The organism is Eubacteriales bacterium mix99, assembly GCA_038396605.1.
Classification (GTDB): Bacteria; Bacillota; Clostridia; order Caldicoprobacterales; family DTU083; genus UBA4874.
This window is the reverse complement of the sequence record CP121690.1, coordinates 2,768,229-2,825,158: the sequence shown is the minus strand read 5'-3', so window position 1 is coordinate 2,825,158 and position 56,930 is coordinate 2,768,229. Positions and strand designations below refer to the sequence as shown.

The following is a 56,930-nucleotide window of genomic DNA, read 5'->3' as shown; positions in this document are numbered from 1 at the left end:
CAATTATTATTCCTGGTTTGATATCGGCCGGACGGACTGGATGCGGGAAGCAGGCATGAGCTATCATGATATGGAGCGCAGGGGGATTTTGCTCCCCGTGTTGGAATCGCATTGTGTTTACCTTCACAGCGCAAAATATGATGATCAGCTGACGGTACGTACCAGGATTTCAAAGTTCAGGGGAATTCGTTTTACAGTGGAATATGAAGTAATCCGGGATGCAGATGGATTGCTTCTTGCACGTGGCAGCACGGTTCATGCTTTTACGGATGCCGATCTGAAACCTGTGAATGTAAAAAAGAAGCAGCCGGAAATATATGAGATATTCCGAAAAAATATGGAATAGGATATCGGATGAAAGAATGGCGCGATAGGGACGACGAATGACAACAACGAGCTGGAATCTGTCGGAAACGAAGAGGAGTCAGGATGAGACCGGAAATACCTGTTATAAAAAATCAGGATTATGAAATGAATATAGACCGCCTTGGAACCAACGGAGAGGGCGTCGGCCGTGTGGACGGCTTTACTGTCTTTGTGGAGGGAGCCCTGGCGGGGGAAAGGGTGCTTGTTAAAATCGTAAGGATCGCCCGGGCCTATGCCTATGGAAAGCTCCTGGATATCCTACAGAATTCTCCTCTTCGCATCGAACCTTGGTGCCCGTATTTCAAGGCCTGCGGAGGGTGCCAGCTCCAGCACCTGACTTATGATGCCCAGCTGGATTATAAGACGGAGAAAGTACGGGATGCGTTGGAACGAATCGGGCATTTGAGGGATGTTACTGTCCATTCTGCCATAGGCATGGATGAGCCATGGAACTATCGCAATAAAGCCCAGTTCCCTGTGGGATTGGTAAAAGGCCGCCCTGTGCTGGGCTTTTATGCTGCCAGGAGTCATAATCTGATCAATATTGAACAATGCCCCATACAGCATGAAGTCATCAACCGGGTCATGTGCCTCATGCGGGAATTCATTCAGACCTATAACATCCCCGTTTATGAGGAAAGTACCCACAGGGGTGTCCTTCGGCATGTGGTAATCAAAGTGGGCTTTCGGAGTCATCAGTTGATGGTCATTGTCGTGACCAATGGGGAGCTTCATCGGGAAAAAGAGATGATTTCCCTTTTGAAAGATGGCTTGCCGGGGATCACCAGCATTATACAGAATGTTCAAACGAAAAAAACAAACGTGGTATTGGGGGAAAAAAACATTACCTTGTGGGGATCCGATTCCATTCTGGATGCGATTGGCGATTTAAAGTTTAGGATATCCCCGCTGTCGTTTTTTCAGGTCAATCCGATTCAAATCAAAAAACTGTATGGCAAAGTTCTGGAGTATGCAAACCTGACCGGGAAGGAAAAGGTCGTGGATGCCTATTGCGGGATCGGCACCATTTCTCTTTTTCTTGCAGGCAAAGCGGCAAAGGTTTACGGAGTGGAAGCGATCCCGCAGGCAGTCCGGGATGCAGAAGAAAATGCCGGATTGAACGGGATAGAAAATGCAGAGTTTCTGGAAGGCCGATCGGAAGCGGTACTGCCAAGGCTTTCCGGGCTTGGGCTGCATCCGGATGTCGTGGTGGTGGACCCGCCCCGCAAAGGTTGTGACCCCAAATTGTTGGATGCGATTGTAAAAATGGCACCGGAAAGAATGATTTATGTCTCCTGCAATCCAGCCACTCTGGCAAGAGATCTGAACCTTATGTCGGAGAATGGGTATCAGGCAGAGGAAGTGCAGCCGGTCGATCTTTTCCCCCAGACAATGCATGTTGAGACGGTAGCATTGATGTCACGCAATATGTAGTGTATGCATGGCAATCTGACTCATATATATTGTATTTCGAGACGGGGAAAGACCAATAATAGACTACTGTACATTGATAGTATTATTCGATATAATTAGGCTAAAATAAGGCGAAAGGAGGCGGTACAGTGAGCCCAAAGGTGTGGTATATACCTGCCAAAAGAACTGATCCGGGCATGAATGTTGGCATCTACTGCAGGGTTAGTACCGGTGAAAAGAACCAACTAAATAGCCTTGCCGCACAAATAGCAGCTCTAACAAGAGCGGTGGCCAATGTCGAACAATGGAAACTGACTGATACGTTTATAGATATTGGTACCGCAAAGGGAGAAGCACCGCGCCGAGAATTTGAGCGGATGATCCGAGAAGCTGAGGCGCATCATATATCGGTTATCCTTACAAAAAGCATCAGCCGGTTTGGAAGAGATAGCGTTGATACGCTTGAGGCACTTCGAAGACTAAAAGCCGCTGGAGTACGTGTCATATTTGATGAGGATGGTCTTGATACAGATGTAGTTGATGATGATCTGCTCATTTCTGTTGCTGAGTCATTTGCGCAGGCTGAAAATGAGACCAGAAGCATGAATATCCGCATAGGATTCAGAAACCGCGCTTTGAACGGCAGTTCCGGTAATTACCGAAAGCGCCTGTATGGTTATGTGAAGGACGATGATGGAAATCTCGTGGTAGAGCCGACACAGGCACAAGTGGTACGTGATATATTCCGTTGGTACATTGACGGAGCAAGCATATTGGGGATTACAAAGAAACTGGCTGAACAAAAGATTCCCTCTCCTACGGGAAAAGAACGGTGGAGCAAGAGGTCAGTAGACACCCTGCTATCAAACGAGAAATACATAGGAACTGTGCGGCTGGCAGACTCTGTGACGGAGGGTCAGATGTTTGAAATGAAGGACAGCCACCCGCCGATCATTACAGAGGACGTATTCCGTGCCGCGCGGGAAGCACGAGCGAAACGAAGCAATATTGTTATTACCGAATCTGGTGAAAGGCAGAGGAAGAGCACGAAATACAGCTCCAAAAAGCAAAAATAGCCTACTCATCTGAGATGGCGATATGGATGTACGATACACTCAAACAGCCAGAAAACCTTTGTAAATAAAGGAAATTCTACAAGTGTGTGAAATAGCCTAACTTTCACATGTTGAGACGGTAGTATTGATGTCAAGGGTCGAAGGGAAATAGCCGCGAAAGTCCAGTAATACTGCGGTTTCTGGCAATCGGGCAAATTTGGCATCGGGCATACAAAACGCTTCTCGGTAACTTATCCAAGGGCAAATCAGGAAAAAAAGAGTGAGGGTTGAGTTGCCTTGATAGATGTCACTATGTTGAGTTGCCGAGTTAGATGTCGGGGAGTTGTGGCTGTAAGATAGACGTCAGAGACGTTGAGATAAAATAGCATTCGGGGGTATCTCGTTATGAGCAAAAAAGAAAAAGACACATATGTCAAAAAGAAGAAGGACATGAATTTCCAGAGCGTGGAATCCATGCAGTCAGTTGTTAATGTTGTAAACGAGGCTGCAGCGGCTCTGAATGATAAGAATCGTACCATTAAAGAAAGTGCAATTCCAGAAGTTTTGGCTGGTGCTCTGGGAGCCGGTATTGGTGGCGTAGGTTCTTTTGCGGCTCTTTACGGTCTTGGCGTTGTTGGATTATCTGCTGCTGGTATCACATCTGGTCTTGCTACAGCAGGTGCATTAATTGGTGGTGGTATGGTCGCCGGAGTATTTGTTCTTGCAGCTCCGGTCGCAGGCCTTGCTGCCGCGGGGGTGGGTGTTGCCTCTCATCTGAAGAATAAACAGTTACGGCAGGAAAAGGAACGTTTATACAAAGAAGCCTTGAAGAAGCATGAGGCTATAATTAAGGCAATGAAGACAGAAGCCGATGCAGGCAAGGAGAGAATGGATTATTTGCAGAGCCTCAATATTCTATTGCAACAGGCTATAAAGGATCTACAGAAAGATCTGGGGATTGCTTCATGAGTAAACATGAGTAAATATAACTATAGTGAAGTTGAAAAACAGATTAATACCGTTCTCGCCCATCAGGAAAAGGAATTATTCGAAATACATCGTCCCTCAATATCCGCTGTAAATGATAGGATTTCTGAAAGTGAAGCTCTTTTGCAGAACCTCGGATATGGCAGACAACTTTCAGAGTTGAGAGCAGCGGCTCGAAATGTGCCAGCAGAAGTACCGAGAAAGGTTATGGTTGTTCCATCATGGGAGAATCTTTGCCTTGAAGCAGAAAGAAGCGTGGGGACAGGCAGCGAACTGGAAGATATATTTACTCCTGAAGAACTGGCCAATAACAATAGAGCAATTCGGCAGTTAAATAAAGAGTACAATGTATTACATCATCTGGACAAATATGATATTGCAATAAGTGCGGCAGCAGGATTGCTCGGCGCAGCCATAGATATTTTGCTGGTGGGTATTCCGCAGAAGACACCTGAAGGTCTTAAAGGCGGGACTCTTGCGAATTACGTCAGGGACTGGTTTGACAAGAAATTCCCGGAAGAAGAGATGGAAAAACTGGCTAATTCCAAGGTCAGTAAGGTTCCCTTTGATGCACAGGATAATCGTAATACAACGGTACGTGTTGAAGGGTTGTCTGCATATTATCATCGACTTCTTTCTCTTGGGCATGATCCTTTGCTTGGTCTAATATTTGGAGTGGCGGATATTCTAACAGGAAAAATGACCACGATCGATAAGACCGGTAAAATTGTGTCTCAGGTTATGGAAAACTATGCTGATCGAAAAGAAACAGATATCTTTGCAGCAATCGCAAAACAGATAATTCATTTCAAATCAGATATCACAACATCGATGGGACTTCCTGCTCCATTGATGGGATTATTCAATCTTTTGCAGGTTGGTGAAATTGGAGAATATGATCAGACCATTGCAGAGATTGTGCAGGGCATGTATTACGAGGGGTACGATTTCATACATTTCTGTACGCTGTCCATACCGGTCATGATTGTTGAAGTGGTAACAAGGATAGGGTATGCTTTCAAGCGAATTAAGGAAGGGTACTCTATCAAAGAATCCATTCCTTTTTCACTTGGTCGGGCGAAGCATCCAAAGTTGGCGACCATGCTGTTCATCGGGCATTCTGCGGCAACTGCTGTTAATGCTGGAAAAGTGTATTTTACGCAGAATCCAATGGCAATCAATTATCCACAGTGGATAGCTTTTGCAAAGTATTCATATCAGCAACTGAAATGGGTGTTAATAGAAAAACCGAGTGTGCGTGACGATTATGTTAGAGGAATAATAAACGAGCAACTTGCTGAGATATTTGAAGATGTAGATTCTACTTTTGATGAAATCTCCGCAGATTATATTGTAGTATTTGAGTAAAAACAAACAGACCAAGGCTCCCACATTACCATCATTGGTAGTAAGGGAGCCTCGTTTTATGCTTCGATTTCGATTATGATCCCTGACTTGAATTCCACGGTGAAGTGGTCGGCGAAGACGGTGATTTTGTCGATGAGCTTTTTGACCAGAGCCTCATCAAATTCTGTGATGTCGGTTTCCTGCCCGGCGATGAAGTCCTGCAGCTCGGCGATGCGCTTCCGGGTCTCCTCGCGGCTGCGGGTGTCTGCCTCGGCCTGTGATTTCTGCTCGCGCAGCCGGAAGATTTCATCGGCGATGGCATCGTAGTCCTGCTTGCTGTTGGCCTTTCGGATGAGCTCCTTCTGCAGCTCGTCGAGCCGTGCCTGGATACCGTCCGGGCTCATCGTGTCGGCGGCCATTATAGCTTTTGCTATGTTCTCCTGCATCTGCCGGAGGAAACCGTCGCTATCGGTGAGTATCCGATTGAAGGCCTTGACCGTGACCTCTTGCAATAGGTCTTCCTTGACGGTTCGGCTGATGCAGTTCATGGCGGCGCGGCTGGGTTCAAGGCGGCTGATGCATCGCCAGACGATGCTCTTGCAGCCGTGGTTATTCCAGTGGACGCGCCGGTAGAGCTCGCCGCATTCTCCGCAGACGACCATCTGAGAGAAGCAGTTGTTGCCGGAGTAGATGCGCTTCTGGCCGTTCGGCCCAGTGTGAACCTTCCTGCGTCGCACAAGCTCCGCCTGCACCTGCATGAAGATTTCCTTCGGAATGATGGCTTCATGGTCATCTTCCACATAGTATTGCGGCAGGGCACCGGAGTTGCGTACGCGTTTCTTGGTGAGAAAGTCCGTGGTTACGGTTTTCTGAAGCAGGGCGTCGCCCATGTATTTCTCGTTTCGGAGAATTTTGTTGATGGTGGAGTCGTACCATTTTGTCTTGCCCGCGCCGGTGAGGATGCCGTCCTGCTCCAGTCCTTCGGCGATCTTCTTCATGGAGAGCCCTTCGAGGTACTCGCGGTAGATCCGCTTGACGACCTCCGCCTGTTCCGGGTCGATGACGAGGTGCCCGTCGCTGTCCTTGGTGTATCCGAGGAAGTGATTGTGGTTGACCTGCACCTTTCCCTGCTGGTAGCGGTACTGTAGTCCGAGCTTCACGTTCTGGGAAAGGGACTGGGATTCCTGCTGCGCGAGGCTTGCCATGATGGTGATCAGAACCTCGCCCTTGGAGTCCATCGTGTTGATGGATTCCTTCTCGAACCAGACCGCGATGTTCTTGTCCTTTAGAAGCCGGATGTACTTGAGGCAGTCGAGCGTGTTGCGGGCGAATCGGCTGATGCTCTTGGTGATGATCATGTCGATGTTTCCGGCCATGCATTCGTCGATCATGCGGTTGAATTCATCACGCTTCTTTGTGTTGGTGCCACTGATTCCGTCGTCGGCGAAGATTCCGGCGAGTTCCCATTCCGAGTGGCTTTTGATGTACTCCGTGTAGTGGGAGACCTGCGTTTCGTAGCTGGTTTCCTGTTCGTCCGAGTCGGTGCTGACACGGCAGTATGCGGCTATACGGAGCTTCGGCTGCTCGGCTTGCTTGACGTTGTTTCCGACCTGCCGTCTGGCAGGGATGATTGTCACGTTTGCCATCACCGTGCCTCGCTTTCAATCAGGCTGTACAGGTATTCCGCCTGCTGCTTCGGGTCGTCGTAGGCCTGTTCAGGAGCGGCGAGCTTGAACCGGGTTGGCGGCTTTCGTGTATCCGGCGACTGCTTTTTCCTGTTCGTCCGTCCGAGCACCTTTGCCCGGCGCAGGCGTTCGGCCTGTGCTCTGTCGTAGGTTTGCTGGTCGATGATGGCGGGATAGTAGTCGTCTCCGAGGTAGTGCTTGTTTTCGAGCAGGCGTTTTGCCGAGCCGTGCCACGTCTCGATTCCTGCTTCGTGCGCAGCCCTGGCAAGCGCCATTCCGTCAAGGTAGTTCCTGTAGAGGTTTCTTATCTGCTGGGCTTTCTCTTCGTCGATGACCGCTTTGCCGTTTTCGGTTCTGTATCCGTATGGTGTGTGTCCCATGATTTTCACATCCTTTCCGTGAGCGTGAGCCCGCATTTGAGATGGAATACTGCCTCGTGCCGTGAGCGGATGACGATACGCTCAACGAACCGTGTAAAAAGCTGGTCGTCGAAGGCTTCCAGCATCGGGCTCTTCCCGGTGAAGCGCAGCAGATCCTCCGCCTGCATCTGAGCTGTGGCTTCATTGCTTGTCGTGTTCTTCAGGGCGTCTATCTGTTTTCTAATGTCGTCGGCCTGCGAGAGAAGCTCGGCGGTTTGCTGGCTGTAGATCACCTGGTCGATGAATCCCTGCGCCATGAGCTTCGTGAGCGTCTTGCGCTTGTCAGCGTTTTCTGCGAGGCCGGTTTCAAGATGCTGTATGCGGCTGAGTGTCTGGCTCGTCGAGCTCCTCTTCAGGCTTTCCGCGTAGGGTTTGAGGATCAGCCGGTGCGCGAAGATGAGTTTGTTCATCATGGCCCCGAATGCGAGCTTGAGGTCATTGTCCCGGATGAAGAGCATGGAGCATTTGCTTTTTTCGGCGAGATGCGTTTTGCAGCTCCATGCGGCGTAGCTTCCGTCCGTTGTGTAGTTGATGCGCCGCTTGAACGTTGCGCCGCACTCGCCGCAGATGATTCTGCCGGAGAATGCGTAGCGGTTCTGGTACTTTTCATCGCCCTTGCTGATGTTCTTCTCATCGGCCCGCTGGGAGATGAGCTTCTGCGCGGCTTCCCAGTCCTCGCGGCTGACGATGGGCTCGTGATGATTCTGCTGCAGGTATTGTGTCTTTTCGCCGTGGTTCAGGTGCCGCTTGTAGGCTGAATCCGACCACGTCTTCTGGTAAAGGCAGTCGCCGCAGTATTTCTCGTTTGCGATCATCCCGCGGATGCCGGATGGGCTCCAGTTTCCGCCGCGCTTTGTCGGGATCTGCTCCCGGTTAAGTTCAGTGGCAATGGCTGCGGTTCCCTTCCCGGCAAGCGTCTCGGAGAAGATGCGGCGGACAATCTGTGCCTGCTCTGGATTGATGGCCATCGTCTCGCCGTCCCAGTCGTACCCGTATGGTGGGTAGCTTATCTTGAACGTACCGTTCTCAAACCGTTTCTTGATGCTCCATTTGCTGTTCAGACTGATGGAAAGGGATTCGTCCGCTGCCATGCTGGAGAGGATGGAGAGGAACAGTTCGCTCTCCATCGCACCGGTGTTGATGTTTTCTTTTTCGAACCAGATGGGGATATTCTGCGCGAGGAGCTTTCTGACGAGTTCAAGACAGTCGGTGGTGTTGCGTGAAAATCGGCTGATGCTCTTGGTGATGACCATGTCGATCTTCCCGGCCTTGCAGTCCTGCATGAGCCGTTCAAGCTCCGGACGCCGGGATTTGCCGGTGCCGCTGATGCCCTCGTCGTAGTAGATCCCGGCGAACTGCCAGTCGTCGCGGGATGTGATGTAGCTTTCATAGTGTGTCTTCTGTGTTTCAAGACTTTCGAGCTGCTCGTCCGAGTCCGTGGAGACGCGGCAGTAGGCGGCAACACGCAGCTTCTTTGACTCTGTTTTTCCCTTGCTTGCCTGTTCGATTCTTGTGATTTTCTTCAATTGGCCTGCCTCCTTGTTCGTGTCTATCCATCACTCTTTTTCGGACACATAGCAAGCAGTTTTCGGATATATTTCCGCAAACAGGGGTGAGAATGCTTTGCGGTTGATGTCGCATAATTTGTTGAATTCCTCATCCGAAATAAGGCCTGTATCAAGCATGCATCTGGCAGTCCTCTGCGCCCGTTGGTAGTCGAGATCGCTGCGGATGCGCTCATCCGTGTAGTAGTTGTTTTCCTCCGTCATGATGTTTCGCCTCCTGCTTTCCACTGGAGGCTGGAGGCCCGTTTTGACGAAGCAGAAATAAAAAAGACCCACCGGCAATCCCGGATAAAGGAAAGCCAGTGGGCCAGAGAAGGTGATGTGGTTATTTCACGCGGATCCTCCAGCCGACCTGGATGAGGTTCACGTTCTTGATAAGTGAGCTGTTGAGCTTCTGGATCGCGTAGACGCTCGTGCCGTACTTGCTTGCGATGGCCGAGAGCGTGTCGCCGCGTTTCACCGTGTAATAGACGGCGGATTGTTTTGCCGTTGCTCCGAGCTTCTCGTTGACCTTCGACTGCACGGCGCTGTAGTTGTATCCGGCGGTGGTGAGCCTGTTCCTGCGGTCGTCGCCGTTTCCCCATTTCCCGGCGATCACCTCGGAGGCGATCTCGTCCACGGGCTTCTTCGTGGGCGCTGCCGGGGTGCTGCCGGTTGCCGTGCCTTTCGCGTATCCGTTGAAGCCACCGTTCTTGATTGCGGACGGGTAGTCCACGTAGGACAGGTCCATGTCGACGTTTCCGCTGATTCCGTTTACTTGTCCCGAGGAGGAATGCTGCCAGATGCCGTAGGATCCGGAGTAGGTGCATTTCGAAGCGTACTGCGCGACCCAGTGGGTGTATGCGGTGAGCCTGGAGTCGTCCATCCTCTCGTGGAATCCGGAATCCGTGGAGCCGTAGATCCCGACGAAGTATCCGGCGGCTTCCATCGTCTCGCAGAAGGCGATCGTCGCCTCCGTGATCCCGGCTTTTGCGGAGGCGGGCTGTGCCTCGTTGTCCATGAAGACCGGGTATTCGAGCTGCTTGCCTTTGAGGAGCTGGATGAACCTTTCGGCGTCCGCTTTCCCGGCTGCGGCGTTCACGCATTTCGGTCCGACGAAGTAGTAGGCTCCGACCGCGATGCCGTTCGCTTTCGCGCCCTTGTAATTGGCTTCCCACTTGCTGTCTGTGTAGAAGCCGTCATCCGAGCCTCCGGACTTGATGATGGCAAACTGGATTCCGGCGGCTTTTACCTTGCTCCAGTCGATGTTCCCCTGCCAGTGGCTTACGTCAATTCCTGTGATGGCCATGTCACTGTTCCTCCTTGTTTCTGTCATGCAGTTGTTCCAGTACGTTCTTGAGCTTCTCCGGCACCGGGAGACCGAGGTGAGCGGCATTCTCGGTGAGGGATAGCCCCTCGTTCGAGATGTAGAAGAAGATGATCGCCGTCCTCAGGACGCCGTCGTGGCCGAGCACATGGATGTCGAGGATGTTGGCGATGCCGACCAGAATGAAGATCAGCATCTTGCGGCAGATCCCTTTGAATCCGACCGCGCTCGAGAGCTTCCTGTCGGAGATGGCGCACAGGACGCCGGTGATGTAGTCGCAGGCCGCGAAGATGATCAGAGCGACCAGGAGACCGTCGCAGCCTCCGAGAAAGTAGCCGAGCCATCCGCCGACTCCAGCGAAGATGAGCTGGATGATTGACCAGAATTCCTTCATGTGTAGACCTCCTTTGAAAATTGGCATAAATAAAGGCCGTCCGCGTGATCGCGGGCAGCCATGTGCGCAGGTATACGTGTTCTGTTATCCGGTTTGCCTTGGGAGCGCCTCCCAGAGCCTGAGATCCTCCTGTCCGAGGGACCAGATCGCGATCCCGCGAAGTCCCCATCGGTAGGCCGCCTGATTCGCCCAGTAGACGAGCGAGTCCACGTCCTGGTAGTAGAGGATCGAAAACCCGTCCGCGTCTCCGAGGAACAGGCGCGACAGCCAGATGTTGATGTCCAGCGGCGTGATGGTAACCGTGTAGTCGTTTCCGCATTCGAGGCTGAGCTGCGCCGAATGGTAGAACTCGTAGTCCATCGAGATGGATTCGCTTCTCGTGTCGGGCTCCTCCACGTCGGAGGTCAGCGTGAACACCTGGAACTCATCGTCCCATGTGCAGTCCGTGCGGCTGATCCTGCCGTACTGCGTGACGGTGCCGTCAGGGAACGTGACATCAAAGCGCTCGTATGGCTCGTAGGTCCATGCATCGCCCATGCGGAGAAGCTCGCACACGGTCCGGTTGTAGCTCTGGTATCCCGCCTCGCCGCCGGTGAATCCACTGACGCTCGCGGTGAAGCGGAGCGTGTAGGACGCGCCGGAATAGACGCGCACCGTGCTTCCCCGGATCCGCATCTCGATGGTGTACATCGTGGGATCGGCCCGAAGGTCGGTTGTTCTTGTCTGGCTGATGCTCTGGCTGTAGCTTCCGAGTTTTGTGCTCCCGTTCCAGAGCTCCAGGGCCTGCGTATCGTGGTTCAGGCAGCAGAACAAACTCCCGCAGAAGACGCCGGCGCGCCCGGTGCTTCCGGAGGGGAACGCGAGACGCGCCCGCAGGTGGATGTCGCGAAAGCCGTCGTAGTTCCATGCGAATTTACCGCTTCCGTCAAGCTGCGAGTAGACGCGTTCCTCGGAGTATTCGTCCTCCCGCCAGATCTTCCACGAGCCGGACAGTGTCTGCCAGTAGCCGGTGTCGAGCATGCCGTAGTCCTCGAAGTCCGCGTACCAGATGAGCGCGGAGTCGGGTTTCCTGCGGAGCGCCTCGGTCGTGAGCTTGAAGCCCTTGTCCGGCTGGCATTCGTTCCCGTCCACGTCGATGAACTTCCGGGGAGAGAGCGTGAAGGATGCGGAGCCCGCGGACGGCGCTTCGGAAAACGTCGAGCAGACGCGGAACCCGTAGAACTGCACGCCCTTCACGTCAACCGACACCGTGATGGTGTGCGGCCCGGCGGAAAGCGTCATCCCGTCCGCGAGGCTCGCCCAGAAGGTGCTTCTCCAGTACGGCCACCACAGACGGGACTCCGTGAAATGACTCTGCGATCCGTCAATTGACACGTAGATGCCGTTCTTGTCCCAGAAGGGATAGCAGAGGTTTACGGCAATGTCGTAGGTGCCGGAGGACGGGATGGTGAAGCGGTAGGTCGCGCTCCCGTCGTCGCCCATGACGGCGATGCCGTTTTCGCTGGATACGATGCCGGAGTAGCTGTCCGGTGTCCCGTCGTGGTCCACATAGATCGTGCCGAACGTGGCTTTCTGCTGCTTGCTGTAAGCGGTCAGGTAATGATGCCGGTTGTAGGTGCCGTTCAGCTGCGGGTACTCATAGGTTGCGGCGTCGCGGCCTTCCATGAAGTCGTAGACCTGCGGGAAGGCGTAGGGCACCTTGTTGTAGTCGTCCCAGTACGCGAGGATCGGGATGAATGGCTGAGGGGCATTGTCGTCCGTGAAGTTGTACTTGCCGGTCATCCAGTTCTTCGCCGCATAGTAGGTGTTGGAGACGCCCCGGTAGGTTTCGCCGAGGTTCTCCGGCGTGTCGTAGATCTGCCAGTTCCATCCGTAGGCGGGAAGCCCCATGAACACTTTGGCCGGTGTCATGACGCGGGAGGCGTAGTCGTAGATTCCGTCCAGCCAGTCCTTCGGGGACACGGGGCCGGGAGCGGAGCCTGCCCACGCCATGCCGTAGCTCATGATGGCCGCCGTGTCGCAGTACGGGTCCAGATCCGCGTAGACGCACCAGTTCTCGCCGCCGACCGATCCGTTCACCGAGTTCATGCCGGGAAGGCAGATGTTGACCTTCTTCGTGCTGTCATAGGCTTTGACAGTGTTCCAGATGTTCCGGAACAGGGCAGTGGACTTGGTGTGCGTAGAGTAGTCGCCGCCCCGCTCGAGGTCGATGTCGACGCCCGCGCACCACGGGTATTTCTCCATGATTCGCACTATTTCCGTCAGGAACGTATCCTGCGCGCCGTCCGTGTTTTCCCGGAGTGCGGTGAACACGCTGGATGTTCCGTCGTTCCGGACGGTCAGGAGCCATGTGATGTGCGGGTACTTGTTCACGTAGGCGAGCATGCCGCTGATAGCCACGCCGGATTCCGTGATCGTCCCGCTGGCGTCCACCTTGAAGGAGAAGAGACCGACCTGTGACAGGCGATCCCCGTATTTTTTGAGGGCGGTGTACATCCTCGCGTTTCCCATGAACGTCCAGACCATGCATTTGCGGCCTTTGAGAATATCCAGACTCATATCAGATCACCGTCCTCCATTTCCCGGAACTCCACGTAGAGCCGCGCCGACTTCTTGTCCCCGACCGTCACAGGGTGCTTGCTGTCCCCGGCGGCGGAATACTGGAAGAACCCGTCCTTCGGGGTGGGCGAGCCGTTTTTCAGGCACTCCCTTGTCGACGCGAGCAGGGACAGTTCGTCACCTGCGCTGGCGGCATGGGTGAAGGTAGCCTTGTGCGCGCCCGCCCCGAGTGCGAAGGAGATGCTTCCGGCCTTCATGTTTTGATTGGGCGCAATCTTCCAGTCGAGCCCGGCGGTGGTCTTGCCGAGGTTGAAGATGACGCAGGTCACGCTTCCGCGGACGATGCCGTTGTGGAAACGTTTCCCGGAGACCGCGTATTCGTCCCCGGTCGCGTATGCCTTCTGGAGCGTTTCGGTGTTGATGGCGTATCCGGAGAGGCGGTCTCCTTCCTGCAGCATGAGGTCCGTGAACCAGACCGTTCCCGTGCAGTCCTTCACCTGCGGTTTCAGGGTTACGCTGACGATGCGTTTCTTTTCCTTTTTCCTGATGGTTTCCGTGAACCTTGTGAATACCGGCATGATCACTCACCGTCCTCAGTCCATTTGATCTCACTGACGTGCCCGACCCAGCCGGTCGCGATGGAGCCGCCCTGAAGGAGCATGTCCGTGATGTGAATGGTTCCGGTGCAGTCGGTCACGCAGATGCGGATCCGCATCTTGCTGACGCGTCCGTTCTGCGGGGAGACCGCCTGCGCCACATGTGAAAACGAAGCCATATGGGTTCCTCCTTTACATCAGGTCGATGAACCGTGTCTCCGTCGTCCCGTCCTCGTATTCAAAGGTGACCTCCACGCCGACCTGCCCATCGTCGCCCATCGTAAGGTCGTCCGACGCGATCTGGCAGGAGAAGGTGTAGCTGTCCCGGTTTGCCGGGGTCACGGTCTGCGTCAGGCTTTTCGTGGTGACGAGGGCTCCTTCGCATTTGAAGGATGCGGTTCCGGAGACGCCGTTTTCCGTATCCACCTCGAATCCGGAATTCTCCCAGTAAGAAAATCCTGAGTCGGCTCTTGAGTTTCTCAGATGGTTGAACGGGACAAGGTCCTTCATCTCCTGGCTGTCGACGAGGTTCGCACCGGCCAGCGTGTCGGCGGCGGCATCCCACTGTGAGGAGGAGTCGCCGAGCTCCCGGAGGGTGGTCGACAGTTCGAGGACGGCGTTCCACGGTTCGCGGAGGTTGTATACGCGGCGCACGATCCTTGTCTTGATGGAAAGGTCCAGCTCGTCGTCCTTCACGGTCACGATGTCGCCGAGCTTCCATGTCTCGTGCCCGTAGCCGGTGAGGACGGAGAGGTCCATCGCGTTCAGGACGTAGGAGATGCGCGGGCTTGCGTAGTCGGCGAGGCGCATGTTGGCGTACTCCAGCATCTGGTATGGGTTCGTGAAGTTCGAGCAGTCGAGCGTGGATATGCGGATCTCGTCCGTGTACGTGGTGTCCTCGACGTACTCCTTGCCGTCGTTGATGGACGCGAAGGTCATGCCGTCCTTGCCGTAGGCGTAGAGCCGTGTGATGAGGCTCTGCGTGTCGATGACGCGCTTGATGGACTTCATGTTCTTCCTGTAGCAGAAGAGCGCGCCGGAGTCCGTGCCGCTGAAGGTCAGAAGGCTCACGGTCCTGTTTTTGTTGTCGAAGATGAGGTCGCCTCCGTGGAGGTCCTGCACCTTCCGGAGGATCGCGAGGGCGTTTTTCTCCGTGGATGTCCAGGTGCGCTTCGTGCGGATGTTGACGGTCCCGAGCGCCCAGCCGGTGTCCTGCAGCGCGTAGGCCATCGGGACGTCCGCCGTGTCCGCGTTGAAGGTCTGTTCCGTTTTCTTGACGGAGAACCCGAGGTCGTAGAACGCGGCCTCGGCGTACACGGAGGTGATGGCGGTGCCCTGCTCGTTCTTCTCGTCCGTGATCGTGCGGATGCGGTAGGTGTCGCCGCCGACGGAGATCTGTTTTTCGTTTTCGAGATGCCGCCGTTTGCCGTCGCGGAACGGGAGGTTGAATTCGAGCGTGTCGATGCCGTTGATCTCGCCGGTGGCGATGATGTCGTAGGCGTTTTCGAGCACGGCCTCCGGGTTGTCGTCCTTGTCCATGACGACGAGGCTTGTCTGGTCTGGCATTCCTGTCACCTCCATCTGCTGTGCGCGTTGATGACGAGTTTCCTGAACGCCGATTCCCCGGGCACGGAGAGGCTGATGCTTCTGAGGGTCGGCGTCGTGGATGTGTCGGTCGCCGTGAGCGTGAGCCGGAAGCGGATGTACTGTCCCGCCGCGGACTTGACGCTTCCGTCATCCCCGGTCGCCGCCCAGTCGCTCCACGCCATGAGGTCGTCCGATGTCGAGGCCTCGACGCCGATCCCGGTCCCGTCCGGCAGGTCCGCGTCCACGGAGACAAGGCAGGTGCCTTCGATCCCGTAGGTGACGGCCGCCGTGGTGAGCGTCCCGGACGATGGGTACGCGCCGCTCGTGGCTTTCAGGGTCACGGCGTCTTCCGTCGTGAGCCCGTCCACGATGGCGTCGGAGTCGGCGGCGTTCGCGGACAGGGATTCCCTGAACCACAGGGAGATGTCGTCCGCGGTGAGGTCGGAGTCGCAGTCGAGGAACCAGTCGTCGAAGTTCCCCGCGTACCAGTAGGAGTCGGCGTGCATGCCCCAGACGAGGTCCGCCGTGCAGGTCGCGTTGAGCGTCCCGGTGAAGCCGAGGACGTCGGATTCCCAGACCGCGCCGATGCTCCGGCTGCCGAGGATGTACTGTGCGGTCTTGGCAACCGGCTTGATGAGGCAGGCGATGAAATACCAGGCGGCGTTCTCCAGCGTGAAGGACGGCGTCACGGATTTGTCGAGGATCAGCGTGCCGGTCGAATCGTAGAGCATGATCCTCGGTTTCCCGGACAGGAGCGACAGGTAGAGGATCGGCTGGCCCGGGCCGTAGCGCGTGTTGAGAAGCGGGCAGAACGTGTTCCCGACCGAGTAGGTGGTCGGCATGAACCATCCGCCGACGGCGATCGTCTCGCCGAACGTCTGGAAGATCGTGCCGTCGTTCGTCACCTTGAGGTAGGTCTTCTCGGTCGGCGGGTCGTTGATGTTCATACGGAAGGACCGTCCGAGGTGCCCGGTCGGGAGGCTTGCGGTCGTCCCGCTCCAGCCGCTGATCACGGCGTTGCGCCCCTTGCCGGATGAGTCCGTGAGGCTCGTGGATGAGTCCGGTTCGGATTCGTTGAACCGCCACAGGCCGTCCGTTCCCCATAAGGATGGCACCTGCCCGGTGAACGCGTCCTGCGTGCTGAGCTTCTTCACGGCCTTTGTCGTGCTGCTGTCCGCGTCGATCACGAGCGTGTTCTCCCCGGCCTTTAGCTCAGGGAAGTCCGGGCTGTTGACGAGCGGCAGGCCGTTTCGGAGCGTGTTGCCATCCTGGTCTGTGACCTTTGCCGTCATGAGCGAGGAGTCGATCACGAGGATCTCGTCCTTCGCGAGTTTTCCGCTTATTTCGAGCGCGTTGCCGTTGGTGGTGATGACGGCTTTCGTTTCCTTCGTGAGCTCCGCCGTGAGGGAGTAGACCGGGAGGGAGTCCGCGTTCCCGAGGTTCCGGCTCACCGTGAAGGTGCCGGGCTCGGTGAACTCGTAGGTCTCGTCCGCTTCGGTGTAGGCGTACGGGTCTGGGCACAGGAACGTGAGGTCGAAGGTGCAGGAGTTCCGCACGGCCTTGTCGAAGGAGAAGCCGCCTTCGAGCCTCGCCCGGTACACGCGTCCGGGCTCCTTGTCGAGGATGAGGTCCTTGAGGCCGTTGTCCGGGTTCAGCCATGCGATGATCTCGTCCTTCCGGGCGAGGAACTCCTCGTCCGTTTTCCCCGGCGGGATGAAGCAGGAGATCTCGATCTTGCGTTCGCCGATGGTCTCGCCGAAGTCGAACACGCCCTCGCGTCCCGGGACGGTGACCGTGTTGTTGGTGAAGTCCGGCATCCTGTTTTCCTTCGGCTGCCGTGTGGCGAGGCCGAAGCTCTGGGATGTCCGTCCGTTGAATCTGAATCCCATTTAGATCACCGTTCCTTTCGCGCGGCGGCTTCCCACGAGCAGCGTGTTGAGCTGCTGGGAGATTCTGCGTATGTCGTCGTCGTTCCTGACGCTCATCGTCTCGATGTTGATGAGCGGGCCGTTGTTTCCGGCGGAGACGTCGCTTACGGCGTCGCGGATCATGGAGCGAAGCGAGCCTGTGCCGACGACGGCTTCGTCCCCGGCCTCGCCTCCGCCAAGGAGCGTGCCATTCGACTGTCCGAAGATCGTCGCGTCCTTCAGGATCATGCCGCCTTCCATCGCCTTCTTGTACCAGGAGACGGAGAAGTGCGGGATGCTCGGCGGGTTCAGGCTGAAGCTGCCGGTTATGGAGAAGTGCGGGAGCTTGATCTTCGGCAGGCTCCATTTGAAGTTGAAGACGCTCTTGAGTTTCCCGACGATCCCGGAAACGAAGCTCCAGATGCCGTTGAACACAGAGGAGAACGTCCCCCTGATGCCGTTCAGGATTCCGGAGATCGTGCTCTTGATCGCGTTGAACGCGCCGGTGATGCCGCTCTTCATGGCGTTCACGACCGTCATCACAGCAGACTTGATTCCGTTCCAGATCGACGTCACGACGGATTTCACGCCGTTGAATATCGTGCTGGTCGTGGTTTGTATGGCGTTCCATGCGGTGGAGACGGCTGTGCCGATCGCTGTCACGACGGTGGTGATCACGGTTTTGATCGCGTTCCAGATGGTGCTGACCACGGTCTGGATGGCGGTGAGAACGGTGGTGATGACGGTCTTGTAGATGTTGAAGTAGGTCGTCACCACGGTCTGGATCACCGTGAAGATGGTCGTGGAGAACGACGTGATGCCGTTCCAGATGGTCTGGATCACGGTGCTGATATCGTTCATGACGGTTTCGACGACGGTCCTGATGCCGTTCCACGCACCGGAGAGGAATGTGCTGGTTCCGTTCACGGCGGTGGTGAAAACGCCCGCGATCGCCGTCCAGATCGTCGTGAAGAAGTCCCTGATCGCGGTGAACACCGTGACAGCGATCTGCTTGATGTTGTCCCAGAGGCCGGTCCAGAAGTCCCGGAAGCTCTCGCAGTTATTCCACAGGTAGAGGAACGCGGCGACGAGAAGACCGATGGCTGTGATGATAAGTCCGATCGGGTTCGCGGCCATGGTCGCGTTGAGTCCCGTCATGACGGTTTTCATCGCGGTGATCGCCGTCGTGACCTTCGGGATGACGGTGAGGATCGTCCCCACCGATGTGATCAGTTTTCCGATGACGATGAGCACGGGTCCTACGGCTGCGGCGACGAGGGCGATCTTCACGATGGTCTCCTGCACGGGCCCGGGGATGGACTTCCAGACGTCCGCGAACTTCTGGAGCGCGGCGGATATGTCCTGCAGGACGGGCTGGAGGACGGTCGCGAGGCTGTTCCCGATGTCGGCCCCGACTTCCTTCAGGGAGTTCAGGGTCATCTGGAACTGGTCGATCGGGTCTAGCGTCTCGCTGAAGGTGTTCTCCACGCTGCCGGAGAAGTCTCCGAGCGTGCCGGACAGGTCGCCGAGGTTGAGTTTCCCGCTTTGCACGGCGTTGTAGAAGGCCGCGCCTGCCTTGCTTCCGAACAGGTCGTAGGCTGCCTGCAGCTTCTCGGTGTCCGATTTGTTGGAGCTCATCGTGTCGGAGAAGCCCTTGAGCGCGTCGTCGAGGGCCATGCCGTCGTCCGCAGCGTTCTTCATGGCCTTCTTGAGACCGGCCATCGCGGTGGAAGTGTCAAGGCCGGACATCTCGACCATGCCCATGAATCCTGCGGCCTGCTGGGCGGTAAGGCCCATCTCCTTGAACTGCGCGGCGTTCTGGGACAGGTCGTTCGCCAGCGTGTCCATGGAGATCCCGGTCGCCTGCCCGGTGGCGTTGAGCGCGTCAAGGAGATCGCCCGCGTCGTCCGTGGACTGCCCGAAGGCGTTCAGGACGGAGGAGACGTTGTCGACGGAGGTGGACACGTCCGTGTCGTTGAGCTGCGCGAACTTGATGAACTTGCCGGACAGATCCTCCAGCGCCTGCCCGGTCAGCCCGAACCTCGTGTTGACCTCGCCGACGGCGGCGCCCGCAGTTTCAAAGTCCGTAGGGATCCGCGTCGCGAGGTTCTTGACGCTCTGCTGCATCTCTTCGAGCGCCTGTCCGGACGCGCCGGTCTTCTGCGTCACGATATCAAGGCCGGAATCCACCTCGCTGAACGCGGCAAGGGAGGCGGCTCCTATGGCGGCGATGGGCGCGGTCACACCCTTGGAGAGGGATTCTCCGACTCCGCTGATCCTGCCTCCGACCTCCTGCATCGTGGAGCCGGTCTCCTTCAGGGTGGCGGAGATGGAGGAGTCGGTGTTCTTCGCTTCCTTTTCGAGGTTCTTGAGTTCCTGTTCGGTCGCGATGATCTCACGCTGCCAAGCGTCGTACTGCTCCTGTGTGACGCTGCCGTTCTTGAGGCCCTCGTCCATCTGGTCCTGCACGGACTTGAGCTGTGTGAGCTTGTCCGTGGTCTCCATCACCGCCTGTGAGAGGAGTTTCTGCTTCTGGGCGATGAGCTCGGAGTTGGTCGGGTCGAGCTTGAGGAGCTTGTTCACGTCCTTGAGCTGCGACTGGGTGCTTCGGATTTCCTTGTTGACGCCGGACAGCGCCTTCGAGAGGCCGGTCGTATCGCCGCCGATCTCGACTGTGATGCCTTTGATTCTGTCAGCCATACGCTGCCTCCTTCCTTAGAATCTGTCCATCTGCTCCTGCGTTGCGATCTCGGCATAGTCATGGTCGTCGTTGCTCATCTCGGCATACATGTCGTTGACGGTTCCGATCGTCAGAAGGTCGAGTTCCGAGATGGAAAGCCCGATCTGCACGCAGCGGAGCAGGAAGAGCGGGGTCGTCATTTCCCGCTCTGTCGCATGCTGTTTTTTTTAACGGCCACCTGCTGCTCGGTATTGAGTCCCCACAGCTCGATGATCTGCGGGAGAATCTCGTAGATCGAGAATGTATTAAATTCGTCCAGCCATTCCTCCGGGGTGTCCGGCACGGTCTTGTCCGCGTGCTTAGCCATGAGCCACGCGATGTTCTCGAACAGTTCGAGACTGAACGTGTCGAGGCCGGAGTTCTCGGCGTCGTTTTCGTCGATGCCTTGCTGCAGTTCGTTCAGGTCACGGTAGATGTCCCGGTGGAACTTGTTCCTGTAGAGCCTCGGGATCGCGGCGGACGCGCGGAACGTCACCTGTCTGCCGTCAAGGCCGATGGTCTTTGTCACTGCCATAACCGTTCACCTCACTCGCTTGCGCCACTCGTGGACGAGGGTGCCGTTGCACTTGCCGAAGGCTCGTAGACCTTGTCGTACCATGCGTTGTACACGGCGTCGGTGGTGTTCGTGCCGGTCTTGACCTTCACGAGCCCGGACGGAAGCGGGGACACGGTGAGGGAGAGGGTCTCCGTCTGCACCTCCGTGGAGTCCTCCTTCGTGGAGCTGGACACAGACGGGCGGATCGCCGAGCAGTAGTACATGCAGTGGCGGATCTTCCGCTGGTCGCCGGAGAACTCGAAAAGGAGCGCGAAATGCTCCGGCTCCACGTCCTTGTTCTCGGCGATGACACCGTTTGCGTCCTCCGTCTCGTGCATCACGTCCGTGAGGAAGCTCTCCGGGATGAGGGCAAGCTCGAAGTCGCCGGAGTATCCGTTGTTGTTCGAGACCATGTAATACACGGAGTCATCCGCGTAGAACGGGTCATTGTCGCCCTCCGCGTCAAGGGAGAGCGATACCGCGCCGGGCATGGCGACGGGTGTGCCGAACGTGACCGTGCCGTCCTCGGCGAGCGTCGCGATCGCGTAGTGGCAGTTCTTGAGGCCGAACTTGACCTTGTTTTTCTTGTTAGCCATATCTGTTAACCTCCTATGATCTGTGTCTGGTACAGGACCTCGTACATCCGTTCCTCCACGATCCACACCTCCGATTTTTCGAAGGGGAGCTCATGCGAGTTGAGGATGTCCTCGATCCGGGTTTCCATATCGGGGTCCTTCCTGTCCGTGTAGAGCTCGACATTGAGTTCGTCGATCTTCTGGAAGACCGTGTTGTCCGCAAACAGGTTGTCGCTTCCTGGGAAAAGGAAGCAGATGAAGGGCGGGTCCGGGGACTCGCCTTCCGCGAAGTGGTCGTAGGCGACGGGGAGCCCGGTCTCCTCGATCATCGATTTCGTTTCCTCGAATGTCATGGGATGTCATCCTTTCAGCTTGCTTTCGATGGCCTCGACGAGCTTCTCGCTGCCGCGCTGCTCGGCGCTTGCGATGTGGGGCCGTGCGGCGACCCTTCCGCCGCCGCGCTTGGCGTGCCCGTGTTCGAGCAGGTGGGCGATCTGGTAGCGGTTCCTCGAGTGCACGACGAGGTCGATGGATTCGGAGTCCTCGTGGACGTTCTTCACGGACCAGGATTTCTTGTATTTCCCCGTGTCCACCGGGGCGTTGTCTTGGATGTCCTTGCGGACGGATTTCGCCGTTTCCTTCACGGCGTCCTTCAGGTCGTCCGCCGCGAGGTCCGCGTATTTCTCAAGCTCCGTCATGATGGCGGAGTCCATGTCGTCGATCGACGTGTTCCTGCTCATGTGCCTTTCTCCAGCCTGCAGTTGAATTTGATCGAGTTGCGTTTGTATCCCATCGGGTTCACGTAGGTGATGTTGTAGGTCTTGCCTTCCGCGAGGATCCGGTATTTCGTGGATTCGACCACGGCGAGCTCGGAGCACCAGCGGCAGGTGAAGTCGAGGGACTCCTCGGGGCTGATGATCTCGCCGCTCGACTCGGTGCCGGTCTGCGTGCCGATGGTGGCATGGCACGTGAAGTAGTCCGTCCATGCCGAGATGTGGTTCCCGTACTTGTCGACCGTGACCGCGTTCTTCTGGAAGGTCACGGGGACGCGGAGCGCGGCGATGTTCATCAGAAGCCCTCCTTCCTGACGCCGAAGAGCAGCGCGCGGAGCGTGAGGTTCAGCTGGCTGTGGTCCGCCTCCTCCCGGTGCTCGTAGAGGTACGCCACGGTGTAGAGGATGGCGATGCGCATGCGGATGAGGATCCTTTCCTCGCTCGCCTCCTGTTCCTCGTCGGAGAAACGGGCGATGTCCTGCACCATCTCCGTCGCGGTCGCGATGAGGCTCTTGATCAGCTCGTCCTCGTCGGAGGAACTGACCCTGAGATAGGTTTTCGCTTCGTCAAGCGTCACTTCCATAAGGCACCTCCATAAAGGGGAAGGGCATCTCCGGGAGAACCGGGGATGCCCGTGTGTTCAATGCGCGGATCAGGCGGATGCCTTGACGGAAAGGCCGCGCACGGCTTCAGGCAGGATGAGCTTGCCGTCGACCCTTTCGGAGGCGAGGAAGCCGATCTGCCCGTTCGCCGCGTACAGTTCGGACAGGCGCTTGAAGGAGCGTCCCTGGCGGTCGGCGATCCAGTAGTAGGAGAAGTCGCCGAACAGGATCGGCACGTTCCCGGCCGCCAGTTCCGGCGCGTAGATGCTCGTCCTGTACGGGCGGTTGAGGATGGTGTCCGGCTGGCCTGCGACCACGCTCGGCTGCCAGATGTAGTTCCCGTTGCCGTCCTTGATCTTGCGCAGCGCCTTGACGGTGGAGTCGTTCAGGATCCAGACCGCGCGGTTGCGGTACACGCTTCTCAGGGAGTGGAACACGTCCATGATCTGGTCGAAGGTGAGGTTCGTGTTCGCGATCTCCGTGGTCGCGCCATCGGTCGCCTTGACCTTGGTGAAGACGCCCTCAGGCTTCTTCTGGCCGTCGCCGACGAGGAACGCCTCCTCCTCGGCGGCACCGATGCGCCGTGCGAACTCGGTGGAGATGTAGCTCTCGAGGTCGAAGACGGAGTCGTTCATCAGCTCCTCGGACACCTTGATGGCGGTGCCGAGCTTGTACGCGGAGAGCGTGATCTGGTCGAAGGTCTCGTCGGATTCCGGGTACAGGCCGTTCTCCTCCATCCAGCTCGCCGTCCCGTGGGATGCGACGATTGGGATGGTGTGCGTCCCACTGTCGGTCTGGATGACATGGGCGAGGGAGCGGAAGAAGTTCTCGTCGGTCAGCGCCTGCACAAGCTGCCTCTCGTACTCGTCCGGGACGAGGTATCCGCCGTTCGCGTCGGTCCCGGCCTCGAGGACGTTCTTGACGTCGTACCAGTTGCGCTTGCGGATGCTGTCCCAGAACGCGGTCTTGTACGCCTTGGACGCGATGCCCGGCTTGTCGTCCGGCTCGTCCTTTGCGCCCGGTTTCCCGGTGAGCGGCGCAGAGGTCGGCTGGGAGAGCATCTTGTCGATCTGCTCCTGACGCTGCAGGCGCTCGATGTCGTGCGTGAGGTCGGTGACCTCCTTCTCCATCCTGTCATAGGTGGCGGCGTCCTCCGCGGACACGTTGCCGCCGTCCGTGGAGTGGGTGTCGAGGAAGTTCTTCGCGGCGTCCCACGCCTTGGCTCTTTTTTCCATAAGGTCCATGATCTTGGTCATTTCGTATTCCTCCATTTCGTTTCAGTGGCTGAGAAGCGACAGGCGCTTCCTGAGGTCGGCGGCCTTGACGGCCGGTTTCGTATCTTTCTGCGCGGGTGCGCGTTTCGGGATGAGCCTGGAGAGAAGCGAGTCGGTGACGGCCTTCCGTGAGAAGAGCATCCCGATCTCCGTGCCGTCCTCCTCGGCTGGCTCGGTGCCGTCCGAGAAGAGGATCTCGTCCGCGAATCCGAGCTTCTTCGCTTCCCTGGCGTTCATCCAGGTCTCGGCGTCCATGAGCTTCGAGATCTTGTTCCGGGACAGCCCGGACTTGAGCTCGTAGGCGTTCATGATGCTTTCCTTGACCTCGGAAAGCATGTCGATGGCTTTCTGCATCTCCTCGCTGTCGCCGATCGCGATGGTCGCGGGGTTGTGCACCATGAGCATCGCGACGGGGCTCATGCAGACCCTTGTACCGGCCATCGCGATGACGGATGCCGCGGATGCCGCGAGCGCGTCGATCTTGACGGTCACGTCGTACGGGTAGTCCATGAGCATGTTGTAGATCTGCGCGGCTGCGAAGACGTCCCCGCCGGGCGAGTTGATCCAGAGGGTGATGCCGCCCTTGCCGGAGTTGAGCTCGTCCTTGAAGGCCCGTGGGGTGATCTCGTCGCCGTACCAGGTCTCATCGGAGATCTCCCCGTCGAGGTAGAGCGTGCGGTCGGATCCGAAGCCGTCCGGGGTCTCGTTTCGCGCCCATCGCCAGAATTTTCTTGTCATAGGGGTTTCCTCCTTTCCCGGAGCCGGTTATCGGACTCCGATTGTTCCTGTGGTTCTTCTGTCTGTTCTTCCTGTGTTCCGTCGGGTTCCTCGGTTTCCTGCGGTGCCGTGGCGGCGAAGATCCCGGCGTCCTCGAGCTTGGTCATGTTGCCGTTGACGAGGTACAGGTCCCCGCCTTCCTCGGCGGGGATGCGGTCGAGGTTCTCGAGCTCGCGGATGTCGTTCGCGCTCATCCAGCCGTTCTGGCGTGCAGTCGCGTATCCGTTCATGCGGCTCTGGTAGTCGCCTCTGAGAAGCCCGTCCACGTTGAATTTGAAGAAGTATTCCTTCTTCTCCTCGGGGCGGAGGAGCGCTCTCCGCATGGACTGCTCCCAGCGGGAGACCCACGGGTCGAGCGTGTATTTCACGAATTCCAGGGACTGCTGCTCGATGTTGCTGAACGAGCTTTTCTCAAGGTCGCCGATCATGTGGGGCGGGATGCGGAAGATCCTCGCGATCTCGTCGATCTGGAATTTCCGTGTCTCGAGGAACTGTGCCTGCTCCGGGCTGATGCTGATCGGTGTGTATTTCATGCCTTCCTCGAGGACCGCCACCTTGTTGGAGTTGGCGGAGCCGCCGAAGGCCGTGTTCCAGCTTTCCCGGACCCTTTCCGGGTCCTTCACCACGCCGGGGTGTTCGAGGATTCCGCCGGGCGTCGCGCCGTTTGCGAAGAACTTCGCGCCGTACTCCTCGCAGGCGATCGACATGCCGATCGAGTTTTTGGCCATCGCGATGGGCGAGTATCCGACGAGCCCGTCGAAGCCGAGACCGGGGATGTGGAGCACGTCGCAGGGCGAGAGCCTGACGAGGCTCCCGTTCATCGTGTGAGCCTCGTCCTGCGAGGTCTGGTATTCGTAGTAGAGCTGCCCGTTCTCGTCCCGGTCGACGGTCATGCGGTTTGGCATGAGCGGGTAGAGCGCGACGACCTCGCCCTTGCCGTTTCGGATGATCTGCGCGTAGGCATTGCCCCACAGGAGCAGGTGCGTCATGAGCGTTTCCCTCAAGACGAAGCTCGTCATCTCGGGGTTCGGCTCGTCATGCAAAAGCTCGTAGAGCGGGTGGCCGATGGCTTTCTCCTTGCTGCCGTTTTCCGTGTAGCGGTACAGGTGCAGCGGGAGTCCCGCGATCGCCTCGGACAAGATCCTCACGCAGGAGTAGACCGCTGTCATCTGCATGGCGGAGTGTTCCGTCACCGTCTTGCCGGAGGTGGTGCCTCCGAAGAAGAAGCGGTAGCTGCTTCCGGCGGTGGAGTCCTTTGGCTTGTCGCGGCTTTTGAATATTCCCTTGAATATGCTCATAGGCTTGTCCTCCGTGTGTTTCAGATAAAAAGAATGCCGCGGCTGTCATAGACGGACTCGGCATTGTCGTTTCCCATGCGGATCGCGCGGTCGAGGGCCATGATGGTGGCGATCGCGCCGTCGATCTTCTCCGTGGATTTCTCCTTGTCGGCCTTGATGTTCCCGGCGGGGTCGGTGCGAATGTAGATGTTGTCCATCATCCAGCGGAGGACCGGATGCCCGCCGTGCGCGATGCGCTTCTCGAGGACGAGCTTCATGAGCTCCTTGGTGGGAGGGCTCATGTCCTTGAAGCCCTGTCCGAACGGGACGACGGTGAAGCCCATGCCTTCGAGGTTCTGCACCATCTGGACGGCTCCCCATCGGTCGAAGGCGATCTCGCGGATGTTGAACCGCTCGCCGAGGCGTTCGATGAACTTCTCGATATAGCCGTAGTGGATGACGTTCCCCTCCGTGGTCTGGATGACGCCCTGTTTCTCCCAGAGGTCGTAGGGGACGTGGTCGCGGCGGACCCGGAGGTCGAGCGTGTCCTCGGGCACCCAGAAGTACGGGAGGATCGCATACCTGCCGCCATCGTCCTGCGGCGGGAACACGAGGACGAAGGCGGTGATGTCGGTCGTGCTGGAAAGGTCGAGCCCGCCGTAGCAGACGCGGCCCTCGAGGTCGTCCTCGTTCACCGGGAAGTCGCAGGCGTCCCATTTGTCCATCGGCATCCAGCGGACGGACTGCTTCACCCACTGGTTGAGGCGGAGCTGCCGGAAGGCGTTCTCCTCGCCGGGGTTCTGCTTCGCGCTCTCGCAGGCCGCCTTGACCTTGTCGATGCCGACCGTGATGCCGAGGCTCGGGTTCGCTTTCTTCCAGACCTTCGGGTCCGTCCAGTCCTCGGACTCGTCCGCTCCGAAGATGACCGGGTAGAAGGTCGGATCGTGCTTCCTGCCGTTCATGATGTCGAGTGCCTTCTCATGCTGCTCGTAGCAGATGGAGTGCGTGTCGTTCCCGGCGGTGGTGATGAGGAAGAACAAGGGCTGCATCCTCGCGTCGCCGGATCCTTTGGTCATGACGTCGAAGAGCTTGCGGTTCGGCTGCGTGTGAAGCTCGTCGAAGATGATGCCGTGCGTGTTGAACCCGTGCTTGTTCGCGACATCCGCGGACAGCACCTGGTAGAAGCTGTGCGTCGGCAGGTATTCGAGCCGCTTCTGCGATTCGAGGATCTTCACGCGCTTTGAAAGAGCGGGGCAGAAGCGGACCATGTCGACCGCGACGTCGAACACGATCTTGGCCTGGTTCCGGTCGGCGGCGCAGCCATACACCTCGGCGCGCTCTTCATTGTCCCCGCAGGTCAGGAGCAGCGCGATCGCCGCGGCAAGCTCCGACTTGCCCTGTTTCTTGGGTATCTCCACGTAGGCGGTGTTGAACTGCCGGTAGCCGTTCTCCTTGATCACGCCGAACAGGTCGCGGACGATCTGCTCCTGCCAGTCGATGAGCTCGAAGGGCTTCCCGGCCCAGGTGCCTTTGGTATGGCAGAGCTGCTCGATGAACAGGCAGGCGTAGTCGGCGAGGTTCTCGTCGTAGTGGGAGGTCTTCTCCATGAACCGTGTGACCTTGTATTTCTTCAGTTTCCGTACTGCCAATGGAAAATCACTCCCTTCATGGCATAAAAATAACCGCATCGCTGCGGCTTCTATCGGTACGAGAGCAAGAGCCTTGAACGGCTCTGCTTTCGGAATGTTCAAATTCAGGTTAATGCTTAGTTGAACTGCTTCATGAGTACCGTGCAGGCAAGCTGGCTTGCCTCGTCCTCGGGTTCGATGTCCCATCCGCGGTCGTAGTTCAGGGTGGTTCTGCCACCGACCCGGAGCTCCATCTTCGAGATGCGGCCTCCGTCGATCCCGTATTCCTTGGAAGGATCCGCGTAGTGCTTCACCCAGTATTTCACGTTTGTTCCGTCGATCAGAAGTGTTCCTTCGTCCCACATTGTCGTACCCTCCGTCTGCTGTGCTTTTCTCTTTCGGTGTGTGCATATATCACTCCGGGCGCCTGTAATAGCAAGTCGTTTCCGGGTAATATATGTGACGATCCTGCGGCGGTATTGCCTCGGCGGATCGTGTGGTTTACAGCTCGAATTCAATGCCGTTCTTGCGTTCCGGCTCCTTGCTGCCGAAGCGGTGGTCGTCGGCTCTGGTGACGGTCTTGAGTCCGCGCATCTGGTAGCCGAGCGCCGTCAGTTCGTAGATGCCGTCCATCAGGCCGGTGCTCTGGTCGGTCACCACAATCGCTGTGATGCCTGCCTTGCGGAGAGTGTCAACGAAGTCGGCCATCTCGTGGTCCCAAGGCAGATCGTCGACCTCGAAGGCATCCGCGCCGTTCCTAAGGCTCCGGTCGTAAAGGACCAGCGCCTTGTTCTGACCGGCGGTGAAGGGGGACGGGAATTCCTCCTTTTCGCGCTTGTCGAAGGCTTTCACGCCGTCCCAGTCGTCCGCGGCGATCATCGCGTCGCGTTCCTTTTCGCGGATGGTCTGCGCCTCGTTGTAGGCGATCGCCGTGTCTCTCATTGCTTCAAAGCATGTGTTCTTTTCCATCGTGCGTTCCTCCCGATTTTCGCTTGTCTGCTTGGCTTTCTGTGCCTTTCGGCATGTATATACATCACTCTTTCGGGGGTATATAGCAAGTCAATTCGGCCAGATTAATTGATGACTTTCTGTGTCTGAGAATCAGGATTCCTGCGTTTCGCCGGTCATGATGAAATGCACGTATTCCTTCTTGTGCTCCTCGATGAAGATCACCAGCTCGTAGTAGTTCCGGTCGAAGGCGAGGCGCTGCACGTAGGGCAGGTCGAACATGTTCGCCAGCCCGGTGTCGCGGATCGCGAGGATCTGCTCTTTGACTTTCTCGTCCATGTCAGTCCGCCACCTTCCGCACGATGTCTTCGCCGTAGATCACGTTGAGTCCGCCGCCGTTGTCCCAGTGGACAAGCAGGCTTCCTGTGTCGTCGACGCCGTAAACCGTGCCGCGGGTTCCGTCAGGTGGTGCCTGCACGTCGTCCATCCGGACCAGCTCCACGAGCGTGCCGTTCGGGTAGGCTTTCTTCAGTTGTTCAAGCTGTTCTGGTCTGATTATCCTCATGCCTGCACCTCCTCGGTATCCGCGGCTTCTTCGGTGGCTTCCTTCTTGGGAGTGCCGTTCTTCCAGCTGGAGTTGCCTTCGAGATTCCGGAGCAGGATCTTGCGTTCCTGCTTGTAATCCGCGCCGATGAATCCCAGTCTCAGAAGGAAGCAGCGGAATGCGTACTTCTCGTTGGTGACCGGTGTCTCGGTTGAGCTTGCTCTTTTCAGATCCTTGGAGAGCTTGCAGAGCTGGGCGATGAACATCGTGTAGGCTCTGGTTTCCTCCGGTGTGGGCAGTTCCGGGAACCAGGGGAAGGAGATCTTGTCGTCTCTGGTCTCGAACCGCGGGTCGTCGATGCCGAGCGCCTTCTTGATGAGCGTTCCCTTGGCTTCGAGGATGTTGGTCAGCGTTCCGACCGCGACCTTGTCGAGCGGAAGCTCAACCGTCAGGCCCATCTCCTCGGTTTCCGGCGCTTCCTCGGCGTCTTCCTCCGACTCGGCTGCGGCTTCCGGTTCCGCGGGCTCCCGCGGCTCGGGCTCGAATCCTGCGGCTGCGATGGCTTCGAGAACCTTCTCGACCTCCTCGGAATCCGCCATGTCGTCGAACTCGAGCGCGCCGTCCTTGGTGACGGTGAAGAAGCCGATCTCGTAGTTGCAGGTCGGCATGAATTTGTATTCTGCCTTGGCTCCGGTGGTGTCGGAGATGATCTTGACCAGTTCTTTTCTCCGCGCTCCGGTTACGTTGTAGTTGATTCGCATTGTGTCTACCTCCTTGGTATGCGTCTGTCCGGAAGGCCATGTGCCTTTCGGCATGTCTATACATCACTCTGAAGGCCTGTAATAGCAAGCGAATCCGCGATACTTCTCCGGTAGAAAATGAGCCGATTATCCGACCCTGGAACTGTGCTTAGTACACAAATGAATCACTCGCCGTCCGGCAGCCCGACTTCTTTAACGAGGTCGGAGTACATGAGCTTCTTGCCGCCCCGGATGACATACACGTTCCCGGAATCGCCGGTGTCCTCCACATAGCGGCGGAGGATGACGGAGGCGTATTTCGGGTCGAGCTCCATCATCATGCAGGTGCGGTTGAGCTGCTCGCAGGCCATGAGCGTGGAGCCGGAGCCGCCGAACGTATCGATTACGATGGCGTTCTCCTGCGTGGAGTTCTGGATCGGATAGCCGAGCAGGTCGAGAGGCTTGCTGGTCGGATGATCCTTGTTGCGCTTCGGCTTGTCGAAGTTCCATATGGTGGTTTCTGCGCGTCCTGCGTACCATGGATGCGTGCCGTTCTGGAGGAATCCGTAGAGCACGGGCTCATGCTGCCACTGGTAGTCGGAACGTCCGAGCACGAGGGAGTTCTTCACCCAGATGCACACGCCCGCGAGATGGAATCCGGCGTCGACGAATGCCCGCCGGAAGGTCAGGCCCTCGGTGTCGGCATGGAAGCAGTAGGCCGCGCCGCCTTTCTCCAGATGGTCCGCCATGTTCTTGAATGCGGAGAGCAGGAAGTTGTAGAATTCCTCGCCCTTGAGGCTGTCGTTCTGGATGGTCAGCCCGTCGGATGCCTTGAAGGAGACGCCGTATGGCGGGTCCGTCAGCACGAGGTTCGCGCGCTTGCCGTCCATGAGTGCATCTACATCTTCGGCGCTGGTGGCGTCGCCGCACATAAGCTTGTGCCGTCCGACTGTCCAGATGTCGCCGCGCTCCACGAAGGATGCTTTCTCGAGTGCCGCGGACAGGTCGAAGTCGTCATCCTCGATGTCTTTGTCGGATTCTCCGTTCAGCAGCTTCTCCAGCTCCTTGTCGTCAAAGCCGAGCAGGGAGAGGTCAAAGGCGTTCTCCTGCAGATCGGCCAGTTCGACAGACAGCATCTGCTCATCCCATCCGGCGTTGAGGGCGAGCTGGTTGTCCGCGAGGATGTAGGCGCGTTTCTGCGCGTCGGTCAGATCCTCGGCGAAGACGCACGGGACGGTCTTGTATCCTTCCTCACGGGCAGCCTGAATCCTGCCGTGGCCGACGAGGATGTTGTAATCCTGATCGATGACCGCGGGCGATACGAATCCGAACTCCCGGAGGGAGGAGCGGAGCTGCGCGATCTGTTCTTTTGAATGCGTCCGTGCGTTCCGGGCGTAGGGCACCAGCTTGTCGATCGGCACCTGTTCAAGTCTTTGTGTGTTCATTTACATTCCCTTTCTGGCGCGGAGAAGGCGTTCCATCACGTCGTCCTGCGGATTCGCGCCGCCGTACTCGGCGGAGCAGTTCTCCTTTACGATCTGGAAGATCTCGTCCCACAGGCGGTTCGCCTGATTCATGTAGTTGATTCCGATATTGATGAACGGCGACGGGATCGGCTTGCCGGTCGTCGGATGCTTGCTGAGGTAGCCGAGCCTGGTCGTCATTTCCTCGCACTGAATCCATCGCGCCGAGCACATCGCATAGCGCTCCAAGAGCTGCGGCGATACGGCTTTCGCGACGCGGAGCTTGTCGAGCCATTCCCATGTCTCGCGGTAGATGTCAGCGGCCTCCAGAGTGGAGCCGTCATGCTGACGCGCCGATAGGAACTCGTGCGGTTCCGGCATGTCCTCGCCCTCGGTGTCCGGGATGTCCAGGACTTCGAGCTTTCTGCCGCCCGGATTCCCGGCCTCGAACTTCTCCTTGACGGCGGTTTTCTTCCGGCCAGCTCCGGGACGTCTGCCGCCGCGACCGCCTGTGTTATTCGATTTTGTCGGCATTTCGTCACCGCCTTTCATACGCTCACGCGCGTAATAGATATAAGGACCGGGTTATTACCCGTTTGATTTCGCTTTTTTCGCACAGAAGACCCCGCGCCGTTTTCCGGGAGGCCGCCTCGTAGAGATTCCGACCGCCCCTACCGGTCGTGTCGTGTGCCTCTGTCTCCGCGTTCGCGGTGGATCTTCTCATGGCAGCTCCTGCAGAGGCTCATGAGGTTGCTCTCGTCGTTCGTCCCGCCTTCCGACAGGGGAACGATGTGGTGGACTTCCTCGACCGCAACGTAGCGTCCCTGCTTCAAGCACATCTCGCAGAGCGGGTGCTTGCGGACGTAGCGGGTGCGGACGCGCTGCCAAGACCTGCCGTATCGTTTGCCGGTCGAGTAGCCGCGCGTGAACGTCTCGTAGTGCTTCTCCATCAGGGCCTTGTGCTCCGGGCAGTACTGTTCGCCGTCCTCGCAGAGGTTCGGGCATCCGGGATAGCGGCAGGGCCGCTTCGGTTTCATTGGCATGGCCTGCCGCCTCCCTTCGGGCATAAGAAAAGCCCTGCGGGCATGGTGCTCGCAAGGCTTCTGGTTCTTCTTATGGTTTTCGCTATTGTAAGGATAACATAGGAGGCGTCTGCCATTCTGTGCCAAACCGTGCCAAACCGTGCCAGTTTTTCTAATCCGGCACGACAAAGTTCTGAAGCGCCGAACCGTGGATGCGGTGGACCGTGCGGAGGCTGACGTTCAGCATGCAGGCGATCTCATCCCATGTGCAGTTGTCGATGTACCGGTAGCGGAGCACCAGCTGCTCCTCCGGGTCAGCCAGCAGATCGATCCGCGCGTTCATCTCGTCCCGCAGCGTAATGAGCCGCGCCACCTTCTTCTCCACGTCGGCCTGTATCTCATCGATCTTGTGGAGGCAGGTGACGAAGTGCGCGTCCGTTGGTGTGTTTGGGTTTCGCGGCATGCCGTCGTAGCGCATGCCGCTGACGCTGGCGCTCATTTCCTTCCAGTAGTCGATCTCCCGGAGCCGCGCGCGGATCAGCGCATCCAGATGCTTGGCCTGATTCAGATATTGTTTTGGAGTCATGACTTCACCTCCTCGTTGAGTTTCCTTATCAGCATTTCGCCGTCGACCGCGGTCAGCGCCTGATGCCACGGGGAGCGGAAGAACCGCTCGATCTCGTCCTTGTCGGATTGAGCAGCCTTGTTCCGTGGATTCATGCGCACGGCCTTGAGTGCTGTCCGGTAGTCGCGAACGGCCTGCATGATGATGGCGTTGGCCAGTCTCTCGTAGGGTTCGTCCATCACATCACCGCCTTCACTGCAGCAATCAGTGCCGCCTGCGTCTTGTCCTTGCGCTTCAGCGCGTCGAGGATCTGCCCGTCGATGGTGTTCGCCGCAATGATGTGCTGGATGACGACGGTCCGGCTTTCCTGTCCCTGACGCCACAGCCTTGCGTTCGTCTGCTGGTAGAGCTCGAGGCTCCATGTGAGTCCGAACCAGACAAGTGTCGAACCGCCAGCCTGCAGGTTGAGGCCATGCCCGGCAGAAGCAGGATGGATGACCGCAACGGGGATATTCCCGGCATTCCAGTCCGCGATGTCTGCGGATGTCTCGATCTCCCGGACGTTGAAGCGTCGGCGGATTCTCTCGAGGTCGTGTCGGAACCAGTAGGCGACGAGGAGCGGCTTGCCGTTTGCGGCTTCGATGATGTCCTCCAATGCGTCGAGCTTCCGGTCGTGGAATTCGATGATCTTGCCGTCATCGGAATAGATGGCTCCATTGGCGAGCTGGGAGAGCTTCCCGGTCAGGGTTGCGGCGTTTGCGGCTGTGATTTCGTCGCCGTGGAGGTTCAGCACCAGATCCTGCTTGAGCGCCTCGTAGCGTTTCCGCTCATCGGCGGATAGCTGGACCTCGTACTGCAAGGAGACGAGCTCCGGCATCTTGAGGTGGTCGGCGGACTTCATGCTGATCGTGATATCGCCGATTCTCCGGTAGATGGAGTCCTCTGCGTGCGGCAAAGGCTTGTAGGAATAGACGATCTCGCCGTTACGCTTGTCGGGCATGAAGTACTGGTTCCGGTACTGGGTGATGAAGCGTCCGAGGCGTTCTCCCTTGTCCAGCACCTTGAACTCAGCCCACAGGTCCATAAGCCCGTTGCTCGATGGCGTTCCGGTGAGTCCGATGATCCGCTTCACCTTCGGCCTGATCTTCATCAGGGCGCGGAACCGCTTTGACTTGTGGTTCTTGAAGGAGGAGAGCTCGTCAATCACCACCATGTCATAGGCGAAAGGGATGCCGGAGTCGTCGATCAGCCATCCGAGGTTCTCCCGGTTGATGATCGTGACATCCGCGCCCTGCAGGAGAGCTGCTTTCCGCTCGCGGGCGTTTCCGACTGCGACGGCGTAGGTGAGGCCGGACAGGTGCTCCCATTTCCGTATCTCCGCGGGCCATGTGTCACGGGCGACTCTGAGAGGCGCGACCACAAGAATCCGATGGACCTCGAAGCTGTCGAACAGAAGGTCGAAGATCGCAGTCAGGCTGATCACCGTCTTCCCAAGTCCCATGTCGAGGAGGACCGCGGCGACGGGATGCGACTCGATGTAATCGATGGCGTATTTCTGGTAGTCATGCGGTGAGAATCTCATCTATCACACCTCCGATCTGTTCTGTACTGTCTATGACGTAAACCCGGAATCCCAGCCGCCGCAGGAGCCGGTGCCGGGCGAGCTGCAGTCTCCTTGGCTTCTTTCCAGGAGCCTTGAGCTCTGCGAATGCCATGCGCCCGCCGGGCAGCAGGATGATCCGGTCCGGCATTCCGGCAAAGCCGGGTGACGCGATTTTCGGCGCGATGCCGCCTTGCTTCTTGACCTCGCTGGCGAGGGCCGCTTCGATCTGCTTCTCGCTCTTCATGGCATCACCTCCTCAAATCCTGTGTCGGCGCACTCTCGCCCTCGGACAGCGTCCCGCCTCGGGCTCGGGCGACCTCCGGAACCGGGTCCACGAGATTGAATGCGGCGTAGGCTGCCGAGAGGAAGTTCGTGTTCGGTTTGCCCTTGTAGGTCCAGACGCATTGTCCGCGGTATTTCACGCCGAGGTGCTCCCCAGCCGCGTAGTGTTTTCTGGCAGCGGGCGAGATAGCTTTTGTCCGGCTGTCCGTCATGGCCTAAGCTTTGTCCTGTATCTTTCATGGTGTAAAAACCTCCGTGTTTTGGGAGTTTCTGGGGTTTTGTCCCTTCTGTCGCTTTTGTCCCTTAATCCGTAAACAAAAATGGTTTGGTAGAAGAATTGAGAATAAATAATTCTTTTTGGCTTTTTATAGGGGCTCGGACAAAAGGGACAGAACCCTGAAACCCGTGTGTTTCCTGATGTTTTCCTGTCCCAAGAACTGTCCTGAAGGGCAGGACAGGCATAGGACGGAATGACAAAAATCCTACTTCTCATGGAACTTCGGATTGACGGCATACTTCGGAAGCGGCGGTCTGCCCGTGCCTGAATACTTCTGGGGCTTCTGTGCGATGTACCCGTAGTCCTCGAGGAAGTCCAGCACCGGCTGGATGGAGTCGACCGTCTTGAAGGTGCGGCACATGCGCATCGCGGCACGCCGGTCAAAAGCGGTGAGCTTTTGCTCCTTGATCCGCTGCAGGATCATGTCCGCGTTTCGGTACATCGCATCCTCCGGCAGTACGGAGTAGGCGGCCTGCGCGTGGTTCAGGAAGTAGCGGCCCAGCCGGATAGCGTCGGCTATCGTCTTGCCGGAGACCGTCAGCGCTCCGTGGGTGCCAAGGAAGTCGTGGCTCTGGTAGATGCCAGCCCGGCACAGGAGACCGGACATGCGCAGCACGTTGCCGACGAGCTTTCCCGCCCAGTCGGCCATCTCCGCATAGTCGGTCGTGAGCTTCGGCTCCAGCCAGTTCGCGAATGACTCGAGCTCCTGGTCCGCTTCCTGAGAGAGTGTTATGATTTGCGGCTTCTCCGGATACTCGTCGTCCAGGAGGTTTACGACCAGACGCTCGTAGGCGCGGTAGATGCCGTCGGTCACGGCCTCGCTCCGGTATCGTCTGCTTCCCACGCTGGAGACCGGCATGCTGTAGAGGAACCTTGCGGTGAGGCCTCGTCCGCGGAAGGTCGTGTTGCTGAGGACCGCGGAGACGACGTTCGGCTGCGCCATCAGGAGGATGGTGAGCGCCGGGTCCATGATGCTTTCGCTGTCCCTGCCGATTCGGTCGACGCGGATCGTGTCTCCCGAGTAGCCTTTCAGCATGACGTCGATATTCACGTTCCGCGTGTAGATGCCGGACAGGGTGTCGAAGATCCCGCCCTCACTGGAGATCAGGGAGGCGTGTCCGTGGTTGCTTGCGATGACGGAGACGAGCTTCTCGGTTGTGATGTCGTCCACGTAGAGCTGCAGCGGGTTTGTCTCCTCGAAGTCGGCGACCTCCTGTGCGATGCGCTCCAGTTCCTCCGGGTCGGCGGTGCCTTTTGCGACCTTCTCCTCGAGGGCCTTCTGCCTGCGCTCCAGCACGCGCTTCTGCATGCGTCCGGCCTCGACCGCAGCAGCGTTGGTCTTGTTGTATTCGACCTCGTAGTCGTTGACTGGCTGCAGCATGAGATGCAGGACCGATGACTTTCTCTCGGACGGAGGGGCGATGACGATCACATAGGTGTTGAGCGGTTCCACCCAGTCGGATTTGCCCTGAATCCGGTACTTCTTCTGAAGGCAGGTCGAGAGAACGGATATGGCGATCGAGCCTGCCATGTCGACAGAGGTCTGCGTGCTTTCCGCGACGGCCTTCACATAATTGGCGATGGGCTCCGGGAGGGCGTCGACCGGGAAGGGTGCCATCGTGTACCGTGAGAACGGCAGCGGCTCGTCCCAGCCGGGATTCGGATTGTTGTACTCCTGCGGGCTCACGTAGCCGGGCTGGCTTGCGATCTTCGCATAGTATTTCTGTGCGCTTTTCCAGATGTGGTTCAGCTCGTCCGTGGAGAGCGGCGGCTGGCATTTCTCCGCTTCCGTGAAATACGCGTTCTTGGATTCTTCTGTATCCCCATAGCGTTTCATGGAGCGTACTGCCCACCGGAACATCGTGGTGTTGCGGCTGCCCTCCGGAATGGTCGCCTGCTTTTCGTAGCCTCCCGGCATGTCCTTGTCGAACTCGTCCCCGTAGAGGAAGTCCGTGAGCGTCTTGCCGCCCGGATGGAACTCGACCTTGGGGTCGCGTGTCCCGTAGAGGAATCGCGCCGCGTCGAGCGCGTTCGCATCCAGGTAGGGGAAGATCTCGTGCAGGAGCTGCTTCAACGCGGCATAAGCCTCGTAGCCGGTCATCGGGTCGATCTGGAAGAACAAATGGAAGCGCGGCCTTGCGGACTTCCCGTCCTTGGGACGATTGTTGTGGCGGCTGTAGTGGACGGCGAAGAAAACGCCGGGCAGCGCCTTCCGGATATCCGCTGGCGTCTTCCAGCCCGCCGGATCATCCGAGTGGTCGTTGTCGCAGTCGACGGGAAGGCAGTCCGAGGAGATGAAGTTGTCATTGCCACGGTAGTTGTTCCTGTACTTGGCGCACACGTGGTCGTGCGAGACGGCTCTCTTGAAGCTTGCCTCATCGACGACTTCGACCGGGTGCGAGTAGACACAGTTAGATTCCTGCTGGTAGGCGTCGGACGTGTAGATGGTGAACATCAGTCGTACACCTCCTTGGATTCCTCCTCCAGCACCTGCGTGATGAACTTGAGTGCCGTGATCATGGTGGCAAGCTCGCAGTCGCCGCCGAGGGTGACCTCAAAGCCGCCGTTCCCGTAGCGGTCCTGGATCGGGTTCACGCGGATGTCCGTGCCTCCAAGATCCGTGATGCGCAGATAGGTGCGGCCTCCGTGACCAGTGTCTCCGCCCATGTATCCGGTCGTCCCGGCCTCGGCCTCGAGTACGTTCGCACTGGTGATCTCGCGGCTGTATGTGGTGATTCTGGTTCCGTCATAGAGCGTCCGCTGGTTTTCTTCGATTGCATGCATAAGTGTTAGACCTCCTTCAAATCCTCTGTGAAATAGCGCAGCCGGTAGCCCTTCCAGCGGGCTCTTCGTATTTCCGCTGCCATGCCGTTCGAGATCCTGTCTCCGAACACCCAGACCTCGGCGCACTTGCTCATGAGCGCGTTTCCGAAGAAGAGTCCGAGCTCGCGCTCAGTAGGGTCGGTGTCGTCAAGGAACTGCGGAAACAGCAGATGCGGCGCGATGGGGATGTATCCCTGTTCGACTGCGAACCGGCAGTAGCGCCGGGCGTCCGCCACGTTCCTCTGAATGTCTCCCGCGTACGGCGAGCAGACGTAGATGATGGGGCGGAAAGCGCGGAGCGCCTTCTTCTCTTCAAGTTCGATAAGGCTCAGCGCCTCGTAGCATGTCGGGTCCGGATAGCCCTCAACATTCCTGTAATCCAAACCGGTATCCTCCTTTCCGGCGGGCAATAGAAAAAGCGGCCTGCCTCTACTTCCCACTGGAGGGGACAGACCGCTTTTGACGAAACAGATTCAGTCTTTCTTATAGAAATCGCAGACGTAACCGTCCGCGCGGAGCACCAGACCGTCCGCCCACGCAGGGACGCGTCCCATCTGCACGCACAAGGTGTCAAGCGATACGCGCGGATCGGCTTCGATAACCAGCTCGTCGTGGATATGCATGCAGATGTCGCAATGACGGAGCATCTTCATCGAATTGCACAGAATGTCGCGGCTTGTGGCTTGCACGATGTTCTCCACGAACTTCGGGCCGTACGATTCGAGGCGTTCCCATTTCTTCGTGCCGCCCACGCCCTCGTAGGTGATGCACTCGCCGCCGAAACGGTTCATGCCGACCTTCGGCTTCACATACGCAAGACTCCTGCCGGAAGGCAATGTGATGAACAGCATGCCCGCCTGCCAGAAGAAGGCGAGCCTGCCGAGCCGGGTGGTTTTGTGGTTCTTCACGGCAGCCATGACGGCCTTGTCGACGTCCCACCAGAACTTCACGATCTGCTGGTTCGCGTCACGCCATGAGGAGACGATGTCCGGAAGCTCATCCTCAGACAGGCCCATTTCGAGTGCGCCCATCGCCTTCAAAGCGCCGGTCGAGCCGCCGTAGCCGCACGCCAGTTCCGCGATCTTGCCCTTGGCGCGAAGCTCGCCGTTTACGCCGTGCTTGACGACCGGCTTGTGGAACATGCGGCTTGCCGTCGAGCAGTAGATGTCCTCGCCGTTCGCGAACGCATCGGACTTCCATTTCTCGCCTGCGTACCATGCGATGACGCGTGCCTCGATGGCGGAGAAGTCAGCCACGTAGAACCGGCAGCCGTCCTTCGGAATGAAGGCAGTGCGGATAAGCTGGCTGAGTGTGTCCGGGACATCCTCGTAGATCATCTTCACGGCCTCATAGTCGCCGGACTTCACAAGCGCCCTCGCAGCATCCAGGTCAGGCAGATGGTTCTGCGGCAGATTCTGAAGCTGGATGAGCCGTCCGGCCCAGCGGCCTGTGCGATTCGCGCCGTAGAACATGAACATGCCGCGAGCACGGCTATCGGAGCATACGGCGCGCTGCATGGTCTGGTATTTCTTCACGCTGGATTTCGCAAGCTGCTGCCGGAGCTCCAGCACTTCAGTGAGTTCAGGTGGCGCGGTTTTGAGCAGGGCTGTCACTGCTTTTTTGCCGAGGCTGTCGACCTCCATGCCGTTGTCGGAGAGCCACTGCTTCATCTGCTGGACGCTGTTCGGATTCTCCAGATTCGTAATCGCCTGCATCTTCTCTGTCAGCTTGCTGCGGGAGCGGGTGTCCATGTCGATGGCCTTCTCCACGAGATCCATGTCGATGCGCACGCCTCGGTCGTTGATCTCCTGGTCGATGTGGTACTCGTCCCACACGAAGTCCGGCACCGGGAAGTTCCGCAGTTTCCTTTGGATCATCATCTCGACCTCGACGTCGCGCTGGTTGTACTTTTTGAATGTCGCCCATTTGCCGGGATCATCCGATGGCAGGTTCCGAGTGCGTCCGCCGTTCGCCTTGGTGGGTGCGCAGGGGACGGAGAAGTATTTGATGAGGGCCTTGCCTTCATCCATCTTCTGGTCGGCAAGCTGCAGGACTGCGCCGACGCCTTTTAAGCTGAGCGGGAGTCCCATTGTCGCCGCCCAGACCATCGAGCAGCGCCAGCCCTCCGGATTCAGGAACCGGGCATGCTCCAATGACAGCGGATGATTGTCGTGGAACGGGTCAAGGCTCCGCCCCATGTCCCGCAGGTAGCGTGACAGGCAGACGCGTTCGAAGTTTGCGTTAAATGCCCATTTGAGAACCGTGTCATCGGTCAGCGCGTCGAGGATGTCCTCCGGGATCTTTTCACCGCAGGCAAGGTCGACGACTTTCACCGGACCTCCGTCCACGCTGTAGCCGAACAGGAGAATCTCGAAGGCAGGCGAACTGCAATAGCGATAAACGCCGCATTTGCCAAGATCGACGTCGCTGAACGTCTCGATATCTATGCTGATTGTCTTCACAATTTTCACCTCAATTCACGAATAAGGCGGCAGGGAGATTGGTCCCTGCCGCCCGCCAACAGCTTTATGTTCTGTGGATTAGCTGCGATGCGCTTCGAGTTCCTTCATGCGGCGCTCGTGGTACTCCTTGTCGCGCTCCTCCTGATGGAGCCTGAGTTCCTTGTCCTCCCGGTAGGAGCGGGCGCTCGTGACCGAGATGATGATCAGGAGCGCGATGCCGCTGAGGCCGAGCAGGTCGTAGATGATGCAGAGAATCATGTTCATGATGGTTTCCATTGTCTTGCCTCCTTAGTTCAGGAAATCGTCGTCGTTGTCGGTTGTGAAATCCGCGAAGTCGGATTCTGCGCTGGCCTTGCTGCCGAGCGGCTCGCCATCACGGATCTTCTGCAGGTTGTTCAGGCCGCAGGCGATGCCGCGGTTCCCGGAGGAGTTGAACGCGTAGAACGTGATGCTGGCTCTGCCGTACACGCCGGAGTACACCTCGCTGCGGGAAAGAATCGGATTCAGGTCCGCGTCCACGATGCCCGGAGCGGTCGTTGCGTTCGCATTCACGAAGTAGGAGCCGCGGTAGGCCTCGTCGTCCGGACGCTCCGCGTCGCCGTCACGAAGCGGCGTCTTGATCGCGGACAGTGGGGGAACGGACTTGCTGTTGCCCTTGAGCTTGGCTTCGCCCTCCTTGTAGGCAGCCTCGATGGCGGCCTTGACCTTGGCGACCGTCACGGTGTCGGACTTCGGGATGATGAGGCTTACGCTGTATTTCGGCGTTCCGCCGTTGATGGACTTCGGCTCCCAGACGTTCGCGTAGGACCAGCGGGTGTTCGGGCCAGTGATAACCTTCATCGGATTGTGCATAGTTGTCTTACTCATGATTTTTGACCTCCTTGAAGTCGTTTTTTGCTGTATTCATCGCCGGACGCTTGTCGGAGTCCGGGACGAGTGTTGGTTTGCCCTGCGGCTTCTCGATGAAGCCTGACAGGAGTTCATTGAACCGGTTCTTTCCGAGGAGCTTCTGCATGGCAGTAATGCCGAGCAGCTTCTTCTCATACGGGTCGAATCCGGCGTCTTCGACCGTCTTGGCGACGGCGGTTTCATTGGCGTACTTGCGGACGGACCTGCCCTCTACGAGCTTGAAGCCGTGCCACTCCTTGCCGGAAAGCGCCTGCTGGAGCGCGTACTCCTTGATGTCGGACGCCCACGAGACCAGCTCGTCCACCTGGGAAAGGATGACCTCGATTTCCGCGTCGGAGAGCTCCGGCGGCAGCCTGAACTCATGCTGCGCGAGCTTCAGGTTCTCCTCGGCCCGTTTCCGGCAGATGGTCTTCGCCTTGCAGAACCGGCACCACGGGCCGCAGGAGAATTCCCCCTTGCCGTCCCAGGCCAGCTCCGCCGTAGGCTTCAGAACCTCGTCCGCCCATGCGAGCAGGTCCTTCTTGCTGATCTGCCATTCGCTGACGTTCTGCCGTCTCGGCTGGTAAATCGTCATGCTGACGGTGTCGATGTCGTAGATGCCGTCGAACAGATCCAAGGCTCCAAGCGAGTAGCATTTGAGCTGCGGATTGTCCTCCGCCGACACGGCGATGCCGGTGCCGTACTTCAGATCGATGATCCGGAGCGTGCCGTCCGCGATGATCAGCGCATCGGATGTGCCGAAGCCCTGTCTCACCCAGCGGGAGTAGTCCACGCGCTGTTCGACCAGAACAACCGGATCAGAGCAGGCCTCTTTTGCGGCCTCGACCTTTTCCAGTACGTAGCTGACATAGCCATCTGTTGCTTCCTCCATCTCCTCGTTGTAGAAGGCAAGGGCCTCGGTCGGGTCCTGTGCCGGGTAGCCGAGCGCCTTGCGGAGCTTGTATTCGGCGAGCGCGTGAGCGCAGGTGCCTTCCAGTGCGTAGTCGCTTTCCTTGTCCTCGAATCCCTCGCTAAGCCTGACTGACGGCGGGCAGTGAATCCACCGGTCGGAGCTTGACGCGGAGAGGACCGCATGCTGTCTTTCAGAATTCATTGAGTCCCTCCACATCGAAGAGCAGGGCCTCGTAGTCCTTCGGATCGACAGCCGACAGCTTGCTCGCACCGTACTTGTGGAGCAGCTCGCGGATCTGCGTCGTATAGCCTGCGCGCGACCGTTCGGCGAGAACCTTCCTCACATCCTCCAGCTTCAGCTCCTTCTTCGGCTCAGGCTCGGCCTGCGTCTCTTCAGGCTGCGGAGCGGGTTCCTCGTCGTTGCCGGAGAACTGCTGGTAGAGCCAGTCGGCCGCGCTGTTAATAGCAGCGGCGGCATCGCGCAGTTCCTTGATGGTCTGATCCATTTCTGCCATTTTTGACATTCTCTTTGCCTCCTTCCAATGGTTGTCTGTCTGCGGCAAGGATCGAGAGGTTCCTTGCCAGTCTTGCGGATACATGGCTTATCGCGATAAGAACGGCGATAACCTCGGTGTCCGCAGGACTTCTGTTGCGTGTCTTGTTCATCACGTTTCCTCCAATCCGGAGCATCTGTTTTCGTGCTCCTTACACTTCCCACTGGAGGCGGGCGGGCCGTTTTGACGAAGGGAAAAGAAGAATTTCAGAAAAAAGCTCCGGCCACCACGATGGGCAGCCGGAGCCGCATGATTAGAACCAGTCGGGGAACTCCTGAGACAGCTTCCCCTCGGCCTTCTTCAGGCGGGACAGGAACGTCGTGCGCTTGATGCCGACGATGTCGGCGATGGCCTCGTCGGAGAGGCCTTCCTCGCGGAGCTCTCCGATACGCTTGGCCTCCGGCATGAGCTCCTGCAGACGCTTGAACAGCTGGTCCAGCTCCGCCTTCTCGGAAAGCACCTCTTCAATAAGAGGAGCGTCGTCCGGAACGTAATCGGCGAGCGTTCCTTCGCCGTCAGGCAGTGGATCATCAAGAGAGACGGTCGTGTTGTTGTGGAATTCGCAGTCGAGGCAATTGCCGTCGCACAGCCACCATTTGCTGCGCGGGCAGAAGCACTCGCCGCGGTACTGCATTCTCTTGCGAAGAGCAGTGCGCCAGCGGTCGTACTCGCGATACTGGTCCTCCGGGATCTCGTACCACTGCTTGGTGGTCTTGTCGTAGATGCGATAGGTTTTAGATTTGTTTCCCATGTTCGACTCCTTTGGATTTGCTTGAATCCGCAGAAGCCGAACCGTCCGTAGAGACAGAAAGACGGCCGGGACAGTGTTTTTGAAGTCACTATCTCGGCCGTCTGTGCAGCTCTGCGGATCGTTGATTTACGTGTTATTCACTTGTTTGTCGCTTACACGGCTTTCTGAAAACTCTTGACCTTGAAGGTCGAGTCATCAATCCGTGTGATTTCGGTCTTGGTATCGTTTCTCTCGACGGTGAACGTTTCGCCGACTGCAAGGTGAGCAGTGGTGCGATGTCCTTTGTAGAGAGAGGACACGAAGCCGGTTCTGGCATCTCCGCGACACATGAGATGACCTGAACAGTCTCGGATATCTTCCATTGAATCCCTCCTTTCTAAAATTCCTAAATAAGCGGCTCCGCTGATTAGCGAAGTTACTTTGCAAAAAATAAAGAGCGGAACTACCTGATGCATATTAGGAAAGGTAGCCCAGCTCCTGTAAGGGTATTGCAGCGGACTGTTTTGAGACCTGATAGAAGCCAGCGAACTGCTCGATCACCCATTTTCCCTTGGAGACAAGTCCGGCAGAAACAAATGAATTCTCCTTGCTCCGATCCAGTACCATCTGGAAGGCTTTACCGACAGTCTGCTTAGGCATGAGAATGCGAGGAGCGATGTTGTTGGCTTGCCATTCCATCCAGTCTTCGTCAGACCATTTCTTGGGAAGGGTGTCATAACCGATTCCGGCAGGCTCCCTGTAGGCAATGCTCTGCTTATTGCCGAGCCGGTTGGCGGCGATATAGTATCTTCTGTGGTATACCCAGTGGACGCATTCGTGGGCGATGGTATTCCTCTTGGTTCCGAAGTTTCGCTTCAGAAACGTGTCCGGATCGATGAGCATGGTTCCGCCTTTTATCGGAATCTCTCTGTATTCGTCGTTTTCGGGATCGTAGATTTCTGCGAGACCGTCTGTAAAGCAGGTTTGACCGAGAATGCTCAGATCTTCGCTGAGATGAACTTCCAGAATGGCCATGTGAAGCTGATGCCTGGCGATATCCTCGATAGGGACGGGCATCGGCTTTTCCAGCGCCTCTTTGCAGTAATGCGAGAGAAAATCAGCAGCCCGGTCATCAAATTCAGACTTGTACATGTGAGGGACAAGGTTGCTGAGAAATACGTCATTTACCATACGATAGGATCACTCCTTCTTGTCGATTGCGTCATAGACCTGCTTCCAGAAATCATCCCTGAGACCTTTGTCGTTGGCTTTCCGAAGAGCAGCGCGGACATGCGGCAGGTTCTCATCCATGATGTATTCAGGAAGATCAGGGGCAGCTTCATTTCTGTCCCGTCCGGCAAGGTCGAACATCTGGGCCTGCTCCTCGGGAGAGAGGTGAAGCACATCGGAGATCTTCAGGAGCATGGACATTTCGGGTGGGTTCCGGCGTCCTTTAACGATGTCGGATAAATAGGTGGGCGTCGCACCCATAGCCTTGGCAATGTCCTTAAGCAGGATGTCTCCTCCGTCCGGACCACGCCCTCGGCGTTTTTCGTCGATAAACTTTCCAAATTCACCAGCCATAGCAATTCTCCTTTCAATAGCTGATTAGCAGATTCGCTAATCTGTTTATTAGTGTATCAAAAAGAAAAACCGATGTCAAGGAGGCTGAAAAATCGCGCTGCATTTTCATACAGCGCGACAATAAGTTTAGTCCAAGTAGATGAAAGATTGTGGAACATGATCTATCCCGTAGTCCGACAGTTCTTTTGGAGGGTCGTAGACGACTACGTTTTTCAGTTTGTAAGCCACGGCGTTGTGATAGCCGTGATAGTAGGCGCGGTACTTTGCCCGCGTAATTCCGGCAGCTTTTTTAGCCAGCTCCCAGATTTTAGAAGGGCTTCCTTCTATGATGTCCTCAATCTCAGCTTCTCCGACGACCTTGCTTTCGGGAGCCGTGGAGTAGAAAACAATTTTATTGACGCCGGTTTTACATCGGCGTTTTCGAAATTCGTATTCCTTTTGTCCATCAAGAATGACTTTAGCGTATTCTGGCTTAATCGATAATAACATTGTCGACATCAACATTTCCCTCCCGTAGAATTTTCTCGAATTGACTTCTTGTGTATCGGAAATTCATCGGGTGGGTTCCCGGCCAGAGGTCATTATCCTTGAGCCATCTCCAATTGACATTATTGCCTGCGCCAAAATAACCGCAGTAAAGAAGTTCGATTACAGTAAGATTCTTTTCATTATCATACCGATTCTTTAGTTCAAACTTGGTATAGACCGACTTGTTTCCAACGATGTGAAGAAACTCATCAAACGAATGTAAGAACTGTCCCTGAGTTTTTATTTTCTCAACTCGGGTAGCAATGCAGTATGAGGTTATAACAGACTTATAGCCGGGTCTGCCATCATTACCGGTATACTTTCGATAAATAAGGACGGGATCACCAGCTTTGAAAGCGAGACTATAAGGACTTCCAATATAGACCTTCTTCAGACCATTTGCAACATTGATATCGACGCGCTCCTGCAGCGTATTTGCCAGTTCTGAATAGGCAAACATGGTATCGTGATATTCCATATTAATAGCAAGGCATCCGGCATGGCTCATCCTGCCACTGATGAATGGAAACGCCTTGCATGGATCGCTAATGTCCAAATTTCTGCGGTCCTTGATATAGACGCGTTCACCGTTAAGATTATCTCCAACGTAATTGAATCCGTATTTTTCAAGCAGGAAGATTAAGCTGGTATGCTTCTCGAAGACTGTAACATAGATCTCGTTAGCGCATTGATCTCTCCAGTCCCATAATGTCAATCCCAGTGCGCCTTCGCCAATCCGCTGATGTTGGAACCGTTCGTCGATCTTGATCGTCGTAATCTTTAAGCGAGAGTCGTACGGAAGAACGTGTCCATTTGAAAGTTTGATCTCTTCCGTTTCACCTGGCTTCAGATTAACGAAAGCGCCGACACCTTGCTCATCTTCGAAGACGAGGGCTTCCTTTCCTTCTGCTGCTTTCTTGGCGAACCACTTTGTGAATTCAGTACTGTTTGCGCTGCCCGGATAGTCTCTCTTTAATGAGTCGAAGAAGGGATCGTTGATATCTATGTCAGCAAATCGCTTGTGAATGAATTTACCTGCCATATGATTTCCTCCTTATAGGGATCTCAGGAAGTCAATCGCCGACTCGAGATCAGCTGCGCCGGTCGAGATGAACAGCTTCGCATTCAGTAACTCGGCGACCTCATTGGCGTATTGTTTTTCCATGTTTTGAAACTGTTCTACATACTCAGGTGTCTCATCGATCCCGTCGCGTGTCTTGCGGCGTTCGACGATGACCTTCGGCTTCTCAGTCAATAATACGATGGCTTCCGGCTTGAGCGTGGTGAACGTCTCAAGCGAGATCCGTTCCGGTTCGCCAGTGCTCCTGTTGATGAGGCAGAAATGCCCGTCAAGAATGAAATCGCTACCGCTTTCGCGCAGCTCTTGCACGGCGGCGAGTAAATACTGCTGGTTTTCCTCTATTTCGGCGACCAGCTTGTCACTACTGAAACTGGCATTACGTGCCTTTGCAATCAGATCACTTGCCGAATACGCCTCGATACCCAGTTCCTTTTTTACAAGGCCACAGAAGTAGCCTTTGCCGACCGCATGAATGCCACTGATAAAGATCATAGGACCACCTCCTAAGTTGTTCAGCGTAGCTAAAAAATAGATTATGTACAGTATATCAAAAGTTTGTGCATAAATCAATAATTCGGCGGAAAATTTCGCGCGAACGCTTGATTAAATCTTGATTTTGCATCGCAGAATGTGTATAATGGGTTTACAAGTCTGATTTTGGCGGAAAGCGAGGTAAGCGTCATGGCCATTAGCTATAAGAAATTGTGGAAACTACTGATAGATCGCGATATGAAAAAGAAGGATTTACAGAAGGCTGCCGGTATTAGCTCGGCGTCAATAACAAAACTTGGAAAAAATGAAAATGTGAATACAGAGATCATAGAAAAGATATGCGTTGCCTTGGATTGTGATGTCAGTGACATAATGGAAATGACGAACGAAGAGGCAAAATGAGGAAGGCGGATTGAAATGGGCGAGATTATTAAATATGGAAATCTCCAAAGACAAAAAAACACCATTTCCCGGCTTCTCATTTACTGGACACGAATACGAGAGCTGTCTTCAAAGCCGATATCTGTCAGCAAACCGCTTTCGGAAAAACTGCAGGACGTATCGCCGAGGAGCCGGACAATGAGGCTTGCATCTTGTTTTCAAAGCGTGCTCGCACAGTATCCGGACAACGTGGTCATCAAAGATATCGACGTGATGTTCAACCCGGCCTATCAGGTCGACGTTTTGAAAATACTGACCGAGGCTCGGAAGAGCAAACCGTACAGCGTAATCTGGCCGGGACGATATGAAAATGGAACGCTTTATTACAGCGAGCAGGGGTACCAGGACTATAAAGCATATGAAGTAAAGAACTATGACATCACCTGTGTCATTTAAGGAGGAAACGCCAATATGAAGTATTCAGAGCTAATCAGCTTCAAGCCAATCGAATCGACGATACAGCTTGTTGAGGGCACAAAAACACAAAGCGGAGTCAAGGAACTCGTGCAGACCTATGTCATGTCGGACAGCATGGCGGAAAGTCTGCAGGCTCCGGTGATCGACCAGCTCCAGATGGATGAGGTGGTCGACAACAAAGGCGTTTTCATCGTAGGTAACTATGGTACAGGTAAATCTCACCTGATGAGTGTGATTTCTGCTGTGGCCAATGACGCAGGCAATCTTCAATATCTACAGAACCAGAATTTTGCTAAACGCATGGAGCCGGTCGCGGGTAAGTTTGAGATCCTCCGTTTGGAAATCGGTGGCGTTACCATGACGCTCTACGATATTCTCTTTGACTACATTGAAGAGGATTTCCAGCGTCGTGGCATTGACTTCAAGAAACCAGACTATTCGACGGTCCGCGACAACAAGAAGGTCATCCGGCAGATGATGGAAGCCTTCAATGCAAAGTATCCGGACAAGGGGTATTTGATTGTCGTCGATGAGTTCCTTGCCTACCTGACATCCAGAGACGAACGTCAGCTGGTTCTTGACCTGGAAGTGCTGCGTGCATTCGGAGAAATGTGCTCCAAGAGCAATCTCCGTATCATTCTTGGCATTCAGGAAAAGATCTTCGACAATCCGAAATTCAGCTTTGTCTCTGAAACGTTGAAGCACGTCAGTGACCGTTTCACACAGATGGAAATTACAAAAGAGGATACGGAATATGTTGTTTCAGAAAGAATCCTGAAGAAGAATCCGGAACAGAAGGCTCTGATTCGGAATCACCTCGAGAAGTTTTCCAGCCTTTACAGCGGCATGTCTACTCGCATGGATGAGTTTGTGGATCTGTTCCCCATTCACCCGGCCTATATAGATGTGTTCAATAAGGTCTATCTTGTGGAGAACCGCCATATCCTGAAAAACATCTCCAGGGTCATCCGTGACATCTTCGATAAAGACGTACCGGAAGATGCACCGGGAATCTATTCCTTCGACACCTATTGGCCTGCGATCAAGGGAAATGGGCTTCTGAAAAGTGACGTCACAATCAGCAAGGTCGTGAATGCCAGCACACAGCTGGAGGAGATTATCAACCGGTCATTCCCACACAAGGTCTATAAACCATTGGCGATTCAGATCATCTACGCACTTAGCGTGCACAGACTAACGACAAACGGCCTCGATGTGCAGTTCGGACTGACGGCAGAAAACCTGAAAGATGACCTCTGCCTCTATCTGGACTCCATGCCGGAAAACGATGCAGACTTTCTCCTTGGCGTTGTCAATACAACACTCAAGGACATCATGACAACGGTCTCTGGACAGTTCATTATCCATAATGATGCCAACAATCAGTACTATATCGATGTCGACAAAATCGTTGACTACGATGAAAAGATCAACCAGAAGGCATCACTGCTGGCTCCAGCAGAACTGAACCGATACTTCTACACGGTTGTCTATAACTGCCTTGAATGGGACGCGAAGGAATACGTCACGAATTTTAAGATTTACGAATACGACTTGAACTGGAACAGCCACAATATCTTCCGGGAAGGCTATCTCTTTATGGGACTTCCGGGAGAGCGCAGCACTGCCCAGCCGGAGCGCGATTTCTATATTCACATCATGCCGCCTTATGACAACGATAATGTGGATATTGCTAATCTCCCGGACGAGGTATACTTCTTCTTCCGCTCTGCGGATGAGTTCAAGAAGAATCTTGAACTTTATGCTGCTGCAAATCAGCTGGCTGAAATCAGCGAAGGAAAAGATAAGGAAGCATATTTGAACAAGGCGAAGATGTTCAACCGCCAGCTTGTAAAATATCTGAGCGACAACAAGAACACCTGCTTCAATGTGACCTACAAGGCTCAGATGCGGCAGCTGATCGAAGTCCTCAAGGGTAAGTACAGACCAGATCTGACATTTAAGGACACGATCGACCTTGCGGCTTCGATCTGCCTTGACGAGTACTTCAATAACAAATATAAGGATTTCCCGGTCATGAAGACCAGAGTCACCCGCAAGAACATGGCGGGGCTGGCACGGGATTCCTTTGACTATTTTGCAGGCCGGAAGACGCAGCAGGCGCGGATGATGCTTGAGAGTTTTGGTGTACTCGAGGATGACAAGATAAAACCGGAAAACTCAAAGTACGCCAGATATTATATCGATCGCCTGCAGGAGCTGCCACCGCAGGGCGTGCTGAACTATACAGACCTGTTTGAAGAACAATTCATGGGTGTGTATATCGACAAGCAATTTAAGATCAGCTTCTTGTTTACGCCAATCATCTTCCTGTCGCTTGTCTACGCGGGATACGCAGTCATTACACTGAACAACGGCAAGACAATCACGGCATCTAATCTGGACGAGATCCCGAGCACAAATGCGCTTGATCTCTATGAGTTTAAGTATATCTCCCGCCCGGCAAAGATGGCTCTTGCTGAGCTCAAGAAGATGTTCGAGGTGCTTGGCCTCAATCCTGCGCTCCTGGATCTTCCGAAGGACAGAGATAATGGTGTCAAGCAGCTTATTCAGGCCGCACAGAATCTCTGCAGTGATGCAGTTCTCGGAACGAGAAAACTTTCTGACGGTTTCGAGTTGTGGGGAGAGCCGCTCGCCGATTCGCAGATGAAGGCGAGGATGCAGAGCGCCTGCGACAAGGTCAAGGAGGAATTCAGCAACTACTCAGCGAAGTTCAACACTTTTGCGAAGCTGAATAATTTCCGCCACACGATGGATGAGATTCAGGAAATCGAGAAGCAGATCTGGACTTTGCGCCGTATTCCTGAGTACCTCGATTTCAAGAACGAATGCGGAGATCTCGTTGGCTATATCGCCAGTATCCAGAACTTCGACATTGAGGAGCTGAAAGCTTCCATCGAAGATGCGCGTGCAGCTTTCCGTACGGCCAGAGACAGCATCGCGGAGGGTACCGCTGGTACGGACGCAGCCCGTGCGGTGAAGGATGCGCTGGAGCCGGTTCAGCAGCAGTACATCAATCTCTACTACGATGCGCATTTGAAGAAACGTCTCGGCATAGAGGACGCACAGCGCAAAGGCAAGATTCAGGAGAGTCTTGCACTCAAGAATCTCCGGAAACTGCATAGCATCACAATCCTGCCCGGCGCGAAGCTTTCCGACCTTGAAACCTCAATGGCGAATATTAAAGTCTGCTATGAGCTGACACCGAACGAACTGAAAAAGAATCCGATCTGCCCGCATTGCCATTTCGATATGAGCAGCCATGAGAGAAATGTTCATGGACTGCTGGATCAGATCGATGACGGCATTGATGAGCTGACGAAGGAATGGACAAAGAAGCTGCTGGAAACCGTCACTGATCCGCTCGTGCTCGCGCAGAAGCAGTACTTGAGTAATGACCAGCAGAAAGTAATCGACGACTTCGTTTCTTCCAAGGAGCTGCCGAAACGAGTAGATGATTTCTTCGTAGAGAGCATCACCGCGCTTCTGAAGGGATTCGAGCCTGTGGTCATCGACGCGGAAACGCTGGTGGAAAAGCTCGAACAGCTACAGCCGCTCAGTGAAGATAACTTCCGTAAGAAGCTGAACGATATCATCGCTTCCTACACTAGAGGCAAGGATGAAAGCAAGCTGCGTATCGTCGTAAAGCGTAAGGAGAATTAAAACTATGGAGAAGAGAAAACTGACCAAGGAGGATCTCGACAAGGTCCGCGATATAGAAGGCTTCCCGATCGGCACGGACGAGGACATCATTGCGCTCTCCGATGCGCCATATTACACCGCATGCCCGAATCCGTTTATTAAGGAATTCATCGCGGAGAACGGGACTCCTTACGACGAGGAGACGGATGATTATCATCGCGAGCCGTTTGCGTCTGATGTCAGCGAGGGAAAGAACGATCCTATTTATATGGCACATACTTACCATACTAAGGTGCCTTACAAAGCAATAATGAGATACATTCTCCATTACACCAAGCCAGGCGATATTGTTTTTGATGGATTTTGCGGAACAGGAATGACTGGTGTCGCTGCTCAGATGTGTGGTACCGATAATTACATGCTGCAACAAGAGTTGAAAGCTGACGAGAACAATTGGGGACGTAGGAATGCCATTCTGAATGACCTGTCACCTGTAGCTACTTATATTACATACAATTATAACAGCCTCGTAGATATAACAGCTTTTGTTGAAGAAGGTCAAAAAATACTACAAGAAGTCGAAAAGGAGTGTGGTTGGATGTACGAAACCGCACATTCCTCAGATTCCTCTGTATCGTTCTTATCCGCGGAAATGAAACCTAAGGGGAGAATTAACTATACAGTGTGGTCTGATGTATTTGTTTGCCCACATTGTGGAAATGAATTCGTATTTTGGGATGTTGCTGTCGATGCAAAAAACAAAAAAGTAAACAACGAGTTCACTTGTCCTTCATGCGGCGTTCGTCTAACAAAAAGAGACTGTCAAAACGCAGTAATGACCGTTTTTGACGAGAATCTGAAGACTACGCATACAATGAGCAGGCAGGTTCCCGTGTTAATCAATTATCTTTACGCAGGGAAGCGATATGAGAAAAAACCTGATGAGGCAGATTTAGAGTTACTAAAAAAGATTGATGCCTTAACAATACCCTATCCCTACCCACATAACAGGATGTGCGAGGGGGGAGAATCCCGGCGCAATGACAAATACGGAATTACAAATGTGGACCAATTCTATACAAAACGAAATCTTTATGTGCTCTCAGCATTGTATGAGAAGTCAAAAACATCAAGATTCAGAATTGTAGTCGAATCAGTAAATCCTGGCCTGGTTTCCAAACTTGTTCGTTATAACATGGGAAAGCGCGGGAATGGAGTTCTTAGCGGAACGCTTTATTTACCTTCCCTTTCTGCTGAAGGCGATGTAATAAAAGCTGTAGAAGGGAAATTTAAAGATTTTCAAAAAGTCTTTCAGATGACCCATACGTTTCGAGGAGCTCTATGTGAGACATCTTCTTCTACACAGCTTAAAACGATTCCCAATAACACTGTGGATTACATTTTTACCGATCCGCCATTTGGGGACAATTTAAATTATTCAGAGCTTAGCTTTATTTGGGAGTCTTGGCTTAATGTGTTAACCCGTAATAAAGCAGAGGCTATTGTAAATGATGTCCAAGGGAAAGGTATTGCTGAATATCAGAGTCTAATGACGAACTGTTTTCTGGAGTTCTACAGAGTTCTGAAACCGAACAGGTGGATGACTGTTGAATTTCATAACTCGAAGAATGCAGTGTGGAATGCGATTCAAGAGAGCCTTGGGAGAGCCGGTTTTATAATTGCTGATGTCCGTACTCTTGATAAAAAGCAAGGCAGCTTCAAGCAGGTCAATAACACTTCTGCAGTGAAGCAGGATCTTGTTATTTCGGCTTACAAGCCCAAGGAAAAGTTCCGCAAGGAATTTGAGTCAAAGGCCGGAACCGAAGAAACCGCGTGGGCGTTTGTCCGGCAGCATCTTGCTAATCTTCCTGTCGTTGTGGATTCCGACCACGATGGCAAGATCGACATTATTGCAGAGCGTCAGGCGTACCTGCTTTTTGACCGCATGGTTGCATACCACATCATGAACGGCATTCCGGTTCCGATTGATGCGACGGATTTCTATAAGGGACTGGATGAGAAGTTCCTGAAGCGCGACGGCATGTATTTCCTGCCAGATCAGGTGAACGAATATGATATTGCCCGCATCAAGATGGATGTTGAGCCGATTCAGTTCGAGCTGTTTGTTTCGAATGAGAAATCTGCTATCGCATGGCTTTATCAGCAGCTCGATACACCGCAGACGTACGCAGAACTCCAGCCGAAGTTTATGCAGGAAGTGAAGTCTGTCGACCGCTATGAAGACATGCCGGAGCTGTCCGTCATGCTGGACGAGAACTTCATTCAGGATGATAAAGGCCGCTGGTATATTCCAGATCGCACAAAGGAAGGCGATGTTGCTAAGCTACGTGAAAAGAACCTCTGGAAGGAATTCGAGAGCTATATGAACAGCAAAGGAAAACTGAAGCTGTTCCGTTCCGAGGCGATCCGAGTAGGTTTCTCAAGGCTCTGGAAGGATAAGAACTATCAGGCCATTGTCGACATGGCTGAGCGGCTGCCGGAGCAGACCATTCAGGAAGACGATAAGCTGCTGATGTACTACGACATCAGTTTGAGCCGCGTGCAGTGAAGCTTTGAACTGCATATTTTTGGAGGTGGCAATGCATGCTGAAGGCAGGTGAATTCGCCTTTGACAGGAATACGGGAAAAAGTGTACAGGTTCTTGAACGCCTCGAAGTGTGGGGATATGTATCCTATCGCGTCTTTGATTCGTCCACTGGAACTGTTTATAAGGTGATGGCGGACAGCTTGAGCGATTCGTCCGGTTCGAATACTTACGACGAGAATTATCTGCGCTATGTCACGTTGTTGTCAAAGATTAAAAACGAAACTGCAGGAGGACTCCTGACTTCTCTTGCCAGCGGTGTCATTCCGCTGCCGCATCAGCTGCATGTGTTGAATCGTGTGATGTCCACAAACAACATCCGCTATATTCTGGCGGATGAGGTCGGCCTCGGGAAAACGATCGAGGCTGGCATGGTCATCAAGGAACTGAAAGCAAGAGGACTGGTCAGGCGGACGCTTGTGGTCTGCCCGACCGGCCTTGTAACGCAGTGGTCTGCGGAAATGCAGGAGAAATTCCACGAGAAGTTTCAGGTGATTCTGCCGTCGGACTACGATACGATTCGCAGGCTTACGGACAGCGATGATGTCTATGGGCAGTACGATCAAGTCATCTCGCCGATGGATTCCATCAAGCCTCTCGAAAAACATGCCGGGTGGACAGAGGAGCGCGTCGAGCAATATAACCAGGAGCGCATTTATTCCATCATTAACAGCGGCTGGGACCTGATCATCATCGATGAGGCGCATCGTGTTGCTGGTTCTTCCGGTGAAGTGGCAAGATATAAGCTCGGGTATCTACTTTCGCAGGCAAGCCCATATCTGCTGCTCCTGACAGCCACGCCGCACAACGGCAAGACCGAACCTTTCCTACGGCTGGTCCGCCTGCTTGACGAGGATGCCTTTCCGAACGCAAAATCCGTAGTCAAGGAACAGGTTGCTCCGTTCCTGATCCGTACAGAGAAGCGCGAGGCTATAGACAATAACGGAAATCTGCTGTTTAAGAACCGTGTCACACATCTGGTCGAGCTGACCTGGGACGAACGGCATACCTATCAAAGACAGCTCTATGAGATGGTCACGTCCTACGTTTCGAAGACCTATAACAAGGCACTCCGGAACCGCAAGAAAAATATGTGCCTGATTTTCCTGCTTATCATAATGCAGCGCATGGTGACAAGCAGCACAGCAGCAATCTGTCAGAGCCTCGAACGGCGGCTTGAAATCTTGAAAACCCAGAATACCAAGATTGGCTCTCTTACCGAAGAAGATCTGGCGGAGCTAGATATTGAAGATGACGTTGAGGATGCACTTCAAGCCATGTCTCTCGATATGGAAGAAGAAATCAGCGAGCTGGAGAATATTATCGCGGTTGCAAAGCAGGCGGAGTTCCAGCACCCGGATGTAAAAATCGAAACGCTGGAGAATACGATAGACGCTCTCCTAAACGCAGATAGAAACCAGAAAATTATCATCTTTACGGAATTTGTGGCTACGCAGGAATATCTCCAGCGACTGCTAACGACTATGGGATATACAGCGACAATCCTGAATGGACGGATGAGTATCGAAGAGCGTAACGAGGCACTTCGGGAATTCCGCGACAATACGAACGTCTTTATTTCTACCGATGCCGGTGGCGAAGGCCTGAACTTACAGTTCTCGAATATCATCATCAACTACGATTTGCCGTGGAATCCGATGAAGATCGAGCAGCGCTGTGGTCGTGTAGATCGTATCGGTCAGACGCGAGATGTGCAGATTTTCAATTTCATCGTAACAGAGACGATTGAAAACCGTGTACGGGAAGTGCTGGAAGAAAAGCTCTCTGTGATCCTCAAAGAAATGGGCGTCGATAAGTATTCGGATGTCCTTGATAGCGAAGTCGCGGAAGTTGATTTTACTGATGTCTATATGCGCTCGATCAGCAGGCCACATAGAAAATCCGATGAGAATCTATATCCGGTAGAATCGGAGCTGCGGCAGGAGCTGAAAAACGCGCAGAAATACAAGAGCCTGCTTCATGAAGACAAAGACCTGACGAAGCTCGTCGGGAAGGAATCGAACTTTGATGTGGATTCCGCTCTGCGCCAGATGCTCACCTATTATGATGCATGGCAGGGATTGGACCCGCGGCTCATTATGGATATCAGTATCAATGACGAGAGCATTACGCGGCATCTCAATGCAGACGTGATTCAGGATCGATTCTCCCCGATATTGTCGGTTTCGATTCAGGATTTTCCGAACGAGGAAGGTTACTTCATGCTCTGGGATCTGTCTGTAACCGATGAAAAAATGGATCAGAGAATACTTCCCGTATTTGTCAATAAAGATTTTGTGCTGCGGCCAATGGCCGGGCAGCGGATTATGGATGTATTCCTCGATGGAACGTCACGACTTTCTATCCGTTCCGTACCGAACCTAACTGGAGACGAGTATCAACAGCTCGAAAAGCTGAGCACAGAATTTGCGTACGATTCGTTTCTTGAATTAAAGGATCAGCAGTTAAAAAGAAATAAGGAAAGCTACGACAAGTACATGTATGCTCTGAAACTGCGGACAGAAGCTACGGAGCATGTGGGCATAGATAACATCAGAAAATCCCGGCTGCAGCGACTGGAAAAAGAAAAAGAAACGGTAGAGGAGCGATATAGAAAAGGACAAGAGGTCTATCCAGAATTCAGGTTGTGCCTCCTTGTCAGATTGGAGGCGTGACAATGTTCGGACAATATGTATATGAAAAAACTTATGCTTCCCACACTTCACGCATGCTCTTCATTGATGAGGACGGCCTTGAAAAAAAGACGCACTATACAGATGAGTTTGAGCACAGAGGTTTCCAGATCATTCGCTACAAAGATGACCTGAGCTTTAGAATTGAGTGGGAAGACGAGTTCAAAGGCGGCCAGGATAAGTACCTGATTCTCGCAGCGCCAAAGGTTTATATACCATATGACGTTCTGAAGGCTTGTGGCTCTT

General features: G+C 55.3%; 59 protein-coding genes and 2 pseudogenes (2 of these 61 cut by a window edge). 11 read left to right on the top strand and 50 right to left on the bottom strand.

Features of this window, described 5'->3' with window-relative positions; translation table 11 throughout:
- The 5 genes from QBE55_12670 to QBE55_12650 form a co-directional block, all read left to right on the top strand.
- Positions 1-346: the 3' portion of a thioesterase family protein gene (locus QBE55_12670; GenBank protein WZL78352.1), read on the top strand. 71 nt of this gene lie to the left of the window's left edge; only the last 346 of its 417 coding nucleotides appear in the window; its start codon lies off the left edge, out of view; it ends in the stop codon at positions 344-346.
- An 83-nt stretch (positions 347-429) separates the two neighbouring features.
- Positions 430-1,800: a 23S rRNA (uracil(1939)-C(5))-methyltransferase RlmD gene (rlmD, locus tag QBE55_12665; GenBank protein WZL78351.1), complete on the top strand. Its 1,371-nt coding sequence runs from the start codon at positions 430-432 to the stop codon at positions 1,798-1,800.
- A gap of 128 nt (positions 1,801-1,928) precedes the next feature.
- Complete coding sequence (locus QBE55_12660) at positions 1,929-2,855, top strand: recombinase family protein (GenBank protein WZL78350.1); 927 nt, start codon at positions 1,929-1,931, stop codon at positions 2,853-2,855.
- Positions 2,856-3,239: 384 nt separating this feature from the next.
- Positions 3,240-3,803: a hypothetical protein gene (locus QBE55_12655; GenBank protein ID WZL78349.1), complete on the top strand. Its 564-nt coding sequence runs from the start codon at positions 3,240-3,242 to the stop codon at positions 3,801-3,803.
- 6 nt (positions 3,804-3,809) lie between these two features.
- Positions 3,810-5,189, top strand: a complete 1,380-nt coding sequence (locus tag QBE55_12650; protein ID WZL78348.1) for a hypothetical protein — start codon at positions 3,810-3,812, stop codon at positions 5,187-5,189.
- Between the two features lie 56 nt (positions 5,190-5,245).
- On the opposite strand, the gene QBE55_12645 is transcribed toward QBE55_12650, so the two are convergent.
- From QBE55_12645 to QBE55_12400, 50 genes and pseudogenes are all read right to left on the bottom strand, one after another.
- Complete coding sequence (locus QBE55_12645; GenBank protein ID WZL78347.1) at positions 5,246-6,814, bottom strand: recombinase family protein; 1,569 nt, start codon at positions 6,812-6,814, stop codon at positions 5,246-5,248.
- A complete protein-coding gene (locus QBE55_12640) occupies positions 6,814-7,233 on the bottom strand; it encodes an integrase (protein WZL78346.1) in 420 nt (139 codons plus the stop codon). Before QBE55_12640 ends, QBE55_12645 begins: the two co-directional genes overlap by 1 nt.
- 5 nt (positions 7,234-7,238) lie before the next feature.
- Positions 7,239-8,798, bottom strand: a complete 1,560-nt coding sequence (locus QBE55_12635) for a recombinase family protein (protein ID WZL78345.1) — start codon at positions 8,796-8,798, stop codon at positions 7,239-7,241.
- A 30-nt stretch (positions 8,799-8,828) separates the two neighbouring features.
- The gene (locus QBE55_12630; GenBank protein ID WZL78344.1) at positions 8,829-9,041 is read right to left on the bottom strand and encodes a hypothetical protein; all 213 of its coding nucleotides are present in this window, start codon (positions 9,039-9,041) and stop codon (positions 8,829-8,831) included.
- A 121-nt stretch (positions 9,042-9,162) separates the two neighbouring features.
- Positions 9,163-10,125, bottom strand: coding sequence for a GH25 family lysozyme (locus tag QBE55_12625; GenBank protein ID WZL78343.1), 963 nt, complete (start codon positions 10,123-10,125; stop codon positions 9,163-9,165).
- A gap of 1 nt (position 10,126) precedes the next feature.
- Entirely contained in the window at positions 10,127-10,537 is a 411-nt protein-coding gene (locus tag QBE55_12620) for a phage holin family protein (GenBank protein ID WZL78342.1), read from the bottom strand.
- A gap of 84 nt (positions 10,538-10,621) precedes the next feature.
- Positions 10,622-13,090, bottom strand: a complete 2,469-nt coding sequence (locus tag QBE55_12615; protein WZL79943.1) for a glycosyl hydrolase family 18 protein — start codon at positions 13,088-13,090, stop codon at positions 10,622-10,624.
- 2 nt (positions 13,091-13,092) lie between these two features.
- On the bottom strand, positions 13,093-13,674 hold the full coding sequence (locus QBE55_12610) for a hypothetical protein (GenBank protein WZL78341.1): 582 nt from the start codon (positions 13,672-13,674) through the stop codon (positions 13,093-13,095).
- 2 nt (positions 13,675-13,676) lie between these two features.
- Positions 13,677-13,871 carry a hypothetical protein gene (locus tag QBE55_12605; GenBank protein WZL78340.1) on the bottom strand — a complete coding sequence of 65 codons (195 nt, stop codon included), beginning with the start codon at positions 13,869-13,871 and terminating at the stop codon, positions 13,677-13,679.
- Positions 13,872-13,884: 13 nt separating this feature from the next.
- Positions 13,885-16,466: pseudogene (locus QBE55_12600) on the bottom strand (phage tail protein).
- A 21-nt stretch (positions 16,467-16,487) separates the two neighbouring features.
- Positions 16,488-17,168: pseudogene (locus tag QBE55_12595) on the bottom strand (phage tail family protein).
- On the bottom strand, positions 17,169-19,886 hold the full coding sequence (locus QBE55_12590) for a phage tail tape measure protein (GenBank protein ID WZL78339.1): 2,718 nt from the start codon (positions 19,884-19,886) through the stop codon (positions 17,169-17,171). It abuts the pseudogene before it with no gap.
- A 15-nt stretch (positions 19,887-19,901) separates the two neighbouring features.
- Entirely contained in the window at positions 19,902-20,066 is a 165-nt protein-coding gene (locus QBE55_12585; GenBank protein ID WZL78338.1) for a hypothetical protein, read from the bottom strand.
- Positions 20,063-20,440, bottom strand: coding sequence for a hypothetical protein (locus tag QBE55_12580; protein WZL78337.1), 378 nt, complete (start codon positions 20,438-20,440; stop codon positions 20,063-20,065). Before QBE55_12580 ends, QBE55_12585 begins: the two co-directional genes overlap by 4 nt.
- Positions 20,441-20,451: 11 nt before the next feature.
- A complete protein-coding gene (locus tag QBE55_12575) occupies positions 20,452-21,057 on the bottom strand; it encodes a phage tail protein (protein ID WZL78336.1) in 606 nt (201 codons plus the stop codon).
- A gap of 5 nt (positions 21,058-21,062) precedes the next feature.
- Positions 21,063-21,389 (bottom strand): hypothetical protein, encoded by a 327-nt coding sequence (locus tag QBE55_12570; protein ID WZL78335.1) that lies wholly within the window; start codon positions 21,387-21,389, stop codon positions 21,063-21,065.
- A 6-nt stretch (positions 21,390-21,395) separates the two neighbouring features.
- Complete coding sequence (locus tag QBE55_12565; protein ID WZL78334.1) at positions 21,396-21,776, bottom strand: HK97 gp10 family phage protein; 381 nt, start codon at positions 21,774-21,776, stop codon at positions 21,396-21,398.
- Entirely contained in the window at positions 21,773-22,105 is a 333-nt protein-coding gene (locus tag QBE55_12560; GenBank protein WZL78333.1) for a phage head closure protein, read from the bottom strand. The genes QBE55_12565 and QBE55_12560 overlap by 4 nt, the downstream gene beginning before the upstream one ends.
- Positions 22,105-22,392 carry a head-tail connector protein gene (locus tag QBE55_12555; GenBank protein ID WZL78332.1) on the bottom strand — a complete coding sequence of 96 codons (288 nt, stop codon included), beginning with the start codon at positions 22,390-22,392 and terminating at the stop codon, positions 22,105-22,107. The genes QBE55_12560 and QBE55_12555 overlap by 1 nt, the downstream gene beginning before the upstream one ends.
- 69 nt (positions 22,393-22,461) lie before the next feature.
- A complete protein-coding gene (locus QBE55_12550; GenBank protein WZL78331.1) occupies positions 22,462-23,667 on the bottom strand; it encodes a phage major capsid protein in 1,206 nt (401 codons plus the stop codon).
- 21 nt (positions 23,668-23,688) lie between these two features.
- On the bottom strand, positions 23,689-24,423 hold the full coding sequence (locus tag QBE55_12545) for a Clp protease ClpP (GenBank protein ID WZL78330.1): 735 nt from the start codon (positions 24,421-24,423) through the stop codon (positions 23,689-23,691).
- Positions 24,420-25,760 (bottom strand): phage portal protein, encoded by a 1,341-nt coding sequence (locus QBE55_12540; GenBank protein ID WZL78329.1) that lies wholly within the window; start codon positions 25,758-25,760, stop codon positions 24,420-24,422. Before QBE55_12540 ends, QBE55_12545 begins: the two co-directional genes overlap by 4 nt.
- A gap of 20 nt (positions 25,761-25,780) precedes the next feature.
- Entirely contained in the window at positions 25,781-27,427 is a 1,647-nt protein-coding gene (locus tag QBE55_12535) for a terminase large subunit (protein ID WZL79942.1), read from the bottom strand.
- A gap of 77 nt (positions 27,428-27,504) precedes the next feature.
- Positions 27,505-27,732, bottom strand: coding sequence for a hypothetical protein (locus QBE55_12530; protein ID WZL79941.1), 228 nt, complete (start codon positions 27,730-27,732; stop codon positions 27,505-27,507).
- Positions 27,733-27,868: 136 nt separating this feature from the next.
- Positions 27,869-28,336, bottom strand: coding sequence for a hypothetical protein (locus tag QBE55_12525; protein ID WZL78328.1), 468 nt, complete (start codon positions 28,334-28,336; stop codon positions 27,869-27,871).
- A 132-nt stretch (positions 28,337-28,468) separates the two neighbouring features.
- A complete protein-coding gene (locus QBE55_12520) occupies positions 28,469-28,654 on the bottom strand; it encodes a DUF5049 domain-containing protein (GenBank protein WZL78327.1) in 186 nt (61 codons plus the stop codon).
- Position 28,655: 1 nt separating this feature from the next.
- A complete protein-coding gene (locus tag QBE55_12515) occupies positions 28,656-28,880 on the bottom strand; it encodes a DUF4314 domain-containing protein (protein ID WZL78326.1) in 225 nt (74 codons plus the stop codon).
- Positions 28,877-29,620 carry a virulence protein gene (locus tag QBE55_12510; GenBank protein WZL78325.1) on the bottom strand — a complete coding sequence of 248 codons (744 nt, stop codon included), beginning with the start codon at positions 29,618-29,620 and terminating at the stop codon, positions 28,877-28,879. Before QBE55_12510 ends, QBE55_12515 begins: the two co-directional genes overlap by 4 nt.
- Before the next feature lie 164 nt (positions 29,621-29,784).
- On the bottom strand, positions 29,785-31,044 hold the full coding sequence (locus QBE55_12505) for a site-specific DNA-methyltransferase (GenBank protein WZL78324.1): 1,260 nt from the start codon (positions 31,042-31,044) through the stop codon (positions 29,785-29,787).
- Entirely contained in the window at positions 31,045-31,596 is a 552-nt protein-coding gene (locus QBE55_12500; protein WZL78323.1) for a terminase, read from the bottom strand. It lies immediately after the preceding gene.
- Between the two features lie 137 nt (positions 31,597-31,733).
- Positions 31,734-32,105 (bottom strand): HNH endonuclease, encoded by a 372-nt coding sequence (locus QBE55_12495; protein WZL78322.1) that lies wholly within the window; start codon positions 32,103-32,105, stop codon positions 31,734-31,736.
- Between the two features lie 151 nt (positions 32,106-32,256).
- Positions 32,257-32,670 carry a sigma factor-like helix-turn-helix DNA-binding protein gene (locus QBE55_12490; protein WZL78321.1) on the bottom strand — a complete coding sequence of 138 codons (414 nt, stop codon included), beginning with the start codon at positions 32,668-32,670 and terminating at the stop codon, positions 32,257-32,259.
- Positions 32,667-32,888: a hypothetical protein gene (locus tag QBE55_12485; protein ID WZL78320.1), complete on the bottom strand. Its 222-nt coding sequence runs from the start codon at positions 32,886-32,888 to the stop codon at positions 32,667-32,669. The genes QBE55_12490 and QBE55_12485 overlap by 4 nt, the downstream gene beginning before the upstream one ends.
- Positions 32,888-34,231, bottom strand: a complete 1,344-nt coding sequence (locus QBE55_12480) for a DEAD/DEAH box helicase (GenBank protein ID WZL78319.1) — start codon at positions 34,229-34,231, stop codon at positions 32,888-32,890. Before QBE55_12480 ends, QBE55_12485 begins: the two co-directional genes overlap by 1 nt.
- Positions 34,212-34,496, bottom strand: a complete 285-nt coding sequence (locus QBE55_12475; GenBank protein ID WZL78318.1) for a VRR-NUC domain-containing protein — start codon at positions 34,494-34,496, stop codon at positions 34,212-34,214. Before QBE55_12475 ends, QBE55_12480 begins: the two co-directional genes overlap by 20 nt.
- Before the next feature lie 520 nt (positions 34,497-35,016).
- On the bottom strand, positions 35,017-37,266 hold the full coding sequence (locus QBE55_12470; GenBank protein WZL78317.1) for a DUF3987 domain-containing protein: 2,250 nt from the start codon (positions 37,264-37,266) through the stop codon (positions 35,017-35,019).
- Positions 37,266-37,595: a hypothetical protein gene (locus QBE55_12465; protein ID WZL78316.1), complete on the bottom strand. Its 330-nt coding sequence runs from the start codon at positions 37,593-37,595 to the stop codon at positions 37,266-37,268. Before QBE55_12465 ends, QBE55_12470 begins: the two co-directional genes overlap by 1 nt.
- A gap of 5 nt (positions 37,596-37,600) precedes the next feature.
- A complete protein-coding gene (locus QBE55_12460; GenBank protein WZL78315.1) occupies positions 37,601-38,017 on the bottom strand; it encodes a hypothetical protein in 417 nt (138 codons plus the stop codon).
- Between the two features lie 90 nt (positions 38,018-38,107).
- Positions 38,108-40,096 carry a DNA polymerase gene (locus tag QBE55_12455; GenBank protein ID WZL78314.1) on the bottom strand — a complete coding sequence of 663 codons (1,989 nt, stop codon included), beginning with the start codon at positions 40,094-40,096 and terminating at the stop codon, positions 38,108-38,110.
- Between the two features lie 78 nt (positions 40,097-40,174).
- A complete protein-coding gene (locus tag QBE55_12450; protein WZL78313.1) occupies positions 40,175-40,372 on the bottom strand; it encodes a hypothetical protein in 198 nt (65 codons plus the stop codon).
- Between the two features lie 12 nt (positions 40,373-40,384).
- The gene (locus QBE55_12445) at positions 40,385-40,963 is read right to left on the bottom strand and encodes a DUF2815 family protein (protein WZL78312.1); all 579 of its coding nucleotides are present in this window, start codon (positions 40,961-40,963) and stop codon (positions 40,385-40,387) included.
- On the bottom strand, positions 40,956-42,098 hold the full coding sequence (locus tag QBE55_12440; protein ID WZL78311.1) for a DUF2800 domain-containing protein: 1,143 nt from the start codon (positions 42,096-42,098) through the stop codon (positions 40,956-40,958). The genes QBE55_12445 and QBE55_12440 overlap by 8 nt, the downstream gene beginning before the upstream one ends.
- On the bottom strand, positions 42,088-42,420 hold the full coding sequence (locus tag QBE55_12435; protein ID WZL78310.1) for a DNA ligase: 333 nt from the start codon (positions 42,418-42,420) through the stop codon (positions 42,088-42,090). Before QBE55_12435 ends, QBE55_12440 begins: the two co-directional genes overlap by 11 nt.
- A 283-nt stretch (positions 42,421-42,703) precedes the next feature.
- Positions 42,704-43,201, bottom strand: coding sequence for a bacterio-opsin activator (locus tag QBE55_12430; GenBank protein ID WZL78309.1), 498 nt, complete (start codon positions 43,199-43,201; stop codon positions 42,704-42,706).
- A gap of 152 nt (positions 43,202-43,353) precedes the next feature.
- On the bottom strand, positions 43,354-43,563 hold the full coding sequence (locus QBE55_12425) for a hypothetical protein (protein WZL78308.1): 210 nt from the start codon (positions 43,561-43,563) through the stop codon (positions 43,354-43,356).
- 94 nt (positions 43,564-43,657) lie between these two features.
- Positions 43,658-44,371: a hypothetical protein gene (locus QBE55_12420; GenBank protein WZL78307.1), complete on the bottom strand. Its 714-nt coding sequence runs from the start codon at positions 44,369-44,371 to the stop codon at positions 43,658-43,660.
- A gap of 9 nt (positions 44,372-44,380) precedes the next feature.
- Positions 44,381-44,764: a helix-turn-helix transcriptional regulator gene (locus QBE55_12415; protein ID WZL78306.1), complete on the bottom strand. Its 384-nt coding sequence runs from the start codon at positions 44,762-44,764 to the stop codon at positions 44,381-44,383.
- Between the two features lie 126 nt (positions 44,765-44,890).
- Positions 44,891-45,262, bottom strand: coding sequence for a hypothetical protein (locus QBE55_12410; GenBank protein WZL78305.1), 372 nt, complete (start codon positions 45,260-45,262; stop codon positions 44,891-44,893).
- Positions 45,237-46,334 (bottom strand): hypothetical protein, encoded by a 1,098-nt coding sequence (locus QBE55_12405; protein WZL78304.1) that lies wholly within the window; start codon positions 46,332-46,334, stop codon positions 45,237-45,239. The genes QBE55_12410 and QBE55_12405 overlap by 26 nt, the downstream gene beginning before the upstream one ends.
- Positions 46,335-46,346: 12 nt before the next feature.
- Positions 46,347-46,865 carry an ATP-binding protein gene (locus QBE55_12400; protein WZL78303.1) on the bottom strand — a complete coding sequence of 173 codons (519 nt, stop codon included), beginning with the start codon at positions 46,863-46,865 and terminating at the stop codon, positions 46,347-46,349.
- A gap of 189 nt (positions 46,866-47,054) precedes the next feature.
- On the opposite strand from QBE55_12400, the gene QBE55_12395 reads away from it, so the two are divergent.
- The 6 genes in view from QBE55_12395 to QBE55_12370 are tightly spaced (at most 35 nt apart) and all read left to right on the top strand, a layout consistent with a single transcriptional unit that may run on beyond the window.
- Complete coding sequence (locus QBE55_12395; protein ID WZL78302.1) at positions 47,055-47,267, top strand: helix-turn-helix transcriptional regulator; 213 nt, start codon at positions 47,055-47,057, stop codon at positions 47,265-47,267.
- Between the two features lie 15 nt (positions 47,268-47,282).
- The gene (gene brxF / locus QBE55_12390; GenBank protein WZL78301.1) at positions 47,283-47,702 is read left to right on the top strand and encodes a BREX-3 system P-loop-containing protein BrxF; all 420 of its coding nucleotides are present in this window, start codon (positions 47,283-47,285) and stop codon (positions 47,700-47,702) included.
- A 15-nt stretch (positions 47,703-47,717) separates the two neighbouring features.
- A complete protein-coding gene (locus QBE55_12385; protein ID WZL78300.1) occupies positions 47,718-51,407 on the top strand; it encodes a DUF6079 family protein in 3,690 nt (1,229 codons plus the stop codon).
- Between the two features lie 4 nt (positions 51,408-51,411).
- Positions 51,412-53,955, top strand: coding sequence for a DNA methyltransferase (locus QBE55_12380; protein WZL78299.1), 2,544 nt, complete (start codon positions 51,412-51,414; stop codon positions 53,953-53,955).
- A gap of 35 nt (positions 53,956-53,990) precedes the next feature.
- A complete protein-coding gene (locus QBE55_12375) occupies positions 53,991-56,666 on the top strand; it encodes a helicase-related protein (GenBank protein ID WZL78298.1) in 2,676 nt (891 codons plus the stop codon).
- 2 nt (positions 56,667-56,668) lie between these two features.
- Positions 56,669-56,930 carry the start of a PglZ domain-containing protein gene (locus QBE55_12370; GenBank protein WZL78297.1) on the top strand. 1,214 nt of this gene lie beyond the right edge of the window, so 262 of the gene's 1,476 nt are visible here — the first part of the coding sequence; the start codon lies at positions 56,669-56,671; its stop codon lies off the right edge, out of view.

Bases quoted from the DNA above. Each gene is read 5' to 3' on its own strand.
- QBE55_12480 (WZL78319.1), bottom strand. From the start codon at position 34,231: ATGAGATTCTCACCGCATGACTACCAGAAATACGCCATCGATTACATC.
- QBE55_12505 (WZL78324.1), bottom strand. From the start codon at position 31,044: ATGAACACACAAAGACTTGAACAGGTGCCGATCGACAAGCTGGTGCCC.
- QBE55_12470 (WZL78317.1), bottom strand. From the start codon at position 37,266: ATGTTCACCATCTACACGTCCGACGCCTACCAGCAGGAATCTAACTGT.
- QBE55_12655 (WZL78349.1), top strand. From the start codon at position 3,240: ATGAGCAAAAAAGAAAAAGACACATATGTCAAAAAGAAGAAGGACATG.
- QBE55_12630 (WZL78344.1), bottom strand. From the start codon at position 9,041: ATGACGGAGGAAAACAACTACTACACGGATGAGCGCATCCGCAGCGAT.
- QBE55_12445 (WZL78312.1), bottom strand. From the start codon at position 40,963: ATGAGTAAGACAACTATGCACAATCCGATGAAGGTTATCACTGGCCCG.
- QBE55_12465 (WZL78316.1), bottom strand. From the start codon at position 37,595: ATGCATGCAATCGAAGAAAACCAGCGGACGCTCTATGACGGAACCAGA.
- QBE55_12510 (WZL78325.1), bottom strand. From the start codon at position 29,620: ATGCGAATCAACTACAACGTAACCGGAGCGCGGAGAAAAGAACTGGTC.
- QBE55_12420 (WZL78307.1), bottom strand. From the start codon at position 44,371: ATGGTAAATGACGTATTTCTCAGCAACCTTGTCCCTCACATGTACAAG.
- QBE55_12495 (WZL78322.1), bottom strand. From the start codon at position 32,105: ATGCCAATGAAACCGAAGCGGCCCTGCCGCTATCCCGGATGCCCGAAC.
- QBE55_12530 (WZL79941.1), bottom strand. From the start codon at position 27,732: ATGTGGGACGAAGGAACACTTCTGATCGACGGAACAAACGTGAAATAC.
- QBE55_12475 (WZL78318.1), bottom strand. From the start codon at position 34,496: ATGAAGAGCGAGAAGCAGATCGAAGCGGCCCTCGCCAGCGAGGTCAAG.
- QBE55_12560 (WZL78333.1), bottom strand. From the start codon at position 22,105: ATGAACATCGCCGCGCTCCGCGTCCCCGTGACCTTCCAGAAGAACGCG.
- QBE55_12605 (WZL78340.1), bottom strand. From the start codon at position 13,871: ATGGCTTCGTTTTCACATGTGGCGCAGGCGGTCTCCCCGCAGAACGGA.
- QBE55_12640 (WZL78346.1), bottom strand. From the start codon at position 7,233: ATGGGACACACACCATACGGATACAGAACCGAAAACGGCAAAGCGGTC.
- QBE55_12580 (WZL78337.1), bottom strand. From the start codon at position 20,440: ATGGCAGTGACAAAGACCATCGGCCTTGACGGCAGACAGGTGACGTTC.
- QBE55_12375 (WZL78298.1), top strand. From the start codon at position 53,991: ATGCTGAAGGCAGGTGAATTCGCCTTTGACAGGAATACGGGAAAAAGT.
- rlmD (WZL78351.1), top strand. From the start codon at position 430: ATGAGACCGGAAATACCTGTTATAAAAAATCAGGATTATGAAATGAAT.
- QBE55_12520 (WZL78327.1), bottom strand. From the start codon at position 28,654: ATGGACGAGAAAGTCAAAGAGCAGATCCTCGCGATCCGCGACACCGGG.
- QBE55_12545 (WZL78330.1), bottom strand. From the start codon at position 24,423: ATGACAAGAAAATTCTGGCGATGGGCGCGAAACGAGACCCCGGACGGC.
- QBE55_12435 (WZL78310.1), bottom strand. From the start codon at position 42,420: ATGTCAAAAATGGCAGAAATGGATCAGACCATCAAGGAACTGCGCGAT.
- QBE55_12395 (WZL78302.1), top strand. From the start codon at position 47,055: ATGGCCATTAGCTATAAGAAATTGTGGAAACTACTGATAGATCGCGAT.
- QBE55_12620 (WZL78342.1), bottom strand. From the start codon at position 10,537: ATGAAGGAATTCTGGTCAATCATCCAGCTCATCTTCGCTGGAGTCGGC.
- QBE55_12440 (WZL78311.1), bottom strand. From the start codon at position 42,098: ATGAATTCTGAAAGACAGCATGCGGTCCTCTCCGCGTCAAGCTCCGAC.
- QBE55_12410 (WZL78305.1), bottom strand. From the start codon at position 45,262: ATGTCGACAATGTTATTATCGATTAAGCCAGAATACGCTAAAGTCATT.
- QBE55_12565 (WZL78334.1), bottom strand. From the start codon at position 21,776: ATGAGCAGGAACACGTCGATCGACGACATGGACTCCGCCATCATGACG.
- QBE55_12570 (WZL78335.1), bottom strand. From the start codon at position 21,389: ATGACATTCGAGGAAACGAAATCGATGATCGAGGAGACCGGGCTCCCC.
- QBE55_12515 (WZL78326.1), bottom strand. From the start codon at position 28,880: ATGAGGATAATCAGACCAGAACAGCTTGAACAACTGAAGAAAGCCTAC.
- QBE55_12590 (WZL78339.1), bottom strand. From the start codon at position 19,886: ATGGCTGACAGAATCAAAGGCATCACAGTCGAGATCGGCGGCGATACG.
- QBE55_12425 (WZL78308.1), bottom strand. From the start codon at position 43,563: ATGGAAGATATCCGAGACTGTTCAGGTCATCTCATGTGTCGCGGAGAT.
- QBE55_12385 (WZL78300.1), top strand. From the start codon at position 47,718: ATGAAGTATTCAGAGCTAATCAGCTTCAAGCCAATCGAATCGACGATA.
- QBE55_12485 (WZL78320.1), bottom strand. From the start codon at position 32,888: ATGGACGAACCCTACGAGAGACTGGCCAACGCCATCATCATGCAGGCC.
- QBE55_12405 (WZL78304.1), bottom strand. From the start codon at position 46,334: ATGGCAGGTAAATTCATTCACAAGCGATTTGCTGACATAGATATCAAC.
- QBE55_12490 (WZL78321.1), bottom strand. From the start codon at position 32,670: ATGACTCCAAAACAATATCTGAATCAGGCCAAGCATCTGGATGCGCTG.
- QBE55_12535 (WZL79942.1), bottom strand. From the start codon at position 27,427: ATGCGGTTATTTTTATGCCATGAAGGGAGTGATTTTCCATTGGCAGTA.
- QBE55_12415 (WZL78306.1), bottom strand. From the start codon at position 44,764: ATGGCTGGTGAATTTGGAAAGTTTATCGACGAAAAACGCCGAGGGCGT.
- QBE55_12625 (WZL78343.1), bottom strand. From the start codon at position 10,125: ATGGCCATCACAGGAATTGACGTAAGCCACTGGCAGGGGAACATCGAC.
- QBE55_12550 (WZL78331.1), bottom strand. From the start codon at position 23,667: ATGACCAAGATCATGGACCTTATGGAAAAAAGAGCCAAGGCGTGGGAC.
- brxF (WZL78301.1), top strand. From the start codon at position 47,283: ATGGGCGAGATTATTAAATATGGAAATCTCCAAAGACAAAAAAACACC.
- QBE55_12555 (WZL78332.1), bottom strand. From the start codon at position 22,392: ATGGAAGTGACGCTTGACGAAGCGAAAACCTATCTCAGGGTCAGTTCC.
- QBE55_12645 (WZL78347.1), bottom strand. From the start codon at position 6,814: ATGGCAAACGTGACAATCATCCCTGCCAGACGGCAGGTCGGAAACAAC.
- QBE55_12430 (WZL78309.1), bottom strand. From the start codon at position 43,201: ATGGGAAACAAATCTAAAACCTATCGCATCTACGACAAGACCACCAAG.
- QBE55_12450 (WZL78313.1), bottom strand. From the start codon at position 40,372: ATGGAAACCATCATGAACATGATTCTCTGCATCATCTACGACCTGCTC.
- QBE55_12610 (WZL78341.1), bottom strand. From the start codon at position 13,674: ATGCCGGTATTCACAAGGTTCACGGAAACCATCAGGAAAAAGGAAAAG.
- QBE55_12575 (WZL78336.1), bottom strand. From the start codon at position 21,057: ATGGCTAACAAGAAAAACAAGGTCAAGTTCGGCCTCAAGAACTGCCAC.
- QBE55_12585 (WZL78338.1), bottom strand. From the start codon at position 20,066: ATGACGACCCCGCTCTTCCTGCTCCGCTGCGTGCAGATCGGGCTTTCC.
- QBE55_12525 (WZL78328.1), bottom strand. From the start codon at position 28,336: ATGGAAAAGAACACATGCTTTGAAGCAATGAGAGACACGGCGATCGCC.
- QBE55_12400 (WZL78303.1), bottom strand. From the start codon at position 46,865: ATGATCTTTATCAGTGGCATTCATGCGGTCGGCAAAGGCTACTTCTGT.
- QBE55_12650 (WZL78348.1), top strand. From the start codon at position 3,810: ATGAGTAAATATAACTATAGTGAAGTTGAAAAACAGATTAATACCGTT.
- QBE55_12540 (WZL78329.1), bottom strand. From the start codon at position 25,760: ATGAGCATATTCAAGGGAATATTCAAAAGCCGCGACAAGCCAAAGGAC.
- QBE55_12380 (WZL78299.1), top strand. From the start codon at position 51,412: ATGGAGAAGAGAAAACTGACCAAGGAGGATCTCGACAAGGTCCGCGAT.
- QBE55_12500 (WZL78323.1), bottom strand. From the start codon at position 31,596: ATGCCGACAAAATCGAATAACACAGGCGGTCGCGGCGGCAGACGTCCC.